Source organism: Streptomyces sp. NK08204, from assembly GCF_020400585.1.
GTDB lineage: Bacteria > Actinomycetota > Actinomycetes > Streptomycetales > Streptomycetaceae > Streptomyces.
In genome coordinates this window covers 1-54,846 of record NZ_JAINVF010000036.1, presented here as the reverse complement: position 1 = coordinate 54,846, position 54,846 = coordinate 1, and the positions used below count along the sequence as shown (strand labels likewise).

The following is a 54,846-nucleotide window of genomic DNA, read 5'->3' as shown; positions in this document are numbered from 1 at the left end:
GCCTTCGGGATCAGCGGGACGAGCGCGCAGGGCCAGGAACAGCGCCCCGTAGGCGACCATGTCCGCCGTTCCATCCTCGATCAGCTTCAGCGCCTCGGGACCGGTGACCTCGGGGTGGGTGAACGGGTTGAGGACGAACGTGCCCGGCCAGGCCTTGCGAAGCCGCGTGGTCAGGTCGCGGTCCGGGCCTTCCATCAGGTGCAGGTAGGCCAGGTCCAGGCCGGCGAGCTTGTCCAGCAGCACCTCGTACGCCTCGGCCGGGTGGGGCTCGGCGATGTCGTTGAACGGGTTGCCGGGCGAGATCCGCAGGCCCACCCGGTGGCTGCCGATCGCCCCGGCCACGGCCGCGGTGACCTCGGCGGCGAAGCGGGTGCGGCCCTCTACCCTGCCGCCCCAGGCGTCGGTGCGCAGGTTGGTGTTGGGTGCGAGGAACTGGTGGACGAGGTAGCCGTTCGCGCCGTGGATCTCCACGCCGTCGAAGCCGGCCTCGATGGCGCCCCGGGCGGCGTCGGCGAAGTCGTTGATCGTCTGCCGGATCTCCGCCTCGCTCAGTTCCTTCGGCTCCACGAAGTCCTTCGGCCCCTCGTGGGTGTAGAGCTGGCCCTTGGCGGCCACGGCCGACGGCGCGACCGGCACCAGGCCCTCGGGCAGCAGGCTGGGGTGACCGATCCGGCCGGTGTGCATGAGCTGCGCGAAGATCACCCCGCCTTCGCGGTGGACCGCGTCGGTCACCGTCCGCCACGCCGCCACCTGCCCGGGCGTGTGGAGTCCGGGGGTGTCGGGGTAGCCCTGGCCGACCGGCGAGGGCTGGATGCCCTCGGTGACGATCAGGCCGGCACTGGCGCGCTGTGCGTAGTACGTCGCCATCAGCTCGGTCGGCTCCGCGCCGGGCCCGTATGCGCGGCTGCGGGTCATCGGCGCCATCGCGATACGGCTGGCCAGGGCCTTGCCGCCCAGAACGATCGCATCGAAAGCAGTGGTCATGATCTCTTCCCTCGTGGAGTGGATAGGCGGGGGTCCCGACGCATCCGGTAGAGCAGATGCCTGTCCGAACAAGTAAATACCGAAAGCCATTCCCCAGGCCGCCACGTGACGTACATCACGCCGTATCACCAGGGAAATTGCCACGAGAAGGCAGGCAAGTCCCCCGCGGTCCACGTCGCGCGGTAGCGTTAGTTGACCGATCAGGGAAGTGAGGAAGAGATGGCACAGTCCACGCCGACGCCAGGAAAGGGGCCCGCGGTGGTCGGGCAGGAGGCCAGCGTCCCGGTGCCGGCCGCGGCCGGCGGCGGGCCCATCAGTCATGCGATCTTCCGCCTCGCCCGGCTGCACCGCATGTACGCCGGACAACTCCTGCGCCGCATCGGCCTGCACCCGGGCCAGGAGCTGGTCATGATGCACCTGTGGGAACTCGGCCCGCAGCGCCAGGCCGACCTGGTGCGACTGCTGGACTCCGACGCCGCCACCATGACCCGCACCGTCCAGCGCCTGGAGCAGGCCGGCTTCGTCCGCCGCCGCCCCTCACCCACCGACAAGCGCGCATCCCTCATCGAACCCACGGCCGCCAGCCACGCCCTGCGCCGCGAGGTCGAACAGAGCTGGAGCCAACTCGAAGACCTCGTTGCTGCGGGCATGAACCCCGGCGAGCGCACCGAGGCCCTGCGCACCCTGGAACGCCTGGAACACAACCTCCTCCAGGCCGCCGCCGATCCCGGATGCGCGGGGACAGAGCGTCAGCTCGGTTAGGGTCTGCTGCGAAAGCGGATCTTGTTCGTTGGTGATCACGTCCTGCGGGACGCGGGGATCTGACGAGCGGCCGGCGGGCCCGGCTGGAGCCTCTGCTGCCGACGGGCATCAAGCCGGGTTGAGCTTCCGCCGAGATACAGGGAGGGTTGACAGCAGGTCAGATTGACCTCGTGAGAGGAGATCTGACGATGCCTGCCCCCAGAAAACATCCGTTGGAGTTGCGTGAGCGTGCGGTGCGGATGTACCGCGCGGCCGATCCGAAGCCCGTCATCCGACGCATGGCCGAGGATCTGGGCGTGCATCATGAGGCCCTGCGCAACTGGATCCGACAGGCCGAGGCCGATGCCGGCGAGCGGGACGACATGCTCACCACTGCCGAGCGGGAGGAGCTGGCGGCTCTGCGAAAGCAGAATGCCCAGCTCAAGCGGGCGAATGCGGTCCTGCGAACGGCCTCGGCTATATTCGCGGCCCAGCTCGACCCGACCCGGCCCAGGTGACGGCACTCGTCGACGAGCACCCGCATCCGGGGGTCGAGCCCGTGCTCCGCGAACGGAACATCCCGTCCTCCACCTGCATCGCTGGCGCCGGGGGCGAGAAGGAGCCGTGCGAACACCGCCGCCGGGACGACGAACTGACGGGCATGATCCGACGGGTCCACGACGAAGCGGGCGACCGCCGAAGTTCGACAAGGACGACTACAAGCAGCGGCATGCGGTCGAGTGTGGGATCAACCGGCTCAAGCGCCACCGGGCCGTTGCCACTCGGACTCGGTACGACAAACTCGTCGTCCGCTGCGAAGCGACAGTGCTGCTCGCAGCCATCAACGAGTGGCTGCGACCAGCACCGTCACGACGGCCCTCAGACGACGTCGAATTCGTTGCCCTCGGGATCCTGCATAGCGGCGGCGTAGAGCCCCATGTCCGGCTCATCCTTGATCCGCAGCACGGTGGCACCAGCTTTGACCAGCCGCTCCACCGTGGTCCTGACCCGCTCTGCGCGGACCTCCCATGGGACTTCACGGCCTCCACCGACCTTCAGGTCGAAGTGCCACCGGTTCTTGGCGATCTTCGGCTCCGGAACCTGCTGGAACCACACCCTCGGTCCGTGTCCCGCGGGATCGATGATCGACTCCGGAACATCCCCGGCACCGGCCGGCAACTCTGCCTCGGAAACCCCCATCGCCGCCCAGTAGGCACGCCACGTGGCGTGCCCACTCGGCGGAGGCTCAGGCACGTAGCCCAGGGCCTCGGCCCAGAAAGTCACCATTCTCTGCGGATCGGAGCAGTCGATCGTCAACTGCACTTTTATCTCCATCCTCGGAGCATCCCAGCCAGGTCTGACAGACGACCCACTTTCGCGTGCGCGGCCCCGGAGGGATGGGGGGTGGGGTCGAGGTCGAGGCGGGATTTCATTCAGCTTCGGGCGCTCCGCCGCTCCCGTCACATTTCGGCTCTTACGGTTTTGTGACGGTGCCGGCGGCAGACGACCAGAGCCGGAACGCGAGGCGCGAAGCGCTGGCCCGACCCACGGACGCCCTGGCAGATCTCTACCGTAGGCTCACGTGTCATGATCTTGCTGAGCGATCCGCGAGTGAGCGACACCCCAGTGGCAGACTGCGGCGAACCCCTTGCGGACATCGCCACCTGCCCGGCGATAGCGCTGGACCCGCGAGAACGGGACGAGGCTGGGGCATACGGACGAGTCAGGACCGGCGTACTCGAACGCCTGAGCTCAGCCTCCGAGAGACTGCCCGCCGGCGTCGGGCTCCTCGTGATCGAGGGCCACCGCAGCCCGGCTGAGCAGGCACGTCGGTTCGCACTGTACGAGGATCGCCTGCGCGCTTCCGGCATCACGGATCCGGCAGAGCTTCGGCGCCGGACCAGCGCTTTCGTCTCCCCGGTCGAAGTGGCCCCGCACTGTGCCGGCGCGGCCGTGGACCTGACGCTCGTCGACAGGGACGGCGTGGAACTGGACATGGGCGGCGCGGTGAACGGCCACCGCACGGGCGATGAGAGATGGTGCCCCTTCGACGCTCCGGGGCTGTCACCGAGCGCACGTGACAACCGCAACCTGCTGGCCGGATGCCTGCGCGAGGAGGGCTTCGTCAACTATCCGAGCGAGTGGTGGCACTGGTCGTACGGGGACCGATACTGGGCGCTGATGACCGGTGCCCCCGCTGCCGTCTACGGACCGATCCAGGTGCTGTCCGCGGGATCGTGTGACCACTAGGCTGCGCCGACGGAACGCACAACCGACGTTCCAGAGAGTCTCGCCCAGCCCTGCACGTCCGGCCCGGCGAATGACTGCGACAGCTTCGCCGAGGCGTACTCGCGCGGACAACGAGAACAACCCCCTGCACGCGTACGGCTGTCCCTCTACGTACGGGCCTCTGCGTGCCGGCACAGCCGCCCCGGCGCCGGCCTCCGTCCCCAGCTCACGCACCATCCGCCGGTGGATCATGCGCCCGCACGACACGCTGTCGCCTCATCACGCCGCTGGGCTGGAGCAAGCCCGCCTCGCCTGAGCCGACATCACTCAGGCGTGCGACCTCGCTCGGGCAGCACCGATTTCGAAGAGCCCCATCGGGGTCGGTGTTCCCCGACTTCGGCTGGTCGTGGTCACGGACAACGGCACTGGGCCGGTTGTGCCGTGGGGATGGTGGTCCGCTGATGCCGTCGGCGAAGGCAGCGGCGTACCGGTGGGAAGTCTCGCTGACCGAAGGAGCACCGGCGGCTGGACGTCCCGCACTCGATCCACAGCTGCACGGGCTGCGCAGTCACTCGGAGCCAGTCGCCGCCGGCCCGAAGGCGGTCGTGCTGCACTTCGCCCTGGCTTGCCAAGCCCCCGTCCAGCGCTACACCAGCCGTCCGACCGCACCCGCACCCAGCGGTGCACCACCCGCCGCCTACCGGTGCCGGTGAACCGGAATGAGTCTTCTGCTCGGGTGCACTGGCCCACCGCCACCCTCACCAACCTGCGTAAGTCGTTGATGGGCTCAGGAATCGGCCGACAGTTCAATGCCGGAGGACGTGGGTGCGCCGGGTGTTGAGAACCTCGGCCGTTCGATGTTCTGCGATTCCGCGGGCCGGATCGCGAGTGGCAGTGGTGCGGAGTGCACGATGTGGAGGCGGGAGACCGCTCGGGTGAGGGCCACGTACAGGCGGTTCATTCCCCGGGGCTCAGCCTGGACGACGGCTGAGGGCTCGACGAGCACCACGTGGTCGTACTCCAGTCCCTTGACGGTGGAGGCCGGCACGACGGTGAGGCGGGCTCCCTGGGTGTCCGGTGCGGATACCGGGGTTCCTGCCGCGAGGAGAGCGTGGTGGAGCTTCGGTGCTTCGGTGTCGGCTGCGATGACGCCGATGGAGCCTGCGTGCCGCAGCGCTGTGTGCACGGCCGCGACTGTCGCGGCGGTCGTGTCGTGGGTTGCCTCGATGCTCACTTCTCCGTCGCGGCGCAGGGATCGGGCGGGTGGTACGTCCGCGTCGAGGTGGTGCAGAAGGCGGTTGGCAAGTTCGGCGACGGCGCCGGGGACGCGGAAGCCCGTGGTGAGTGCGGTGATGATGGCGTACGGCTTCCCCAGGTGGGTGAGGAACTGCGGCCAGTCGCGGGCGGCCCAGGGGGTGGTGCCTTGGGCGAGGTCTCCGAGGACGGTGACGGATCCGAAGGGTGAGCGGCGGGCGATGGCGCGGCACTGCATGGGAGACAGGTCCTGTGCCTCGTCGATCACGACGTGCCCGTAGCCGCCGGGGTGCTTGATCAGGCCGGAGAGTTCGTCGAGGAGTACGAGATCGGCCGCCGACCAGCGAGCCGACCTGGGAGAGCGCGGCGGTTTCGACCACAGGAGGGTCTTCTGCTCGTCCGCGTCGAGGATGCCTTCGGCAGCGGCGGCCAGAGTGTCCGGACGGGTGAGCAGGCCGGCGAGGATTTCCTCGGGTTGCGCGGCGGGCCAGATGGCGTTGAGCAGGGCGGTGACCGGGCGTGACCGGGAGATCTTTTGTACCCAGGTTCGGGTGCGGGGGCCGCCGCGGCGCTCGGCCTGATCCTGAACGGCGTGGACGATGCGGGTGCGGACGCGTTCGCGTCCTACGGCATAGGGGGGTTCCTCGGTGCGCACCTCGTGGACGATCTTCTCCAGTACGTCGACGGGTACGCGCCAGCGGTAGGAACCGTCCGGCAGTACGAGCGGCTGCGTCACCTCTGTGCTCACTCGCGCGTAGAGCGCGCGGCGCAGGACCTCTGCCATGCGGATGTCGTGCTTGAGGATCGCCGCGGCGTCGCTGTCCTGTGCCGTGACCGGTTGCCGGGCGATCTCGTCGTCGAGGGTGGACTGCCTCACTCCTGTTTCGCCGAGCGCGGGCAGGACTTCGGAAATGTAGGACAGGAAAGCGCGGTTGGGCCCGAGGATCAGCATGCCGCCGCGCTGGATGCGCTGCGGACAGGTGTAGAGGAGGTAGGCGGCACGGTGCAGTCCGACTGCCGTCTTGCCCGTGCCTGGGCTGCCCTGGACGCAGAGGGACGTGGTGAGGTCCTCACGTACGAGGTCGTCTTGCTCGGGTTGGATGGTGGCGGCGATGTCGCGCATGGGACCGATGCGGGGGCGCTCGATCTCGCTGGTGACGATGCTGCTTTCCCGCACCTCGCCCTCACTGAGGTGCTCGTCCTCCAGGCCGGTGAGGTCGGCCGAGTCGCCGCGGCCGGCAGGTGACCAGCCGAAGCGGCGCCGGACGGCGACGCCTTGCGGACGTCGAGCACTTGCCTGGTAGAAGGCGCGTGCCACTGGCGCGCGCCAGTCGACCACCAGGGGCGGGTCGGACGGATCGTGTGTGATGCGCACACGCCCGATGTGGTACTCCTGCCCGGCGTGGTCGCCGGCGGTCTGGGGGTCACGGTGGAAGTCGAGGCGCCCGAAGAAGAGCGGACCCTCGGGCAGTTCCCGAAGTTCCTTGGCCTGGCTGCGCAACTCGTAGCCGAGCACTTCGGCGTCGGCGCCGGATGCGGAGGCGTCCGCGCCGATGACCACCTGTTCCTGCGCGTTGTCGGTCATGGTCTTCAGCGCCGCTCGGCATGCGTCGTGGTAGGTGCGTTCCTGGGTCAGGGCATCACTGAGTACGGACTCGGAGCGTGGCATCCCTCAAGAATAATGCAACCGAGTAATATTTTTTACCCGGTTGCCGTACGGCGTCAGGCAAGGTGGGGCAGTCCGGCCTCCAGTTGCGCGAATGCCGACCGGGCTACTGCCACGGCCTCGGGGTAGAGCGTGTCCGCGCTGCGGCCGGCGGTGATCTGGCGCCAGTTCTCCTGCGCGAGGATGCGCTGGACAGCAGCGATCTGCCCGGCGGCCAGGCGGGCCTGGACGCCACCGCCGGTTTCGCTGCCGAGGCTATGGGCAAGAGCGGCTTCGTCCCGTTCCACATGAGTGTGCAGGCGCGCCACCAGTGGCGGCGTCCCGTACAGCAGCCGGTGGAAGGCGAGCACCTCGGGGTCATCGTTCAGGCCGGTCACCGGATCACGCCGGGCGAGCCCGTCGAGGAAGTGGCGTCGCAGCGCCTCCAGCGGAGAGCACCCGGCCGGGCGCTGTGCGACCACCCGCCCGGCCTCCCCCTCGTGATCGGCCAGCCGGTGCAGAACAAGATCCTCCTTGGCCGGGAAGTAGCGGAAGAGCGTCGGCTTGGAGATGTCCACGGCTGCCGCGATGTCAGCGACGGTCACATGCTCATAGCCCTTCTGCTGGAAGAGCCCGATGGCCGTGTCCGACAATCGCTGATACATCTGCTGCTTCTTACGCTCGCGCAGCCCGCCCACGTCGCCCATGCCAGAAGCGTACGCAGCCACCATCCGCACGTCGTCACGCCTCCTCGGCTTTCCTGCCCGCGTTCGGGGTAGCGTGTACGCCCCGATCACGTTCGCGACGCCCTGTCGTCCTCGGCTTCTGCTGATGCGGGCTGACTGACTGGCTGACGGCGGATCTCGCTGGCGCGGGTCCCTTCAGAACGTGGGAGAGCCCACCGCCGGTAGTGGTGCCCCGTTCTCGCAGTGCTCAGCCCGCTGCAGAAGACCGTCCTCGCACACGCAACCCCGTTGCGGCCACCGCAGCGTGGAAGGCCGCGTTCGGCGAGGTCGCAGGAGAGGCGCAACGCGGCAGCGGTGCCCGCACCGAGAACACCGGAGCGGGCACCGCCGTGATACTCGGCATCACCTGCCGTGGTGAACGGCCCGTCAGCTGGAGGGGTGGCGGGCGGCCCGCCGGTCAGTCGTCGAGGGCCTCGCCGAACCGGGCGTCCAGGCAGGAGGCGCCGAGGGAGCAACCGCCGTAGATCCACGAGCCCGGCAGCTTGATACCGCTCGAGCCCGCTGAGAACACCCACACCACGCCGTCGTTGGTGTTCTCCCCCGGCGCCGAGGCGAGCAGGCCGTAGTAGCCGTCGTCGTTGGGGTCGGTGAAAGACACCTGGGCGCCGAACTTGTCGTTCTTCTCGGCCGTACCCGGGACATAGGAGGTGTTCTGGTTCACGGCCAGGGCGCCCGATGCGGTGAGGCCCTTGGCCGAGCCGCGCAGGACCCAGAGGGCCCCGGCGTCCACGACGCTGCCGATGTCCTCACCGGAGGCGCCGATCGCCACGTCCGCGTATCCGTCGCGGTTGGTGTCGCCCACGGACAGGTCAGTGCCGAAGCCGTCACCGCGCTCGGCGACCCCGGGCACGCCAGCGGTGTCCTGGGTCCACCAGACGGGCGGAGCACCGGGGCCGGCCTGACCGACGGGCCCGTCAGGACTTCCGTAGTAGACGCCGACCATGCCGCCGGTCGTCGAGGCACTACCGTCGTCGGGGCTGTGGGGCTCCCCGGTGACCAGGTCGTCGAAGCCGTCGCCGTTGACGTCGCCGGAGGCGACCACCGGGCCGCCGCGCACCGCGATCGGAGGCTGAGGATCGGTGTCGGAGCTGAGGATGACGTACGACCAGCCGTAGCCCTGCTCGGCGCCCTCGCTGAGCCCGGAGACCACCAGGTCGGCCAGGCCGTTGTTGTCGTAGTCGCCGGTGGTCAGGGACTTGGGCGTGATGGCCGGCGCTTCGTCCTGGGCGCTGAGCGGGGTGCGGGTGTCGTCCTTGAACAGCTTGAACGGGGCCGCGCCCGCGTCGCCGCGGGTCGCGCTCGCGCCCCCGCTGGTGGTGGACTGTGGCGCCGCTTGGTACTGATAGACAGACAGGCCGACCTTGTCGAGTACGGCGAGCAGGTCGCCCGGCACGTACGAGGTGAAGTGTCCGGCCGCCAGAGAGCTGCCGAACCTGTTGCCTGCCGCTGCCGCATCCGACTGCAGCCAGTCGCTGTTGCCGCCGGACAGGCCGTTCGGCGAGCCCCACAGGACGGTGATGCCGCCCGCGTCCGTGCCGATGCCCGTGAGGTCCTCGCCCGGGATGCCGATGACCGCGTCGTCGTAGCCGTCCCCGTCGAGGTCGCCGGTGGCCACGGCCTTGCCGAAGGCGTCCCCGGTCTCGGCGGCGCCGGGAACTCCGGTGGTGTTCTGGCTGAAGACTCTGGCGTTGCCCGTGGTGACGCCCTTCGGGCCGCCGTACTGGACGGTGACGAGGCCGGCGCCCGAGTGGCCGCCGACCGTGGCGCCGGGCGCCCCGATCAGCACGTCCTCGTACCCGTCGCCGTTGAAGTCGCGGTTGCGGTCGCTCGCGCGGGTGCCGCCGGGAGTCCCGGCGTAGGAAGCGGGGGCGGTGGCCATGGCCGCGCCCGTGATGAGGAGGAACGATGCCGCGGCAACGGCGGCCGAGCGTTTCTTGTGCATGAGCGGCTCCTTTGCTCAAGAACGTCCGGGCAGGCGCGGGGGGTGTCCGAAAAGAGCCCGTTTCTTGTCCGGCACCATCTTTGACACTCCATGAGGCATCAGGGTTGTACGGGCGCAGGCGGCCCGACGACGCCGGACGGTGACCTCGCGTGGAACGGATCGCCGCTGGGAAGGCGCGACGTCCGGTGGCCGCTGGGCCACCCGCTGAACCCGCTCCGAAAGGTCGCGGGAGACCGGCAGCCGGAGTCGAGCAGCATCCACGCCGCGCACTTGATGCCGAGCACGAACGGCCGGCCGGAGGGACATCGGCGACGCCGTCGACCGGTACCGCGGCGCTCGCCGGCGAGATCGCCCACCTCCACTGGTCACGACCGCCGTCGGCAGCGATGTCACCGCCGGACTGGAGGCGATCGAGTGCCGAGTCGGTGTGGGGCGGCGGATGAGTCCTTCACCGAGGCGAGCCGGTACGAGATGGGTCAGTCGGCCAGGAAGGCCGTGCGGCACGCTGGAGAGGGCCCGGCCGTCGAGTAACCGGTGTCCTCCTGCCGGTCAGGCCAGGCCGGCGGCATGTCCGGACCGCCCGCGCCATGGCCCTGCGGCGGCCACCGGCGAACCGGCCGCCCGCCGAGCCGGCGGACCCGCCCGCACTGAGGGGCTGGTGCACGATGCCGAGGGAGCGCTGACCTCGCGTCGGCAGGCACGTGCGCGGGGCACACCGCTACGCGCAGTCACCCAGCTGACAGTGCCATCGACGTGACGCCTGATCGGCGATGCGTCTCAGTAGGGGCCGCCTCGGAACAGGACACTGTGGTGGTGGCGCGGGCGGTCGCCACGTTCGTGGGCCGCGTCGGAGCGGTCGGCTGGGGCCGGGCGCCGGGCGAGGGCTCGCAGGGTCGACAGGCCGGCCAGTACCTGGTCACGGTGGCGAGCGGACTTCATCCAGACAGGCAGCCGGGCGAACATGCCCATGGTGGGGGAGGCGTGACGCTCACGCAGCCGGGCACCCACGTAGGCGGTGAGGGCATCGACGTGCTCCTCGTCGTAGGCCCACAGGATCCGTCCCGCACAGCGCGTCTGAAGCCACAGTGGCCGCCGGAAGAAGGGGTCCTCGGTGCCGCCGACCACAGCGCCGACCAGGCCGGTGCCCCGCTGCTCGGCAGTCCACTCCGCCACCGCGCCGCAGCCGGCGCAGCTGAGACGGCGGGGCTGGAAGAGCAGCTCACTGAAGTACTTCGGCGAAGGGAGACCGGGCAGGGGCACCACGAGCGCGCGGCCACCGCACCTCGGGCAGACCACGAGCACCCGGCTGGTGAACCGGACGAGCCACGTGCCGTGGTCGTGGTGGCGGACCTGTTCGGAGTGCGCGGGCCGGGAGCTCATGACGGACACTTTGCCAGGCGCGGCCCGCCCCGGACGACTTGTATACCGCGGCCCCGGCCAGACCCGCACGAGACCTCCCAGCGGCGGACGGGGCTCTGTACACACCGATCTGCCCACACGGATCTGTCACACCGTCGGCTGCGCCGGCCGCTCGGCTCAGGTGACCGCAGCCGCCGCGCCCGCATCTCCGCGCCGACAGCTCCCGGACGCCGTCCCGCCGCTCAGACGGCAGCCGTAGCGGTCCGAGTCCGGTGGCTACGGCCTCACCGGCGTGCCGCAAGTGTGCGGTCGGCCGTAGGGGGCGGCCCGTACCAGGGCGCACGGCAAAGGGCCGCCCCCAGCCCTGCCGTCCTGTCGTGGCAGTGCACTACGACAGTAGACGGCCACGTGGGACAGCGCCGCCCAGCGCGGGAGCAGGTCCTCCGCGTTCCGACCGCGGGGACCGCCTGCTGCAGGCGCCTGTCGCGCCTCGGCGCCTGACGCAGCATGCAGCGCCGGATCTGCTCTACGACGGGTGGTACGCGCTGATCAGCAGCGTGTCGGCGGCGCGCGGACCATCGGGGCCGGCGGGCAGCACGTCGAGGGTGATCCGGGTGAACCCGGCCTCGTCGAGCAGCCTGCTCCAGACGTGTTCCTGCGGCCACCGCATCGGGCTGGGCGGGGCCCGCTCAGGTAGTGGCCGAGGGTTGCGAACACCAGTCGCCCGTCCGGCTCGAGGGCGGCGGCGACCGTCGGCAGCAGCTCGCGCGGGTCGGTGAAGTCGCCGAAGACGCTGTGCAGCACGTCGTACGTTCCGGTCGTCGCGTGCAGGTGGGACACGGCGTCGCACTGCACGATGACGCAGGTGGGGTGCGAGGTGGGCGTGCAGGTCGGTTGCCATGGCGTACTGGGCGGGTGAGGCGTCGATCGCGACGACCCCGGCGGGCTGGTGCCGTGCTGCCAGGTGTGCGGCGTGCCGGGCTGCTCCGGCGCCGAGGTCCCCACGCGCCGGTCGGTGAGGTCACCGAGGACCTCGGCGCCGGGTCCGGCGTCCTGGCCCCAGTTCCAGTGGAAGGTGTCGCGAACGGCTCGGCACCGGCGGCGTGGACGCGGCCGTAGTGGTGCCAGAGGTCTGCGGTGCTGGTGTCGCTTCCGTGGTCACCCGCGTGCTCGGCCGCCACAACGAGATGGCCGCCGAGGTCGACGGAACCTTGAGCCCCTATGCCCCCGAGATCGCGCGCACGGCGACCAGCACTCGGACGGATGCAAGAAGCTGGTCACGCAAGACCTCGCTCACCCCGCAGGTATGCTCCCGCGCGCGCTGCGGCTGCGGCGGCCTCGGCGGCTTGGTCCGCGGCGGCTTCGTCGAGACGCTCGCCCGTGGTCAGCAGGCGGTAATAGAGGGGGGCGGAGACAGCACGGATGACCTCGTGAACATCGGTGCCCTCAGGCACCTCGCCCCGCTCGATGGCTTGCTGGACGCAGGGCGCCCACTCCTTGACGCGGATGTCGTAGAAGCTGTGCAGGGCCTCAGCTGTCTTGGCCTCGCAGGTGGCGGCGGCGATCACTGCCTTGAACAGCGCTCCTTGCCGCGGGTCGGCCAAGGTGCGCTGCACGAGCCGGGCGTTGGCCTTGAGATCGCCGAGCAGCGAGCCGGTCTCGGTACGCGGCAGTGACTGCTCGGCCATGTCCACAAGCAAGTCAGCCACCAAGTTGGTCACCGTTCCCCAGCGGCGGTAGACGGTGGTCTTGCCCACCTCGGCACGGCGCGCGATGTCGGCGAGGTCCAGGTGGGCAAAGCCATGCTCTGCCAAGGCGTCCCCAGCCGCTTGCAGCACCGCCGACCGCACCCGCGCCGTGCGCCCTCCAGGACGGATGGTCCCCGGATCCGCACCCTCAAACCCCATAACGGGACTCCAGTTTCGTTAATTGCTCACGCCTGCTATGTTGAGGAACACACTAACGGAACTCCAGACCCATTAGCCAGTCAGGCAGCGCGAGAGGAACAGCCATGGAATACAGACGGCTGGGTGCATCCGGCCTCAAGGTCCCCGCACTGAGCTTCGGCGCCGGCACCTTCGGCGGCCAGGGACCGTTGTTCGGCGCCTGGGGCAACACCGATGCGCGAGAGGCACGCCGCCTCGTGGACATCTGCCTGGACGCCGGGATCACGATGTTCGACACCGCCGACGTGTACTCCGGCGGCGCCTCCGAGGAGGTGCTGGGCGAAGCGATCAAAGGCCGCAGGGATCGGGTGATCGTGTCCACCAAGACCAGCCTGCCGATGGGCGACGGTCCAGGCGATGCGGGCTCCTCCCGTTCGCGTCTGATCACCGCATGCGAGGACGCCCTGCGTCGGCTCGGTACCGACTACCTCGACCTGTTCCAGCTGCACGCTTTTGACGCCGGCACACCGATCGAGGAAGTCCTGTCCACACTCGACGATCTCGTACGAGCAGGAAAGGTCCGCTACCTCGGCATCTCCAACTTCTCCGGATGGCAGGCGATGAAGTCCCTCTCGATCGCGGAGAGGTACGGCCACCCGCGCTATGTCGCGCATCAGGTCTACTACTCCCTCGTCGGCCGCGACTACGAATGGGAGCTGATGCCCCTCGGACTGGATCAGGGCCTCGGAGCCCTTGTCTGGAGCCCCCTCGGCTGGGGACGGCTCACCGGCAAAGTCCGCCGCGACCAGCCCCTACCGGCCCATAGCCGACTGCACCACACCGCGGACTACGGCCCGCCGGTCGAGGATGAACACCTCTACCGCGTGGTCGATGCCCTCGACGAGATCGCTCAGGAGACCGGCAAGAAGATTCCGCAGATCGCCATCAACTGGCTGCTCCAGCGGCCGACCGTTTCATCCGTCATCATCGGCGCCCGCAACGAGGAGCAGCTCCGTCAGAACCTCGGTGCCGTCGGCTGGACTCTTACGCCCGACCAGTTGGCGAAACTCGATGCGGCGAGCAGCAAGGTAGCGACCTACCCGTACTTCCCTTACCAACGGCAGGAAGGCTTCGCTCGCCTCAACCCACCGGTAGGTGATGTTGCGGCTCCGCCTGCTGCATGACATGACATCGGTGGCTTTCGTGATGTGTAACCGTGGCGGACATGTCCGCCACGGAAAACACCGGATCAGACCCCGCGAACAGCAGCTCGCCAAGACCGACCGAGGACAGGCGTTGCGTTCCTCGACTGCAGGAGGGGAGCTTCAGCGTGCGCGCACCCCGTCGATGGCCAGGTTGAGCAGCCGGTCGGCCTCGCCTGGGCCGTCGGGCTCCTCCTCGGTGGCCAAAGCGATGGCGCTGACGAGCTTGAGCAGTTGAGTGATGGTGACGTCGGGGCGTACGGCATTCACGTGGCGGGCGCGGTCGAGCAGTTCGCCGCCGGCGCTGGTGATCATTGCGTGGCAGGTGCTTCCCAGTGCTGGGTCGCCGTCGCGTGCGCCGTGCATGAGTGATGCTCCCAGACCCCGGTTGGCGACGGCGTGTGCGCCGACGGCGCGGAGCCAGGTGACGAGTGCGGCTCCGGGATCGGGCGCGGGCAGCAGGTCGTGAGCCTTGGCACAGAGGGCCTCAACCCGGCCCTTGAAGACGGCTTCCAGGAGCAGTTGCCGGGAGGGGAAGTGCCGGTGGAGTGTGGCTGAGCCGACGCCGGCGTGCCGGGCGATCTCCTCCAGCGAGGCTTCGGCTCCGTGCTCGGCGACCATGCTCTCGGCGGCGGCCACGATCCGGTCGTAGTTGCGGCGCGCGTCGGCACGCATCGGCCGCGGAGCAGGGCCGGCTGCACTTCTGGGCACGGGAACTCCTGACGGCTTGCGAACTGGGGTGGCCCTCCATATTGTATCGACCGATAACCGGAGGGGCACCCCAGTTACGTTACGGATGTGGCCCCTCGCCGGCATGCGATACGGGGGAGATCCGTGGAACCGACAGGAAAGACCGTCGTGGTGGCGGGTGCGACCGGCCTGCAGGGCCGGGCCGTGACGCATCACCTGCTCCGGGACGGCTGGCAGGTGCGCGCACTGACGCGCGACCCGCACGGGGCTCAGGCCACCGCACTGGCGCAGGCCGGAGCGCAGGTGGTGCGGGCACAGATGGAGGACGTCGACTCCCTGACCGTCGCGGCCGAGGGCGCCTGGGGCCTGTTCAGCGTCCAGCCCACCGTCGGCTCGCCCGGCACCGCGCCGGACTTCACCGCCGAGGACGAGGTGCGCTGGGGTGTCAACGTCGCCGAGGCCGCGTACGCCGCAGGCATTGGGCACTTAGTCTTCACGTCGGTCGCCGAAGCGGACCGGCACCTTGAGGAGAAGGTTCCGGTGAACCTGGTCAGCAAGTGGCGGATCGAGCAGCACATCGCCGCGCTCGGCCTGCCCTCGACGATCCTCAGACCGGTGTCCTTCATGGAGAACTTCACCGGCGGATACGCGCTGCGGAACGGGAATCTGTCCACCGGGCTCGCGCCGGAGGTCCCCCAGCAGATCATGGCCGTCGACGATGTCGGCGCCGTCGCCGCACTGGCCTTCTCCCGGCCGAAGGAGTGGATCGGCCGGGAGGTCTCCCTGGCCGGGGACGAGCTCACGCCGGTTCAGATCGCCGCGGCCATCGGGAAGGCGCTCGGCATACCGCTGCCCTACGTCCAGATCCCGATCGACGCGATCCGGGCCCTGAACGAAGACTTCGCCTACGCCAACGAGTGGCTCAACACGTTCGGCTATCGCGCCGACGTTCCCGCCACCCGGAAGATCCACCCCGCCACGATGGACTTCGGCACCTGGCTGGAGCGCACCGGCGCGTCCCAGATCGCCGCGTTCCTGGACTCCACGCGCACCGCAGGGCAGGACGCGTGAGCGCCCGCCCCCACGGCCTCGGGCGCATCGGGATCTGGGCGGGGGACTTCGACCACCTTCCCGCATCCGAGGTCTGCAAGGCTGCCGCCGCGATCGAAGACCTCGGCTACGGCACCCTGTGGTTCCCCGAGACCACGGGACGGGAGGCCATGGCGCAGGCCGCGATCCTCCTGTCGGCCACCCGGCACATGATCGTGGCCGCCGGCATGACCGACATCTACGCCCGCGACCCAGTCACGGCCGCCGCCGCGCAGCGCACCCTGGACGAGGCATTCCCCGGGCGGTTCCTGCTTGGCCTGTGGGACAGCCACCCCAGCCTCGCCGAGGACATCCGCGGCCACCGCTTCGGGCCGCCCCTGGCCACCATGCGCTCCTACCTCGACGCGCTGGACACCGCCCCGTTCGGGCCACCCGGGACGGCCGCCGCATCACCGCACCGCGTACTCACCGCCCTGCGTTCCGACATGCTCGTCCTTGCCGCCGAACGCGCCCGGGGCGCAACGGTACTGGGTATGCCCATCGAGTACACCCGCACTGCCAGGACTGTCCTCGGAAACGATGCCCTGTTGGCCATCACCCAGATGTGCGTGCTCAGCCACGACCATGCGGACACCGCCGACCTGGCCCGCACCACGGCCGCGGCCGCCCTGCCGAACCGTCGCGAACTGCTACGAGGACTCGGATACGAGAACCCGGACGCGCTCGACGACCGGCTGGTCGACGCACTGGTGGCCCACGGCAGTGCCGAGGACATCGCCCACCGCGTCCAAGAGCACTTCGACGCCGGAGCCAACCACGTCAGCCTCCACCTCCTGACGCCCACGCCGGGCATCGCCCCCATCCGCCAGTGGGAAGACATGGCCACCCACCTGCTGCCCTGACTGGAATCCGTCCGCGTGGGAGCCGCAGCAAGACCGCGGCTCCCACGCTGCAGCATGCCGTAAGCGGTGTCCGACCCGGTCGAGGAACCGCTTTGTTGCCCTGTGCCGCGCAGGCACAGCCCGGGTGCCGCTGTTCCTGTCATCGTGCCCATGCCGGAGGGCCCATGCCCGCCATGCCGTCATCCCTGCTTGAGCCGCTCTGGCAGCAGTTCTCGGCGTCACTGCCCGAGCGATCCGAGTTCGATCCCGCGCATCCGCTGGGTCACCACCGTCGACGCGTACCCGATGAAACCGTATTCCGCCTGGTCGTTGAGGCCAGCGCGGCTGTCCCCCCGAGGCCGGACGGTTCCATCGCCCTCACCGCCCGGGCCTGGGCCGTGAGCGGCCGGAAGCCAGTCCCCGCACAGGCGGGCTGAGCGGTCGGCTCGAGAGTCCTTCCCGTGTCGGCTTCCAAAGCTCATCAGGCGGAGGCGGCTTCGAGGAGGGTTTCGGCGGCAGCGGTGCGGGCGTAGAGGACGGAGCGGCCGGCTCGGTGGGCGCTGACCAGGCCCGCGTTGCGTAGTGCGGTGAGGTGTTGGGAGACCCCGGCCGGGGACAGCCCGGTGCGGTGGGCGAGTTCGGTGGTGGAGGCCGGGGTCTCCAGTTCTGTCAGCAGCAGGGTCCGTGATCGGCCGAGGACGGGGGTGAGGACCGAGGCTCCGGTAGCCGGCCGCGCCTCCCAGAGCGCGCCGATGCCACGTGCGGGGTAGGCGAGTTGCGGTGGGTCCGGCGGTCTGACCCTGGTGCGCAGGCCGGGTCCGGTGAACGCTGAAGGGATCAGCAGCAGTCCCGCGCCTGTGGACTCTCGGGGCAGGTTTCGCTTCCGGCGGACCAGATTCAGCGCGTTGTCGTGCCAACTCATCGATCCGTGCAGGTCGTTGAAGAGGTGGCCCGCGCCGTGCTCGGCGACCGTGCGGGCCCGGTGGAAGATGTCGGCGTCCAGTACTGCCCTGATCCGCGCCCAGTAGGGGGCGAGTGCCAGGTCCCAGTAGGTTTCGATCTCTTGTGTGACCTTCGGCAGGAAGGAGGCCGGGTCGGCGTGCAGGGTCCGCAGTCGGGGGGCGAGGCTCCCCCGGTGGCGGGCGAGGTGATCGAGGTCCTGGCGTACCCGGTCGGTGGGCGAGGCCTGGATCGCTTCCCACTCTGCCGCCGGGGCGGGGGCCGGTCCGGCGGGGGCCGGGTTGAGGAAGTCGGGCACGTAGCCGGTGGGCGGGATCAGCTCGGAGAGCCAGCCCCGGTCCAGCCCAGCGGCCGCCACGCGTGGCCGTACCTGGTCGGCCCAGCGCCCATGGACCGGATGCGCGGTGTGGGACGTCAGCAGCCGGAAGCTGGGCGCGACCTCCCACATCGGCGAGACGGCGAACCGCACCTGTGCCAGATCGCTCGCCGAGAACGCCAACTCCGCCACGACGACCGCTCCTCGATGGATTAAGGAATGCCTGAAACAATGGCCCGCCAGGCTACCGCGTGGAGATCATCCCGCCATGACCTCACAGACAATCACCGCTGCGGCATCAGGCACCTGGAACCTCGGCGACCGCACGGTCAACCGGATGGGTTTCGGCGCGATGCGCCTGCCGCAGCGCGGGGAGGCGTTCGCGCCCGGTGCTCTCCCGCGCGACCGCGACCAGGCCGTTCGTGTGCTGCGTCGCGCGGTCGAGCTCGGCGTGAACCACATCGACACCGCCGCGTTCTACTTCTCGCCGCTGCGCTGCGCCAACGAGCTGATCAACCGGGCCCTGGCCCCCTATCCGGACGACCTTGTCATCGCCACCAAGGTGGGACCGGGCCGCGATCCCTCGGGGGGCTGGCTGCCCCATGCCACCCCCGAGCAGCTGCGTGGCCAGGTCGAGGAGAACCTGCGCCAGCTCGGCCGCGACCACCTCGAGGTGGTGAACCTGCGTGTCGTCGGCACCGATTCCATCGCCGATCGCTTCGGCGCACTCGCCGAACTGCGCGACGCCGGACTCATCCGCCACCTGGGCCTGTCCAACGTCCGCCCCCACCACCTCGCCGAGGCCCAGGCCATCGCACCGGTGGTCTGCGTGCAGAACATGTACGGGATCGGCGCATCGCCGGAGCAGGAGGAGTTCCTGCGCATCTGCGGTCGACAGCACATCGCGTTCGTGCCGTTCTACTCGATCGCCGGCAGCGGGCGCACGGCCGGCGCGCCTGCGGACGACAGCAGCGAGGTGCACGCCATCGCCCGCGCACACGGGGTGAGCACCGCCCAGGTCCGGCTGGCATGGACGCTGCACCGCGGCCCCCACGTCCTGGCCATCCCCGGCACCGGCGACCTCGACCACCTTGCCCAGAACGTGGCCGCCGGCTCACTGCGCCTCTCCGAGGACGAACTGACCGTCCTGGACTCCCTCCGCCATGCGGCACCATGAACACGGCACGCATGGCCCACGCCGACACCGAGTGACAACAGGATCCCCGCCGTCGACGGCCGAAGGGCCGGGAGCTGAAGTGACGAGTGGGTACGCGCGTCGGGCTGGGTGCATGACCGAATTTCCAGGGTGCGTGACCGAATTCAGCGAGACCCGGCGCGCGGCCTGCACTCGCAGCGGCTGGGCCGGACGGCCACCGGGGGCGCGTCGAAGCCGAGTTCCTGCGGCAGGTGTTCCCAGGCCATCCCGGTGTCCGGCACGAACAGGATGCCCGGGAACACCAGCCGGTCCGGATGCCGCTTACGCGGGTGTGAAGCCCAGCCGCCCCGTCCTCGACCGGACGTCGTACCGGCCGACCGGGGCCACGACCACGATCACGACACGTGTCACCGCCTGGTCCGGGACGTGAGGTGAAGCCACTTGTCGCCCGTCGCGGCACCGAGCACGGCTTTCCGGACAGTGGTGTTCCCGGTTCTGAGGCGCGATCGTCCGATACTTGACGGAGACAGCGGACGCCGATCGACCGGATGCCGACGGTGGCGGGAGGAAAATCACCCCTGACGGCACGCCAGGGGCGGTCGGACCGAATATCCCGTCGGGCCGTCAATACGGTTTGTGGTCCGCAGCGGCACACCGAGGAAAAGCGGAGCGGCCTTGACATGTGATCTTGGTGGTAGCTATATTCGGCGCAGATTGAATGGGGGGATTCATCGCATGATTGTCGCCGGTGACCTCGTTTTCACCTCCGGCTAGGTGGCGTTGCCGAGTCTTTGACGTACCCGCCTTGTCTGTCTTCTGCGCTGTGCGGCGTTCTGGAGCCCTGACCTGGGGTGCTACATACCTCGAAATGCCGGGCGGACGAGGTGTGTGGGCAGTGGCAGCACGGCGGCCGGTGTGCTCGACGTCGACGGTCTCGGCAGGAACATCTGTGCGGCAGCGCCGGGTCACAGGACCTTGGCGACAACAGTTCTCAACCGGGACGCGAGGAGGCACCACTGTGAGCATGTGCGGGCTGAAGCGGACACGCGACGGCGCTGTCGCACCGAACCGTGCGGTCGGCTGCAGCAGACCGGAGACCTCGTCCCCTGGCGGGAGGACGGCACGGTGACCTTCCTCGACCCCACCGACGACCAGGCCGAAGTCCCCGACGACCAGCTGGACCCCGCCGCCGTCAGCCGGCAACTGGCCGACCACCCGGCGGTCGACAGGGCCGTGGCGCTCTTACGGCCGTTCCCCGACGGCCGGGACGGACTCGCCGCCTACGTCGTACCCGACCCCGGCTTTGTGGCCGAACAAGCGCCTGACCTCGTCAGCGAGCATGTCGCCGGATGGAAAGACGTCTTCGAGCACGTCTACGGCGAAGTCAAGGACGGCACGCCCGACGACCGGGCCTTCGACCGGAGCGGCTGGAACAGCAGTTACACCGGCACGGTCATGACCCGTGCGGAGGTCGGCGAGGCGATCGACAGCATCGTGGATCAGGTGGCGGCCCTGCCGCACCGCAGGGTGCTGGAAGTGGGCTGCGGAACCGGCATGCTGCTGTTCCGCATCGCGCCGGACACCGAGCGGTACTGGGCGACAGACCTGTCGGGCGAGGTACTGCGCACGATCCAGCACGAGTTGGACGCATCACCGGAGCGCTACGCCCACGTCACGCTGCTGGAACGCGAGGGCACCGACTTCACCGGATTCGCCGATGACAGCATCGATCTGGTCCTCCTCAACTCGGTGATCCAGTACTTTCCCTCGGCGGACTATTTGCGGCAGGTGCTGCGCGAGGCCGTCCGGGTCGTCCGGCCCGGCGGCGCTGTCTTCATCGGTGACGTACGCGACCTTCGGCTGCTGGAGGTGCTCCACAGTTCCGTCGAGGTCTTCCACGCCGACGGCGACGCACGGGTGGACGAGGTACGACGACGCGTCCGAGCGGCCGTCGACGAGGAGGGCGAGCTGCTGGTCGACCCGTCGTTCTTCGCGGCCCTGGTCACGGAACTCACCGGGGTGTCCGAAGCCGGCCTCCAGCTCAAACGCGGCACGGTGGCCAACGAACTGACCAAGTTCCGCTACGACGTGACACTGCGGGTGGGCGCGGAGCCCGTCACCCGGCCATACCCTCCTGCGGTGCAATGGAACCCGGCCGACTGGGGCACCGCAGCCGTCGACGTTCGGCTCGGTCGCGGTGAACCGCGGGACCTTCTCATCCTTGACGTCCCCGACTCCCGGACGGCGGCGGACGTCGCCACCTGGCGTGCCCTGACCGAGGCCGCGGCCGAAGCCAGGCTCGACGACCTGCCGGCACGCGACGACCTGGACGGGGAAACACCCGGTGACTGGTGGGCGATCGGCCGCCGGCACGGCCTCACCGTCGCCGTGACACCGCCGCGCTCCGGCGCGATCGGCCGCTACGACGTGGTCTTGAGCCGGTCCGGAGCGATCCCGGCATGGGTGCCGCAGACCCGGCGGCAGGCCCTCTCCAACGCGCCGTTCCGACACGAACTGTCCGACGACCTCGCCCGTGAGCTGCGCGATTTCCTCCACGAGCGACTGCCCGAGCACATGGTCCCCGCCCATATCGCCATCCTCGACGAGATCCCTCTGTCCCCCGACGGCACGCTCGATGTCCGACGGCTGCCCGACCCCATCAGCCATGCCGTGGGCAGTGGTGTCGAACACCTGCCACCACGGTCCACGACCTGACCGCCCACGTCTTCCACGGCACGGACGCACCCTCCATCGCCGGGTCGTCGGCCTCGGTCACCATGAGCTCGATCGAGGCCGAGCGCGACTGCGCCGGACTACGGCAGCAGGACCGACGGTCCCGCCCGCGTCACCTGCGCCTCCGGATCAGCCGGCGGGAGCGAGGAGCACCTGCGCGGCGTGGCCGACAGGCCGCGAGTCGATCGGCTGCATCGCTGGCGCCGCGTGGACGGGCCCGGCGCCGACAGCCAGCGGTGCCGGCAGGGTCAGTGGTGTCGCGAACCTCCCTGCGCGACGCGTCCGCGGCCTGGGGCTCTTGGAGGGCAGGCCGGCCGCTCGCAGCGCGATCCGCCGGACGCCGCATCGCGGAGGGGGGCAGTTCGATCCCCGCGCCGGCTTCCTCGGTCAGCTGGTCGTCAGATCGAGAAACCGTCCCAGGTGACCGGCCGGGCCACCCCGGTCCGTACTGCAAACCCGCGCCCCAACCGCGCCTTGTGCCGGAAGAGTTGATTTCAGCCGTTCGGCGACGGCAGGAGCGGCGGTAATCGGGTGCCGGATCGACCATGACCACCCCTCTCTCATGCCTTCGGCGCTTCCCTTACGTTGGCCGCCAGCACAGTTCTGCACTAGTGTGGATAATTTCAGGCTTGAGTGCTCACATCAGTTGACGCCTCACTTTGGCTCTCCTAGCGTGTAGCCAGGAAGCCAAGGGCCCGATCAGGGCCCCCAGGCACCGAAGAGGCGACAAAGGGGGGAATGGTCGTGAGTTGGTGGTGCCCAGAAGTTGCAGGTCATCACGGGCGGTCGGTCGCACAGATGTGACAAGACCAGCGGTGTTCTCATCAAGGGCCCATATCTGCCCTTTCTGTCACCGCCTGGGATATCTTTCCTGAACTCACGTCAACGGCATGCTGCCTCTTTGTCCGGCATGCATCCGTACCTCATTCCCCGCATTTCAAGAGCACCGGCGCCCTCGCCGTGCTTCTTCCCGCACCCACCCCTACGAAGGGCAGCGATGCCGGACGTCGCACAGTCACCTGTGTTCACCGACGAAGCCGAGCTGCGTCGGCTCAACCGGGCCACGGTCGAGCAGTACATGAACACCGAGGCAGGGACCGGCTCGCTGAGCGGGCTCCAGGCAGGACGGCTCCGCGCTGCGCCCACGAGCCGGGCCGCCGGCGAACGGCGACCGCCCGCCGTCCGGGCCCGCGGCCCACGCCGGACCCGAACTGCGGACCGCCGAGACCGAATTGACCGGCTGCACGAGCGCCTGTGTGACGGCCACACCCGGTCACGGCTGGAGCCGCCAGCAGACTCCAGCCCCGCCCCCCGCCCCTGGCCACACCGGCCGATGTCTCCGTACGCCCACGACACGCACACGTGAGAACGTCATGCAGGACTCCAGCTCCCCGTCCCTCCGCTTCCTCCACTCCGGCTTCCGCTCCTCGGTGGGACGCCATCCGCACCGCGCCGCCCTGTTGCTCGGCGAACGCGTCTGGACCTACGCCGAGCTCGACCACCTCGCGCGGCAGTGGGCGGCGGCCCTGCTCAGGGTGAACGCCCGCCCGCGACGCGTGGGCATTCTCGGGCACCGCAGCATCGTCACCTACGCCGGGTTCCTCGCAGCCCTGTACACGGGTGCGGCGGCGGTGCCGCTCAGCAGCACATACCCGGTGAGCCGCAACAGGGACGTCGTGGAGCGCTCCGGCCTCTGCGCCCTGCTCACCGACGGCGGCTCACTCCCCCACGCGGCCCGGCTGCTGAGCGACCTGCAGGACGCCCCACCGGTACTGATCCCGGAGTCCGACGACGTACCCCCCGGGTTGCACGCCGGCCCGGACGTCCTCAGCGGCGGGGCCATCGCGGCCCAGGCGCCCCTGCCGGAGCCACTGTTCCCCGGTCCCGGCGACATGGCGTATCTGCTGTTCACCTCGGGCTCGACCGGCCGCCCCAAGGGAGTCCCGATCTCGCACGCCAATGTGAGCGCGTTCTTACGGGTGAACACCGAGCGGTACGACTTCTCGCCCGAGGACCGCTTCAGCAACACCTTCGACCAGACCTTCGACCTGTCCGTCTTCGACCTGTTCATGGCCTGGGGCAGCGGTGGATGCCTGGTGCCGCTGGACGGCCCGGACCTCCAGGCACCGCTGAGCTTCATCCGCGACCAGGAAATCACCGTGTGGTTCTCGGTGCCCTCGCTCGCGGTGCTCCAGCACAACAGCGGGGCGCTGACGCCCGGCAGCCTGCCGTCGCTGCGGTGGAGCCTGTTCTGCGGGGAGGCGCTTGCGGCGTCCGCAGCCGCGGCCTGGCAGGCGGCAGCGCCACAGTCGGTGGTGGAGAACCTCTACGGACCGACGGAGGCCACCATCGCCAGTACGGTGTACCGCTGGAACCCGCAGCGGTCCCCCGCCCTGTCCACGAACGGCATCGTGCCGATCGGACGACCCTACCCGGGAATGGAGGCCGCCCTGCTGGCAGCGGACGGAACACCGGTGGCCGACGGTGGGACGGGTGAGATCTGTCTGCGGGGGCCGCAGGTCTTCGATGGCTACTGGCAGTCCCCGGAACAGACGCGGCGCAGCTTCCACGAGCAGCCCGACGGCAGCTGGTACCGCACCGGCGACCTCGGCAGAAGGACGGCGGACGGCATCTTCCTCTACGCCGGACGGCTGGATTCGCAGGTGAAGATCCTCGGCCATCGCGTCGAACTGGGCGAGGTGGAGGCACACCTTCGCGACCAGGAGGGCGTGGACCAGGCCGTGGTCGTCGCCGTACCCGGCGACGAGGAGGGAACGACCGTCATGGCAGCGGTCCTGTGCGGTCCGGACGCGGACGTGTACGCGGTGGAGGAGGGACTGCGCGACTGCCTGCCGCCGTACATGATCCCGCTGACGTTCCATCTCGTGGACCGCCTTCCGCTCAACGCCAACGGAAAGATCGACCGGGGGGCGTTGCGCGAGCAGGTGACGTCAGGAGAACTCGAGCCCTTCCCCCTGTGAACGCTCCGGCGCGGTGCGGCACGCCCGGCCGCCGCACACCTCGCACCCACTCGCATCCCTCACCCCGTCGAAAGAAGGACGTTCGTGAAAGTCGACGACATCTACCTCGCGGGCATCGGTACGTACACGCCCCGGCCCACGCCCGTCGAGGAGGCGGTACGGCAGGGCTGGTTCGAGTCCCACGCGGCGGAGGAGTCCGGCCTGGTCTCGGTTGCCGTGGAACCCGCCCTGTCCGCACCGGACATGGCCGTACGAGCTGCCCGGCAGGCCCTCGAGCAGGCCGGTCACGAGCCCGGCGACTTCGCGGCCGTGTTACACAGCGGCGCCTATTACCAGGGCCCCGGACACTGGTCCCCGCCCCACTACGTGCTCCACCGGACGCTGAACCAGCCGATTCCGGCATTCGGGATCACGCACGGATGTCTGGCGATGATGACCGCGCTGCACCTGGCCGCCACGCTGCTCAAGACCGGCTCCCCCGGCCGGCAGGCGGTCCTCGTCACAGGGGCGGACAACTTCTCCACCCCGACGTTCGACCGGTGGAACGACTCCCCGCTCGCGGTGTTCGCGGACAGTGGCGTGGCGCTCGTGGCCTCCACCCTCGGCGGCTTCGCACGTCTCAAGGCCATCGGCTCACGCTCCGTGCCCGAACTCGAGGCCGTGCACCGCGGCAACGACTCCCTGATGCCGCCCGCCCGGTACCCCGATCACCCCTGGCGGGTCGAGGCGCGGCGGCAGGAGTGGGCCGAGCGTCCGGGCGCGGGCCCGCACGACCTGATCGACATGGCGAACCGGTTCGGAGAACTGGTCAAGGAGATCGCCGACCGGACGCTCGCGGAGGCCGGTGTCGACTGGGACGCCATCGCCCGTGTCGCCCACACCGGCTTCAGTGAGAACCCCCTGCACACGCTGCTGCTCGAACCGCTCGGCATACCCGCCAAGCTCAGCACCTGGGACCACCTGAAAACCATCGGCCACGCCACCGTGGGCGACCAGGTGCTGGCCCTGGCCGACCTGTGGCGCACGGGCCAGGTGGGCGAGGGGGACCATGTGCTGCTCGTGGGGGTCACAGAGGGCATGGAGGTGGGCTGCGCCGTCGTCGAGATCAGCGAAGCGAGTCCCCACACCGCGGCTGCCGGAACGGAACGGAGGACCCCCTGATGAGCGGTACGCATCGACAACCGCCCACCGTCACCACCGACGAGGTGCGCAACACCGTCGCCGCCGCCCTCAGAATGGCACCCTCGGACATCGGCGACGACACCGATCTCGTCAAGCTCGGCCTCGACTCCCTCCGGATGATGCGACTGAGCGGCCGGTGGCGGCGCAGCGGACTGAAGGCCGACTTCCACACCCTCACCGCCGAGCCCACCGTACGCGCCTGGGCGCGGCACCTGAGCGGCACGGCCACGGAGCCGGCGCCGACCAAGGACGGCGGCCACCGGAGCTGAACCCCCCTTCCGCGGGAGCAGGTAGCGCCGCGGTGCTCGTCCCGGTCGACGAGTGCCGCACCGGCTGCACCGGAGCCTGCCGCCAGCGGCCCTCGGTCCTGCTGCGGGCCGTCGCCCCGGTCGACGTGAGCGAGGCCGCGGCCCAGGTCCCGGCGGACGGCGCCCTGCTGACCGACGCCTCGGCTCGGACCGGGCTCCTGGCGGCGCGCCCCACCCGCAGCGCGCCATGGCGGCCGGCACCCGGATCACCAAGGGGTGGACAGCCAGGAGCCACACCTCTACTCTCCGAGGCACCTATTCAATTAGTTGACTAGAGGTGATCCGTGCACCCGTTCCGCAAGGCTGTCGAGAACCGGGACGAGGCCGCCGTCGAGGCACTGCTCGCCGAGAACGTGGTCTTCACCAGCCCGGTCGCCTTCAAGCCGTACCCGGGCAAAGCGATCACCGCGGCGATCCTTCGCGGGGTGGTGCGGGTCTTCGAGGACTTCCGGTACGTCCGTGAGATCGCGAACCCTGACGGCCGCGACCACGCCTTCGTCTTCACCGCGACCGTCGGCGGCAGGCAGATCCAGGGGTGCGACTTCCTCCATTTCGACGAGGAGGGGAAGATCGACGAGTTCACGGTCATGGTGAGGCCGCTGTCCGCCGCGAAGGCGCTCGCCGAGGCCATGGGCGCCCAGTTCGACCGGATCGCCCGCGAGGCGGCCGAGGCCGCGGGGGCATGAGCGACAGCCACGCGACCGTCCTCGGGGCCGGCACGCCAACCTGACCGCAGCCTCGACCGTCGCCCTTCGGTGAGCCGGCTTCGCACGCTGCCCTGCGGGTAGTCGAAGGATGAACCAGGTGACCGGCTGAGTACTCCAGGAGGTCGGGATGCGCCTCTACCACAGTCGTCCCACCGATCCCGGGTACCGCCGGCTGCGGAGCGGTCACGGCTACCGGTACCTCGATGGGCGGGGGGAGCCCCTGCGCGATCCGGCGGAGTTGGCCCGGGTGCGGACGCTGGTCATACCGCCGGCCTGGTGTGACGTATGGATCTGCACCCGGGCCAACGGGCATCTTCAGGCGGTGGGCACCGACGCGGCCGGGCGCCGCCAGTACCTGTATCACCCTCAGTTCCGTGCCGAGCAGGAACAGGCCAAGCACGAGCACGTGCTCGACATCGCCGAGGTCCTGCCCGTGGTGCGGGAGGCCGTCGAGGGGCACCTGTGCGACCGGGGCCTGACCCGGCAGCGGGTGCTGGCCACCGCGGTACGCCTCATCGACCTCGGGTTCTTCCGCGTCGGCAGCGACCGCTACACGGAGCTGCACAACAGCTACGGCCTCACCACGCTGCTGCGCGAGCACTCCTGCTGTCAGGCCGGCGGGGTCCTGTTCACCTACACCGGCAAGCACGGCAGGGAGATGGTGAAGCGGGTCACGGATCCCGACGCCTGCCGCAGCCTCACCGCGCTGATGCGGCGCAGGGGCGGCGGAGACCGGCTCCTCGCCTACTGGCAGCAGCGCACCTGGCACGACCTGAGCGGTGACGACGTCAACGCGTACCTCAAGGAACTGGCCGGCTTGGAGATCACCGCCAAGGACTTCCGCACCTGGCACGCCACCGTCATGGCCGCCGTGGCCCTGGCCGTGTCACAGCCCGTCGCCCGCAGCGAGACCACCCGGCACCGGGCCATCGCCCGGGCGGCACGTGAGGTGGCCGGGTATCTCGGCAACACCCCCGCGGTCTGCCGCGCGTCCTACATCAACCCTCGCGTGATCGAACTCTACGAGGAGGGAGTGACGGTGGCCGCCGTGCTGCCCCAGCTCGGTGGCGAAGGCTCCTACGGCACGCCTGCCACCCAAGGACCTGCCGAACGGGCCGTGCTGCGCATGCTCAGGACCGGGCGCCCGCCCGCGGAGCATTGACGCATGGGCGCGTGGTCGATCACCTCGCCTGTTGCCTTCTACGCTCGTTGTGCCAGGCGATGGCGCGCCTGATCTCCGGTTCGTGCAGACCGGTCCGGCAAGCGAGCTCCACGACGGTCAGCACGGGCGGGCCGGCCGTCAGGGCGCGAGTGATCTTCGCCCCCCACAGTTCCTCCAGGACGAACGGGCGGCACCGGTAGATCCTCTGCAGGACCGCGAAGTGGTCGTGGGCGCACGCCGTGATGAGCCGGAGCCCGTCGAACCAGTCATTGCGAGAGCTCACACAGGACGAGTCGGGCACATATCCGCGCACCGCCTCGTTCTCGGGGAAGGCGGTCGCGCACAGGTCGCACAGCTCCGGACGGACCTGGCCCGCCGTCTCCCTCTCCCTCTCCCGCTTCCACTTCCACTTCCTCATCGGATCTCGCCGTCGATGTGCTCACGAGGGGACCTGCCGGTTCCCCTCACCCATGGACACTGCCAGGAGTCCTCTTTCAGCGCGCGCCGAAACGCTGTGGCAGCGCTGCTGCCGGACGACGGCAGCACGTCACGGACCGATGCCGCGGCGCGTCCTCTCGTCGGGGCTCCGCCACCCGGGTGACGCATCACCGTCTACGGCCGACGGTGTCCCGTAGGCGCTCCACGGCACCGGCGGCGACGCCGACCGTGCCGAGCACCGCAGGACGGGCGGGCAGGTGCGGATGGGGGCGGGTCGGTGTTCGCGCGCGGGCCGCCTCCCAGCGGCGGGCGAGGCGTGCGGCGTCCCGCGCCGTGAGCCGGTCGTCCAGGCGGGGCCAGATCTGGTTCTGCTCGTAACTGAGATGGGTGCGGTTGAGTCCGGCAACGGTGTTGACGCACTGGGTGAACTCCTGGCTGCCGGGCGAGAGGTGCGCGAGTTCGTGCAGGGCGCGCTTGGTCTCGTGCTCCTGTGCGAGCGCTGTGGCGACGAGTGAGTCGCCGTCCGGGCAGAGGGCGCGGACGGCCGGCCAGATGACGAGTTCCTCGGTGATCTCGTGGGCGGACTGCAGGGCCACGAGACCGCGGGCCAGTCGGCGCTGTTCGCCGACGTCCGGCTCCGTCGTGCTCGAGCCGCCGGTGAGGTCGTCCAGGACGCCCCGGATCGCGTCGTGGTCGTCCTGCATCAGCGACCACAGCCGGGTCATCGCACGCCGTCCGCGCCGTCGAGCCGGGCCCGCTGGGGCACGACCGTGTACTTGGGGTCCTCGGCGGAGATCAGCCCGGCGTGGAAGACGCCGAACCGGGTGAGCGCGGAGCCGGCGAGGAGGGCGGCTCCGGCAGCCACCGACCGGGCCCGGCTGCGGGGGCGGACCGCGGCGAGCAGGGCGCCGCCCACGGTGAGGATCTCGGCGGTGCGCAGGAACTTCTTCGCCGGGCCGGTCTCATAGGCTTCCTTGGCGACTCCGGCGCGCTGTTCCATGACCTTGGTCAGGGCCACCTCCGCCAGTCCCCCGCCGACCGCGAGCGGCACCAGCGGCGCCGTCTCGGCCGGCGGTGCGGCCACCAGGCCCAGTCCGGCCGCGGCGGACAGACCGCTGCTGACGAAGACGAACGGCATCCACCGGTGTCCTTGGTGCCAGGCGGGGACGGCGGTGTCCGAGATCAGGGCCGCGGTGTAGGCGGCGACCGGTCCGCCGAGTACGGCCGAGCCCGCGGTGGCCAGTGTTCCGACGGGCCGGAGCCGCCCGGTCAGGTCCGCCAGGGCGGCGGCGCTCGCCGCGGGGACGAATCCGGCGAGCAGCCAGGACCCGACGCTCATGGGAGAGGTCACCTTGAACACGCGCAGCATGTTCAGGAACCGGCCGGGCCGGCCGAGGTCGTGGACGAGGGCGGCCACGGACAGCTGGCCGGCGGACGCGGCGGCAACCTTGGCGGCCCGGGTGAGGGCCGGACGACCGGTGACGTGTGCAGCGGCCCCGACCAGGGCGCCGGCGCCCGCGAGCCCGCCGAGGAAGAGGTAGCCGGGGATGTCGGGGGACTCCCACACCGGTTTGTTGATCACCGGCAGGTCGTAGTAGGAGCGGAACTCGGGCTCCTTGTCCCGTCGGTGCTTTCGCCCCCGACGACGGGGGCCGCCGCCCGGCGGCACGTCGGCTCCGGTCGTCGCCTCCCGGCCGGGGCGTCCGCCCTCCAGGCCGTCCCTCGTGATGCGGGCGTCGCTCATCGGGTGCCCCCCTTCGCGAAGGCCACGGCGACGGAGGCCGCCAGGGACAGGGCCGCCGCCGCGGTGAGTTTCCACATCCTGGGCAGGTCGCGGGTGGTGACGACCGGGTCCGGGGGCAGTCCGTAGGTTTCGGGTTCGTCCAGCAGCAGGAAGAAGGCGCCGTCGCCGCCGACGCCGTCCTCCGGGTCGTGGCCGTACAGGCGCGCCTCGCCGACCCCGGCCTCGTGCAACTGGTCCACGCGCAGGGCGGCCCGCTCACGCAGTTCGTCCAGCGGTCCGAACTGGATGGAGTCGGTGGGGCACGCCTTGGCGCAGGCGGGTTCCTGGCCGCTGCCGAGCCGGTCATAGCACAGGGTGCACTTCCACACCCGGCCGTCGCCGTGCCGCTGGTCGATGACGCCGTAGGGGCAGGCGGGCACGCAGTAGCCGCAGCCGTTGCAGATGTCCTCCTGGACGACGACCGTGCCGAACTCCGTGCGGAACAGCGAGCCGGTCGGGCAGACGTCCAGGCAGGCCGCCTCGGTGCAGTGCTTGCACACGTCGGAGGCCATCAGCCAGCGCACGCCCCGCGCGTCCTGCCCCGTCTGCCCGCCGGTGATCTGACCGGCGAGCGGCTTGTCCTGCTCGATGAAGGCGACGTGCCGCCAGCTGTCGGCACCGAGACCGATGGTGTTGTCGTACGACATTCCGGTGAACGTCAGTCCGTCCTCCGGGATGGCGTTCCACTCCTTGCACGCCACCTCGCAGGCCTTGCAGCCGATGCAGACGGAGGTGTCGGTGAAGAAGCCCATGCGGGGCGGTGCGGACGACCAACCGCTGCCGGCCGCGGGGTCGGGGCCGTTGCCGAGACCGCCGTCGCCACCGTCGCGGGTGTCCCGTCGCTCGTGGACCGTACCGCCCGCGGTCACGGCGCCGGCGGTGGCCGCGGCGGCACCGGCGGCCATGCCCAGGACGCCCAAGGAGCCGATCGTGCCGTCCGGGCGGCGCCGCCCGATGCTCAGCAGGCCCTGTGCGCCGGCTTCGCCGCCTGCGCCCCCTTCTCTGCCGCACCCGCCGCTGCACCCGCAGCCCTGCCGCCGGGGAGTGTCCGGACCGGTCATGAGATCACCTCGGTTCCGGTGTCGGGGGTGATGCCGGCGCGGCGCTGGTAGGCGCGCACCAGCTCCACCCGGTCCTGTCCGCGGGGCCGCCGTCCGGGCCGGATGTCCGCGGTGAGGGCCTTGACCTCCTGGATGTGGATGTTCGGGTCGAGGACGACGGCGGTGAGGTCGTTGGCCGAGTCGCCCCGGGTGTGGCCGTTGGGTCCCCAGTGGAACGGCAGGCCGATCTGGTGGACCGTACGGCCGTCCAGGGCGAGCGGCACCATCCGCGGGGTCACCAGCACGCGGGCCTCGATGGCGTTGCGCGCGGTGACGATCGTCGCCCAGCCGCGGTGCTCCAGCCCCCGCTCCTCGGCCAGCTCCGGGGAGACCTCGCAGAACATCTCGGGTTGCAGCTCCGAGAGGTACGACGACCAGCGGGACATGCCGCCGGCCGTGAAGTGCTCGGTGAGGCGGTAGGTGGTCACCACGTACGGGAAGACGTCCGCGCCCGGCTCCTGGCCGCTCGGGTGGTAGCGGTTGAACTCGTGGCTGAAGACCTCGCGGACCGGGTTGCGCTGCTGGTGGTAGAGCGGGTTCTCGACGGGTGACTCCTGCGGCTCGTAGTGGGTGGGCAGGGGCCCGTCGACGAGGCCTGCGGGCACGTACAGCCATCCCTTGCCGTCCGCCTGCATGATGAACGGGTCGATGCCAGCGAGCCCCTCCGCTTTGGTGGCGCCGTGCGGCGGCCGGTAGTGCGGGCTCTTGGTCGCCTTGAAGTCGGCGATGTCATGGCCGGTCCACAGGGCTTTGTCCTCGTCCCACCACACCAGGGCCTTGTTCTCGCTCCACGGTCTGCCGTCGGGATCCGCGGACGCGCGGTTGTACAGGATGCGGCGGTTGGCGGGCCAGGCCCAGCACCACTCGGGCCCGAGCCAGTTCTGGTCCTTGGCTGGCACCCGGCGCGCGGTCTGGTTGACGCCGTCGGCGTAGCAGCCGCAGTAGATCCAGCAGCCGCAGGCGGTGGACCCGTCGTCGTTGAGCTGCTCGTAGGAGGCGAGGGGGCTGCCCTCGGCGTCGAAGCCGTTGATCTCGGCCAGGACCGCCTCGGCCTTCGGTTCCTGAAGTGTCCCCTCGGTGGGGTAGTCCCAGGTCAGATCGAGGACGGGCCGGTCGCGCTCGTCGGCGGACCCGGCGAGCTTCTGCCGGATCCTGCGGCCGAGGTGGTACATGAACCACAGTTCGCTGCGGGCCTCGCCGTCCGGTTCCCTGGCGGCGAAGTGCCACTGCAGGAGCCGGTTGGTGTTGGTGAACGCGCCGTTCTTCTCGGTGTGCGAGGCTGCCGGGAAGAAGAACACCTCGGTGCCGATGTCCTCGGTGCGCAGCTCGCCGGTGTCGATCTCGGGGCCGTCCTTCCACCAGGTCGCCGACTCGATGAGGGAGAAGTCGCGGACCACGAGCCAGTCCAGGCCCGCCATCGCCAGCCGCTGCATCCTGGCGTTGGCGGAGCCGACGGCCGGGTTCTCACCCATCAGGAAGTAGCCCTTGCAGGTGCCGTCCAGTTGGGCCATGACCGTCTCGTAGGTGCTGTGGCTTCCGGTGATCCGCGGGAGGTTGTCCCAGCAGTAGTCGTTGTCCGCGTGGGCGGCGGGGCCGTACCAGGCCTTGAGCAGGCTGACCAGGTAGGCCCGCATGTCACCCCAGTAGCCCTTCTCCGGTTCCTCCCCCGAGATGTACTCGTCCAGCGACTCGTGGTCGTAGGCGTGCGGCATCGGCAGATAGCCGGGGAGCAGGTTGAACAGGGTCGGTACGTCCGTGGAGCCCTGGATGCTGGCGTGTCCGCGCAGGGCCTGGATGCCGCCGCCGGGGCGGCCGATGTTGCCGAGGAGCAGCTGCAGGACGGAGGCGGCGCGGATGAACTGGGAGCCGACCGTGTGCTGGGTCCAGCCGACCGCGTAGGCGAAGGCGGTCGTGCGGTCGGGGCCGGAGCGGTCCGTGATGGTCTCGCAGACGCGCTGGAAGAGGCTGCGCGGGATGCCGCAGGTACGCTCCACCTCCTCGGGGGTGTAGCGGGCGTAGTGGCGGCGCAGCAGGTTCAGCACGCAGCGCGGGTGGCGCAGGGACGGGTCCCGGTGCGGGGAGCCGTGCATGCCGGCGCCGCCGGAGCCGTGCGACTCGGCGTGGCCGGCGCTCTTGGCCGCTGCGAGCCGCTCCCGGTAGCTGTGCTCGTCCTGCTCCTGCTCGGGGTGGCTCTGGAAGCCCTCGTACTGCCAGCTGTCGTTCTCGTACGCGTCCAGCTCCGGGTCGAGCCCGCCGAACAGTCCGCCGAGGTCCTCGGTGTCCTCGAAATCGTCGGTGACGAGGGTGGAGGCGTTGGTGTAGTTCAGCACGTAGTCGTGGAACCACTTGTCGTTCTCCAGGACGTAGCGGATGATCCCGCCGAGGAAGGCGATGTCGCTGCCTGCGCGCAGGGGTACGTGGATGTCGGCGAGAGCGCTGGTGCGGCTGAAGCGCGGGTCGACGTGGATGAGGGTGGCCCCGCGGGCCTTGGCCTCCATGACCCACTGGAAGCCGACGGGATGTGCCTCGGCGAAGCTGGAGCCCTCGATGACGATGCAGTCGGAGTGCTGCAGGTCCTGCATGCAGGTGGTGGCGCCGCCCCGGCCGAAAGAGGTGCCGAGACCGGCGACGGTGGCGCTGTGGCACAGCCGGGCCTGGTTCTCGACCTGCACGATGCCGAGGGCGGTGAACAGCTTCTTGATGAGGTAGTTCTCCTCGTTGTCCAGCGTCGCGCCGCCCAGGCTCGCGATGCCCATGGTGCGGCGGGTGCGCCGGCCGTCGCTCTCCCACTCCCAGGTGCGGGCCCGGGTCTCGATCACCCGGTCGGCGACCATGTCCAGCGCCTGGTCCAGCGGAAGACGCTCCCAGTCGGTGCCGTGCGGGCGGCGGTAGAGCACGTGGTGGCGGCGGGTGGGGCCGGTGGCCAGTTCCAGCGTGGCGGCGCCTTTGGGGCACAGTCGTCCCCGGTTGACGGGCGAGTCGGGGTCGCCCTCGATGTGGACGATCCGGTCGTCCTTGACGTAGATGTTCTGCGCGCAGCCCACTCCGCAGTAGGGGCAGACGGATTTCACCACTTTGTCAGCGGTCGCCGTACGGGGCCGCAGGCCGGCCGATGCCTTCGACTTGACCGCCGCTCCCCGGCCGAACGGGTCGCCCTGCCGTATCTGCCGCAGCAGGGGCCACTGCTTCAGGGGGTTGCGCATGGCGTGACTCACCCTTCTTCTTCCTGGTCGGAGGTGCCCGTCCGATCCCCTTGGCCGGAGGTGCCCGTCCGGTCGGCGGAGGGCTCGTGGCCGGCGAAGGGCTCGTGCTCTGCCTGGCCGTGCCGCCGGGCGGGCCGGCCCGTCATGGCGTCGCGGGCCTTGTCGAGGGGTGCCGCCGCGGCGGCGGCCAGCTTGTTGAAGGGGGGCTTGTCCGGCGCGTGCGGATGCTGCCGGGTGGGAGTGTGCCGTTCGGCGCGCAGGATCCGGTGGCCGAGCTTCTGCCGCTGCTTCTCGGGCATGGTCTGGTGCAGGCGCAGCAGGACGGTGTCCTCGAAGGCGACGTGCTTGCGCAGGGCCAGGCCGAGTTCCTCGACCAGTTCGTCGAACCGGTCCTCGCCGCCGGACATGCCCTCCAGCGCGGCGAGCAGGTCCTTGCCCTCGCGTTCCTGTTCCCGTCCCTTCGCGGCGAGTTCCTCGCCGTCCGGCAGCGTGCGGAGCACGGCGGGCCAGAAGTGCTCCTCCTCGGCCTCCTCGTGGGCAGCCAGCCGCTCGCGGATCATGTCGACGAGCGAGACGCGCCGCTGCTGCTGGACCGGACCGCCGCCGGCGCGCACCCCCGGCACCGCTTCCAACTGCTCCTGGATGGCCTTGACCTGGTTGTGGTCGCGGCCCAGGACCGTCGACACGTCCTCGGTGGCGTCCTCCTCGGCCGGCGGCGGGGGCTCGGCCGTGCGGCGGGCGGCGGCCTCCCGCATCGGCCCGTCGGCGCGGGCCCGTTCCCTGAGCCACTCCCCGACCGTCTCGTCCCGGGTGGGCACCTCGGTCGGCGGATTCACCAGATGCTGGCTGCCGCCGGGCAGCAGACCCTCGCGTCCGGCGAGTTCCTCGAGGGCCAGGACGTCGCCGCCGTCCGCGGGCAGGCCGGTGGCGATCAGATAGGCCTGGCCGGGCGGGATGCCGAGGCGGTCGGCGATGTCCTCGTAGGTGCTGCCGCTTCGCAGCAGCTTCCGCACGTCGTCCTGGGTGGGCATCGCCATGTCCTCTCCGCCGGTGCGCGGGGCCGGGTTCCCTGCCGTCCGGACCGGCAAACACGCTGCGCCCCGGGACGGCGGGCCGGACCAGGGCTTCGGCGCCGTACCGCCCGTGGGCCGGCCACGGGGGCATCGGACCGGACGTCGCGCCCGGCGGCACGAGCCGCCGGGAACCGCGCACCCGCGCGGGAGGCCGTGCTCGTACGGGGGCGAACCGGTGGTGGGCGAAGACCGACGGTACTGGTCAGCCCCGGCCCGTGGTGGGTGGACCGGGCGGTGCCCGTCTGCCCGTCCCTGCTCAGCCCGGCCGGAACAGTCCGGCGGGTGCCGCGCCGATCAGCCGTCGCACCCGGCCGTGGGAGACACGCGGACGGGAGCGGTCCGCGGTGCCACCGCGCCCTTCGGGCTCTGCCCAGTCCGGAGGGACCTCGCCGTCAACCGCGAACTCCAGCAGTGCCGGGCCCATCCTGGACAAGGCCCACTCCCATACGTCCCCCACCGCGCGGGGCCGGTCGCAGCGTACGGCGGCGAGGCCGAGGAGGCGGGCGTAGTCGGCGTACGCCGCGTCGGGAACCTCCTGCGACGGGGGGATCCGCGGGTCGCCGGACTCCGTGCGGCGCTGCCAGGTCAGCCGGTTGAGGTCGCCGTTGTTCAGGACACAGAACAGCAGGGGCGGTTGCTTCGCGAACCGCTCCAGGTGGCGGCGGACGGTGAGCAGTTCGTTCAGGCCGCGCGCCTGGAACGCGCCGTCGCCGACCAGGGCGATCACCGGCCGGTCGGGACAGGCGAGACGGGCGGCGACCGCGTAGGGGACGGCCGCGCCGGGGGCCGCGAGGCCGTCCGAGAGCAGGGCGCGCATCCCGGCGCGCAGTTCCAGATGCGTGGTCCACCAGTCGAGGGCGGACCCCGAATCCGTGACGACGACGGCACGGTCGGGCAGCCGCGCCGACAGCTCGGCGACCACGGCCCGGGGGTTGACGGACGTGCCGAAGAACCGGTGTGCCTTCGCCCGGCCCTCAACCCGCCACTCGTCGACGGCACGTTCGACGGTCTCGCGCCACGCGCGCCCGTGCTTGCGCCGCAACAGGGGAAGGAGCGCGTCAAGCGCGGCGGCGACATCGCCCGTGACGTGGAGGCCGGCGGCCGGCCGGCTGCCGGGGGCTGCGGCTTCGGCGTCGAGTGCGACGACGCGGCGTCGGCCGTCGTCCGGCAGCAGGCTCCGGTCCAGGTCCCCGGCACCCAGGAGGAGCAACGTGTCGCAGTCCCGCAGCAGGGCCGCTGCCGCCGTGCTGCCGTAGGGGGCCGCCACTCCAGCGACGTACGGCAGGTCGTCGGGCAGCACATCGCGCGCCAGGGGTGTCGTGGCGATGCCCGCCCCGAGCAGCCCGGCGACACCCGCCGCCCGGTCGGCGGCACGCGCGGCGCCGCGTCCGACCACGATGGCGACCTTGCGTCCGTCGTTGAGCACACCGGCCGCCCGGCGCACGTCGTCCATCCGCGGTGGTCTGGCCGGCGGCTCGAAGCGGGCCGGTACGGTCCCCGCCGCGTCGTGCGTCTTCAGTTCCTTCGGCGCTTCGGCCGTCAGGACGGAACGGGGCACCACCAGGGCGGCGGGCCCTCGCTCGGTCAACGCCGCCTGGAAGGCGCGGTCCAGGGCGTCACCCGCCCGGCGGGGGTCGTTCACCGGTTCGGCGAACCGGGACACCTCGGCGAGCAGGGGTGTCGCGTGCGGAGTCCGCCGTCGGCCGTCCGCGCTGTGGGCCGGTTCTTCCTCACCCACGACGGCCACCACCGGCTGACGGTCCAGCGCGGCGTCGTAGAGACCGCTCGTCAGGCGCAGCGCCCCGGCGCCCGAGGGGGCGAGGCAGCAGCCGGGGCGCCCGGTGAGCTTGGCGTGGGCGCAGGCCATCAGGGCGGCCGACTCCTCGTGCCGGGCCTGGACGAACTCCGGGTGGTCCGGTGTGCCGCGCAGAACGCCGACCAGTGCGTCGACGTCCCGGCCGGGCATGCCGAACACCCGGTCCACACCCCACGTCCGCAGGCGTGCCGCAAGGAATCGGGAGACGTTGGCCACGGAGACCTCCTGCGCGGGTGCGGGCCGACCTCCTGCGCGGGATGCGGGCCGGCGGGACCCCGAGTAGCCCCGCTGTCCCTGCGTCAAACGGCGGTTGATCACCTGCTCCGCGGCCGGGGTGGAGGGGCTCGGTCCGCCTTCTGCCCGGCCGTTCCACCGAGCGTGGTGCCCGCACTCGTGTCAGGCTCGGAGTCGATGTGTGTACAGGCAGGCACGCTGAGTAGCCGGGGAGCGGCCGACCGGCGGGAGGCGAGGGCACGTGGCGCTGTCCGACGAGGAGGACTCATCGCGGCCCGCACGGGCAGAGCGCGTGGCGACGGCACTCGACAAGAGGCTGCCGCTCAGTTCCGCCGGCCGGGAGTTCCTGCGCAAGGCGTTCCCCGACCACTGGTCCTTCCTGCTCGGCGAGATCGCCCTGTACTGCCTGCTGATCCTCGTCGTCACGGGCGTCTTCCTGACCTTCTTCTTCCATCCCGGCATGGCGGAACAGCCGTACACGGGCTCCTACGAGCCGCTGCGCGGGGTGATGACGACGCAGGCGTACTCGTCGGTGCTGGACATCAGCTTCGACGTGCGCGGCGGCCTGATGATCCGGCAGGTGCACCACTGGGGTGCGCTGGTGTTCGTCGCGGCGATCGGACTGCATCTGATGCGGATCTTCCTCACCGGCGCCTTCCGGCGCCCGCGGGAGGTCAACTGGACCATCGGTGTGACACTGTTCATGCTGGCGGTGCTGGAGGGGTTCTGCGGTTACTCGCTCCCCGACGACCTGCTGTCCGGCACCGGTCTGCGCACGGCCGACGGCATCGTGCTGTCGATTCCGGTGGTCGGCACCTATCTGTCGTTCTTCGTCTTCGGCGGCCAGTTCCCCGGGCACGAGATCATCCCGCGTCTGTACGTCGCGCACGTGCTGCTGCTGCCGGGGCTGCTCCTCGCGCTCGTCGGCGTCCACCTGACGTTCGTCGTGTACCACAAGCACACCCAGTGGGCCCGGCCGGGCCGGACCAACCAGAACGTGGTCGGCAAGCCGCTCTACCCGCAGTACGCGACCAAGTCCATCGGGCTGTTCCTGACGGTGGGCGGCGTTCTGACCCTGATGAGCGCCCTGATGCAGGTCAACCCGGTCTGGCTGTTCGGCCCCTACCGCGCCGACCAGGTGTCGCTGGACGCCCAGCCGGACTGGTACGTGGGCTTCCTGGAGGGCGCGCTGCGACTGATGCCGGCGGCGGAGACCGACTTCGCGGGTCATACCGTCGTCTGGGACGTCTTCCTTCCGGCGGTCGTCATGCCGGTGAGCCTCTTCGCCGTCCTGTACGCCTGTCCGTTCCTGGAACGGTGGCTTGCCGGACCGAGGCCGGAGCAGCATCTGTGCGACCGGCCGCGCGACAAGCCCACCCGCACCGCCCTGGGGGCCGCCGGTGTCACGGTCTACGGTGTGCTGCTGATGGCGGGCGGGCAGGACGTCCTCGCCTACGTGTTCCGGGTTCCGCTGCAGGCCCTGACCTACACCCTGCGCGCCGGGCTGTTCGTGCTGCCGTTCCTGGTGTACCAGGCGACCAAGCGTGCGTGCCTGGGACTGCAGGCGGCCGACCGGCGACGTCTGCTCGAGGGAGAGCGCACGTCCGAGGTGCGGCGCACGGCGGACGGCGGGTACCGGGACGCCCGGACGCTGCTGACGGGTGAGGAGGTCTACCGCATCCTGGTCCGCGACGAGCCGCGCCCTCTGGCCCGCGGGACGGAAGCGTGGCGCTGGTTCCACAGGCACCGGATCCGCAACGCGCTCAGCCGCTGGTACTTCGGCCGACGGGTGGAACAGCCCGCCACCGACTGGCAGCGGTCCAGGATCGAGGCGGTGCGGGCCGCGCCGAGCGAGGCCGAGGAGTCCGGGGGGTCCTGACGGCGCGGGGGTTCCGCGGCGGGCGGAGGGCTCAGTGCGCCGGGCCGCCGCCCGGTTGCCGCGCCAGGTCCCCCCATCCCGGCCGCCTCCCGGCCGCCTCCCGGTCGGCGGGGTGCAGCGACGACGGACAGGGCAGCTGCGTACGGCGGAGTCAGGCGGTGGTGAGCCCGGCCCGCGCGGCCCCGCCGACGTTCCCACGGGTGGAGCGAGACGGGCATCGCCGCCCCGGCATCCGTGCCCTCCGTGCACAGCGCATGCGCGCAGGCCTCGGCAGCAGGGGTTTCCGACGGCCTCCCGCTCCCTGGCGTCGAGATACGCCTCGAAGCAGTCGGCGAGCCCCGCGCGTGCCGGCACCGCGCGCGTGGTGCCGGCCGAGCCGTTGGTGAGGGTCAGCAGGCGGTGGCCCGACGCGCGCAGCGCCGGTACGCCGTCGGGCACGTCGGGGTGCAGGGGCAGGCCGGTGAGTCCGCCGAGGACGTGCCGCACGGCCCGCTCGGGATCCTGCCCGGCCCGCCCCTCCCGGGCGAGCAGGGTACGCAGGTCGTCGCCGGCCATGTCCGAGAAGTCGGCGTGGCCGCCGGCCGGCGTCAGGGCGGTGCCGTCGCGCAGGACACCGGGCGAACCAGACGGGCAGCGGCCGGCGGGCAGTCCGACGGCCTTCAGGCGAGCGCCGAGCGGTGCCATGTCGGTGAGCGTCTCGTTCACGTCGAGGATCAGGACCCGCGGGCGGGTGTCACCCGGCATACGGCTCTGCCTCCTGCGCCGGTGGCGCGAGGACGTCCGGGGCCGTCCGCTCCTCGGTGGTGACCCACGACCAGGTGACAGCCGCCGCGATCAGGCCGAGCGGCAGCATGCCGACGATCATGGCGAGGCCGTCCGCGGAGTGTCCCGCGGCGATGACGCCGACCGCGGGCAGGTCCAGCAGGGGTGCGGCGAGGAACAGGTACAGGCAGCGGCCCGGGTCGCTGAGCCGGTGCGGGGTGTCGGCGAGGGCGGGAAGCCAGAACACCACGGCCGCGGCGAGCAGCAGGGGTTGCGTCACGAACGCCGCCGAGGAGGGCACCGGGACCACCAGGCCGCCGAGGACGACGACGGCGTGCAGCAGCACCAGCAGCGGCAGGGCCACCGCCGCGGGCAGACTCACCCCCGCCCACAGCGGTGACCGGCGGGTCAGCCGCACCAGGGCCGGTACGACGGCGGCCAGGGCGAGGCCGGAGCAGGCCATCGCGGCCACGGACGCGAGCTGCGCCGGGTGGATGCCCCGATGCACGGTGGTTCACTCCTCCCGGGGGGCGGTGCCGTGCACGGCGAGGGCTGCCGCCACCGCCAGCAGCGGCCCGGCCAGGGCGAAGAGCCAGTAGCCGTAGACCAGGGCCAGGCCCGCGAGCAGGCAGCCGACGGCGGCCGGCAGCGCCGCCGCGGAGCCCCGTACGGGCACCCGGTAGGCCACGTGCTGCTCGGGCCCCCGTCGGGAGGAGAGCAGGACGGCGACGGCGGCCAGTTCCAGCAGGGTGACGGCGCCGCCCCACAGCCAGTACGCCAGGGACCGCTCGCCGTAGATCGCCAGGACGACCAGCAGCAGGCCGTTGAGAGCGCCCCAGCCGGCGACCACGACGAACGCCAGGTACCGCTTCACGCCCCGCTCCCCTCGGCGGCGCCGGACGCCTGCCGTGCCTGCCGCTGCCGCAGGTCCAGCAGCGGGGCGAAGCTGGTGACGGGCGGCACCGGGCGGTCGGGGGTGAAGTTCAGCCGTGGCGGGGGTGAGGTGGTGGCCCACTCCAGGGTGTGGCCCTCCCAGGGGTCGTCGGGCGCCGGCTCCGCCCGGCCGAGAGCCCGCTTGCGCAAGGTCCACAGGATGTTGACGGCGAACACGGTCATGGCCGCGGCGAGGAGGCCCGTACCGCAGCTGGAGAGCAGGTTCAGCGGGCCGAAGCCGTCGAAGGAGGCGTACGTCGACACCCGTCTCGGCATGCCCAGATAGCCGAGGGCGAACATCGGCAGGAAGGTCAGGTTGGTGCCGGCCACCAGCAGCCAGAAGTGCAGCCGCCCCAGCCGTTTCTCCAGCATCACACCGGTGACCTTGGGGAACCAGAAGTACAGCGCGGCGAACAGGCCGAACATGCTGCCGGCGAAGAGCACGTAGTGCAGGTGGGCGACGACGAAGTAGCTGTCGGTGACGTGGTAGTCGATGACCGGGGTGCCGACCATGATGCCGGTGAGCCCGCCGACGAGGAACTGCGGGACGAAGGCGAGCGCGAACAGCATGGGCGTACTCAGTCTCAGCCGCCCGCCGACGATGGTGCCCAGCATGCTGAAGTACTCGACACCGGCGGGCACGATCAGGGCGATGGACGTCAGCGAGTAGTAGTCGTTGGCGGCCTGACCGGTGGCGAACATGTGATGGCCCCACACGCTCATCGACAGCGCCGCGAAGAGCAGCAGGGACAGCACGGTGCCCTTGTAGCCGAAGAACCGCCGCCCGGAGAACACGGCGAGCACCTCGGCGACGGCGGCCAGATAGGGGAAGAACATCACGTACACCACGGGGTGCCCGTAGAACCAGAACAGGTGCTGGTAGCCGATGTTCCACACGTTCGAGTCGAACAGCGTGGCGTCGGCACGTCCGGCCGCGAGCAGTGTCAGGGCGGCCAGCAGGGCGGGAAAGGCACCGATCACCATCAGGCACGTGGCGATCATGGACCAGCAGAAGACGGGCAGCCGCAGCATCGTCATGCCGTGCGTCCGCAGCCGCAGGACCGTCCACAGCACGGCCCAGCCCATGATGATGGTCCCGGTGGTGGCCAGGAAGACGCCCACGATCCACAGATCCGAGCCGATGCCCGGCGAGTACCGGCTGTCGGCCATCGGCGGGTAGGAGAACCAGCCGTCGGAGTGTGCGCCCTCGGGCGTGGCGAACCCGGACAGCATCACCACGGCGCCGAGGACGTACAGCCAGTACCCGAAGAGGGTGAGGCGGGGCATGGCGATCCCGGGCGCGCCGATCTGGAGCGGCACCAGGTAGACGCCCATTCCGAGGGCGAACGGGGTCATGACCATGTAGATCATGCCGGAGCCGTGGATGGTGAACAGCTGGTTGTAGGTGTGGGCGTCCACCAGGTCCTGCTCGGGCAGGGCGAGCTGGCTGCGCATGACGAGGGCGATGATGCCCACCAGCAGCAGCATGACCAGGGAGGTGCCGAGGGTCAGCAGCCCGATCCGCTTGTGGTCGGTGGTCGCCACCCAGCCGAGCCAGCCGCTCGGCTTGACCGGCCGGCCGCCTGTGTCCTCCTGCCCGGCTGCCGGTGGAGCGGCCGTCATACCGCCGCACCTCCCCCGGTGCCCTGCTGGGCGCCGGCCCAGCGGTCGTACTCGCCGGGCGATACGGCCTTGAGCCAGAAGCGCATGGTGGCGTGCCGCTGTCCGCAGAACTCGGCGCACTTGCCCATCCACCGGCCCTCGTGGTCGAAGGTGAGGGTGAAGGTGTTCACGTGGTGGGGGAAGACGTCCATCTTGTAGCGCAGGTGCGGGACCCACAGGGAGTGGATGACGTCCCGGGAGGTCAGCCGCAGTTGGACCGGGCGGCCGGTCGGCACGACCAGGGTCGGCAACTGGTCACCGCGGCAGAGGGAGGTGACGCCGCGGTGGTGGGAGGTCTGCGGGTAGCCGAAGGTCCAGCACCACTGGTGCGCCAGGACGTCGACGCGCACGGGTGCGGGGTCGGCGGCGTCGTTCTCCCGGTGGTTCTGCCATGCGGTCCAGGCCACCAGGAAGGCGACGAACGCCGTCAGGACGCTGACGTAGAAGACCTCCAGACGTGGCCGTTCCGGCTTTCCGGTCTCGCCGGGCCGCTGCCGTGCGCGGCGCCGGATCAGGGCGAAGCCGAACAGAGCGAGGACGACGACGAAGACACCGGTGGCGACGACGGCCTCCAGAGCGAAGACGGTGCCGAAGATCTGACGCTGTTTCACCACCGCTCCCCCGCACCGGTGCCGACGGTGGTGCGGCGCGGGGAGTCGGAGGTCCGGACCGGTGACTGTGGCTGCGTGGCCGCCGCACGGAACGAGCGAAAGACCCCGACCACCATGACACCACTTCCTCACGCCGTTTCAGAACCGAGCTGTCCGGACATTACGGATGGTTCGGACGGTCCGCGAGCGGACACACCGCCGAGCGGAGCGCCCTGGTACCCGGGCGGTCACGCCCGTGTGCGGCGGGGCCTCTGCCACGCCGGCCGGGGCGGGACGGATTTCACTCCCGGCGGTGCCGGACGGTCCCGGCTCTGCGGCTCCCGCAGGTGAGGGCCGCCAGCTGCTCCTCGCGGTCATCCGGTGGGGCGGCCGACGAGAAGACAGCCGCCAGGGTCGCTCGCAATGGCCGACGGCCTCCCGGCCGATGGGTGCCGGGTGTTCGCTGCGCAGCAGCGGCGCAGTGCCGTGAGGCGGAAATCCAGCAGGTCGTCGGCCTGTTCCGGGACTGAGCGCTCCGCCCGGCCGGTCAGGGCGCCGACAGCGCTTCCGCGCACCGGAAGTCGGCGCCGGCCAAGTCACCCGGCCCGGCCGAGGACGGTGCACGAGCACAGCGAAGGCTCGGACCAATGCGGCATCACTCGTTCTGCGGGCGCCATTCGAAGAGCAGGATGGTCGCGTCGTCCCGTAGTTGGTTGCGCTGGTAGTCGAGGATGGCGTGGACGAGCAGCCGCAGCACCTCGGCCGGGCGCTGGCCGGCGGCGTGGGAGCGGATGATGAAGTCGGTGAACCGGTCGAGGCCGAACTCCGCGCCGTCCGCGTCTCGCGCCTCCACGACACCGTCGGTGTAGAGCAGGACGCAGTCGCCCGGTTCCAGTGTCGTCTCGTGGACCTGCCGGGCTGCCGGGGCAAGTAGGCCTGGCAGGCCGATCGGCAGCTGCGCGGCGCTGTCCAGGGCCCCGGCGAGCACCCGCTCGGCACGGATCAACAGCGGTGGCGGGTGACCGCAATTGACCCAGCGCAGCACCCCCGTCTCGGCGTCGAGCCGACACAGCACGCCGGTGCAGAACTGGTCGGGCAGCCACTGGGCGAGCGCCTGGTCGACGGAGCCGACGACGTCGGCCAGGTCGCCGCCGGCGCGGCGGGCGTTGCGCGCCGCCGCCATGGCGACCGACGTGGTCAGGCCGGCGGTCAGATCGTGACCCATGGCATCCAGGATCATGGTGTGCAGCGCGTTCTTGACCACCGAGTGCTCGAAGGCGTCGCCGGCGACGTCGTACGCCGGTTCCAGGACCGCGGTCGAGACGCACCTGCTGCTGCCGATGGTGTGGGGCGGCAGGAAGGCCCGCAGCATCTCGGCGGGCAGTCGCATGGTCGCGGTGTGGGTGCGGGCGGCGAGCCAGTCGCTGTAGGCGCGCTTGGAGGTGATCAGCATGGCGAACAGATGGGCCAGCATCCGGCTGCGGCGCATCCGCACACCGTCGAGCGAGGCGGTCCCCACCGCCAGCACGCCCAGCCGTTCCGCACCGTCGACCAGAGGCATCCACACGATCAGGTCCTGGTCGGCCTCGGCCACCCGCGGAAAGACCGTGCGGTACGCCCAGCCTGCCGACGAGCGGTCCACCGGCAGCGGCTCCGCGCTCTCGTCGAGTGGGACGAGCAGGCGTTGTTGCAGGTCGACAAGGTAGATCTGCGCGGTGTGCAGGCCGAGGGCAGCGGCGCACCGGTTCGCCAGTTCGGGCAGTTCGACCGGCAGTGCCATCTGCGCCTCGATGATCAGCTCTTCCAGCCGATTCTCGTCGACGAGGGTGTCGGGGCCGAAGCCCGCATGCGGTGGGTCCGACACAGGGATCACCCCTTCCCCGCCCAGTTTCACACCGATCCCGTCCTCTCTCACATCAGGCATGACCGCGGGTGAGGCGAGGGCGGAGCGGCGGCCAGGGCGGGCGCCGGGCTCGACGGCCGGGCGGGCTGATCGAGCAGGCCGGTGCAGTACGGGTCCGCGTCGAGCTGCCGCTCCGGGTGGTGCGAGCGGATCGCGGCTTCCTCACTGGAGGGCCGCCGGGAAGATCGGGAAAACACTGACGGCGAGGTCTCCACGTGGCTGACGACGGAGAGCACCGAGCCGACCGTGGCCCTGGTCGCCGGCGCCGACCAGGACGGCCGCCGCACTCCGCGCGGCCCTCCGGGCCGAGGTCCGGCCCAGCGGCGCCCGCGCTGCTCGTCGCCCTCCTGATGCAGGTCCGGACTCCTTGATGCGGGCCGCCGCAGCGGGGCCGGTGGTGACCTCGGCCTCTTCGACCGCACATCGCCCTGTCCCCCCGCCCCGCTCGGTCCACCCGGTCCCGCCGCTCCCGCCGGTCCCGCCGGTCCCGCCGGTCCCGCCGGTCCCGCCGGAAGGATGACGTTCCGTTCGTCGCGTCGCCGTCGAGCGATTGAGGGCCGGCCCGCGCTGCTCGGCCAGGCGTACCGCACGACCGAGCAGCCGCTGTGCCGTCAGGCCTTGCGGCGAGTGAGCGCCGCCAGCAGGACGGGGGCGGGGATGAGGTGCAGAGGGATCAGGCACAGGGCGGCGGTGTCGCTGACACCGGGCTGGCTCGCCTGCGAGGCGCCCAGCAGGCTGAGGGGGGAGGCGACACTGATCACCGCGAAGGCCAACGCGACGATGGTGAAGATCCGCTCCGGACGGGCGGCGAAGCGGCGTATCAGCAGGAAGACCCCGGTGCCCGCCATCATCGTGATGAGCGTGGCGGCGATCACGGGCACGGGCTGCAGACCGATGAAGCGCGAGTCGATGTCGAACACCGCGGCCGCGGCGATCGCCAGTACGAGGTTGAGGACCGCGGCGACGAGTGCCGCGACGGCCCCGCGACCCCAGATGGTGCGGGCGGATGAGGCGGGAGCAGCCAGGGTGTCGGCAGTGGTCACGACGGGTCCTTCCAGATGGGTCAAGAGCGGAGCCATGCAGCTCGAGAGAATGTTGAAGCGTCAATATAACACCAGCAATTAGCTCGCTAGCGAGGCAAATGTCACCGACTATCCTGGGAGCGCATCGGGCGAGATGACGGGAGCACATCAGAGTGACGGAACCGACGCGACCCGACGGCCACGGCGGATGTGACGCAGGCGATATCGCCCTCCTGGACCAGTGGCACACGCTGTACAGCGGCTTCCGCCGGCTCACCCACGAACTCCTCGCCGACGTGGAGTCCGAGACCGGGCTCGCACCGTCCTCGTTCGAGGTGCTGTGGTTCCTGACCATGAGGCCCGCCCGAACGGCCCCGATGCACCAGCTCACCAAAGTGCTCGGGTTTTCCACCGCGGGCACCACCAAAGTCGTCGACCGACTTGCCGAGGCAGGCTTCGTCGAGCGCCTCCCCTCCCCCTCGGACCGCCGGGTGACCCTGGCCGCACTCACCACGGTCGGCGCCGACGCCGCGGCCTCCGCCGCCCGCACACTCGCCGGGGCGCTGCGCCAGCGGCTCCTCGAACCTCTCGGCAGCGAGCACTTCGCAGCCCTGGCCGCCACCATCGGCTCGCTCGCCACCTCGTCCGGAAGCTGCGCCGAGGGCTAGAAGGCTCAGGAAGATCCGGGGAGCACGGAAGCCCCCACCTCGCACCACGCACCACGCACCCACGCCTTGAACCGGCTGCCGGCAACCGCCGCTCACCTCTGCGCAGACCGACGCGGCCACACACCCCGCCGACCACCGGCGAACCGACGAGCTCACCTCCGCCGCACCCCCGACGAGCGGGAGCAACGCCGGGGAATTCCGCCGAACATGCGCCAATAAATGGCACACATCACAGCAAATATGATTCACGCTTCAACTACATCGACGTAGCCTCATCAGTGCCTGAGCAAGGAGGAAATGCCATGGCATACAAGATTGCTCTTCGCACTGCCCTCGCGGTCTTTTCCGTCACGACGGCCGCACTCCTCATCACAGAGGGTCCTGCATCGGCAGCCGGCCTCAGCGCCGGCGACGGATCCGCCGTCATCACCCGTTCCGCGCAGCCCGCCCACGCGCACGACCGACCCCCGTACGGGATTCGGGGCGAGAGCCGGGACCACGACCACGGTCGCCCCGATGAGAGCGACGACGCTCGCCACGCCTGGATCCTCGGGCAGGTCAGCTGGATGCGCGACCACCAAGCAGAGCGCGGTCTTCACTGACCGGGAAGGCAACCGCCTGGCGCGCCACCGACCGCGCCGCAGATCCACCGGTGTCTCTGCAGATGCCTCCGACCAGCCTGCGCCTACGCGAGCTGAGACCCGGAGGCACAGACAGCTCCGGCAGCCCATACCCGTTACCGGCGCGCTCCGCATCGACCAGGACCGTGCCGTAGCTGAATGCTCACGGAAGCCGACCCGGCCCGGCAGTGGAGGGCCCGGTTCGCATGCCGGCCGCGACCGGCGAAATCACCCGGCACCGCCATGCAGGCAAGGGCCGTTCGCCCAGGACACGCGCCTTCGGCAGGTGAGCCTCCAGCCATAGCACATCGAGAGAAGCAAAGCCATGGAGATCTTCGTCGAGCAGGAATGCGAGATGCGCCTGGTGGTCGCACCGGACTACAGCATCGGCGTGGCGACCCGTCTGTGGTACAGCCCGCACGACCCCTACGCCGTCTACGTCGACTTCCACACCGGCTCGGACACCAGAACCACATGGGTGTTCGCTCGCGACCTGCTCGCGCAGGGCATCGTCCGGGCGTCCGGGGACGGCGACGTGCGAATCCGGCCGGCCCGTGCAGGCCGGCGACGTGTCCTGTACCTGGCCCTGTCCGCACCCGGCGGACAGGCCCTCTTCCAGGCCCCTCTGGCCGTGGTGGAGCGCTGGCTGAAGCGGACCCACCAGGTGGTCCCCAGAGGCGAGGAATCACAACTGCTCGATCTGGACGTCGAGTTGTGTGAACTGCTGGGAGAGGCAGCCTGAACTCCCGAAGCGCCACGCCACCGCACCGCGAAGCGGTCCTCTGAAGCACCGAACGGCGACGGCGGCCGCCAAGGACGGCCGAAGTGCATGGCGACGCGCAGGTCACATCCGTATGCCTGTTTCTTGTGACGGAGCAGCCGTGGTGGACATCACGAGGCCAATGGGTGGAAAAGGTGCCATCATCAGAGTCGTGCAGATTTCAACTACTTTGTCGGGGGTCGCTCCGGTGAAGGCGTCACGGCCGGCAGGCCGCCTCCTGCGTGCGCTGCGGGCCCGGCGGCCCGGACATGCGGTGCGCGGCGCGAAGACGCTGATCGCGGCCCTGCTCACGTGGGGTGCCTGGGAGTCATGGGCCCCGACGGGGCAGCCCTTCCTGGCGGTGGCAACGGCTCTGCTCATGGTCAACGCCTCCACCGTGCACCAGTCGGTGACGAAGGCGATGCACAGTGTCGCGGCGCGCGTGGCCGGCCTGGTTGTCGCCCTCGCGGCTGCCCGGCTGCTGGGGCCGACTGCGGGCGCCGTGGCGGTCATCGCCCTCCTCGCGGTGCTGGCGGGCCCACGCCGCACTGCCGATGAACGGCTGCAGATCGCGTCGACCGCGGTCGTCGCGCTGACTGCCACGACAACCGGTCCCCTCGGCAGCCTCGTGTCCCCGGTCCTGCAGACCCTCACCGGAGCCGTCGTGGGTATCGCCGTGAACGCAGTCCTGCTGCCTCCGCTGTACGTGGACGAGTCCGCATCCGCCGTGCGCGACCTCGCCCACGCCATGGGATCACTGCTGAGCGACATGGGGGACGGTCTGGAGCGCCGGCAGCTCGGCTCCAGGGCTCACGGCTGGCTTCATCGGGCCCGCAGCCTGGACAAGCGTCTGGCTCATGCGGAGGAACAAGTGCGGCAGGCGGACGAAAGTCTTCGGTGGAACACGCGCTGCGTGGTGGCCCCTGCCGGGCGCGGGGAAATGCCCACCGGTGACGCCTTCCGGGCGCTGCGCGGGGTCGCCCTGCAAGTACGCGGCATCGCCCGGACGCTGGCCGACAGTGCGCAGGACCGCCATGCCGATCATCACCTGGGCCACCAGTTCCTCGACCGCTATGCCGAGACCCTGAAGTCGGCGGGAGCGGCCGTGCGGGAGTTCGTCCAGCCGTCCGGACCGGCCGGCTCACCCGACACGATGCCCCGCGAGCGGCTGCGGCAGGCCATCGAGGGAGTACTGGCCTGGCACGAGACCATGACGAGCCTGATCGGCCGCGGCACCCTCATCAAGCCCGGCGCCTGGCACGTCTACGGCTCCCTCATGACCGACGTGGAAAGGCTCCTGGCCGACCTGACCTACGCTGACGCGTACGCCAACCGCCTTTCCCAACAGGGCGTTCGATGAAATCCACCCGCGGACGGCTGTGCGTCGCGGGGGCGCATCCTCGATGCCGGTGGCCGGCGTCTTGCCCGGACACAGCCGCCCGCCCCTGCGGGGTTGGCCGGTCTCGCTTCCGCAAGCCGCCGGTGGCCGTCGATGCGGGGCTTGCAGCCATGGTCAACGCACGATGTCACCCCAGCGGACGCCGTCGAAGGTCCATGATGGCAGTCGGTTCGGCCGACACGGTCTCACCCGCTGTCACGCACCAAATCGTCAGCCAGCATCCCCGTACGCATCCCGCCCGAGCGCGGAGTGACGGACCACAGCCGATGACGCATCGGGCGACGGCCCGGCCCATGAACACGTTTCCCGAAAGCCGGTGGGTAGGGTCGTGCCACCCCGACCTGGAAGGGCAGTTACATGGCCGAGATCGTGATTGCGCAGACGACCATCGACGACGAGGACCAGGCGAAGGCCCTCGCTCGCGGCGCGGTCGAGAACCGGTTGGCCGCCTGCGCCCACATCGACCAGCCGTTCACCGCGGTGTACTGGTGGAAGGGATCCCTCGAGACCGCTCAGGAGTGGCGGATCTCGTACAAGACGACCACGGACCGGCTGCCGGAGTTGGGGGCTTGGGTGTCCAGGCAGCACAGCTATGAGGTTCCCGAGTGGATCACCCTTCCCGTGACCGGGGGATCCGAGGCTTACCTGAAGTGGGTCGTCGAAGAGTCCTCACCGCAGCCGGCCGAGTGACGCGTCACGCTGCGAACTGCTGAAGATGCCGGGCGAGCTCGTTCGCCGGCCGGAAGCTGCGCGGCAACGGACCCTGACCGCCCAGGAGAAGGCGCAGCTCGCCGCCGAGCAGCAGCGCGCAACTGCTCGGTGAGGGACCTGAAGCCGCACACCGGCACGGTCGTGCGCTAAGAGTCGGTCAACGCCATCGGCAGCCCCCGACTCCGGCTAGGGCCGGTAAACCATCCCGGGCTGGGGCTTGGCCGGGGCGACCAGCTGCGACACCGTGACGATCGTGTAGCCGCGCTGCTTGAGAGCCTTGAGGATCCCCGGAACGGCGGGCACCGTGCCCTTGTGCAGGTCGTGCAGCAGGATGATGCCGTCGCGGTCAGTCTGGTCGAGCACCCGCTTGGTGATCAGGGCCGAGTCGGTTGTCTCGTAGTCCTTGGCCGTGACGCTCCACAGCACCTGCGCCAGCCCCAACTCCTCGCAGACCTTGGCCACCTTGCGGTTGGTGCGGCCCTGCGGCGGACGCATCAGGATGGGCTTGGTACCAGTGATCTTCTCGATGGCGTTCTGCGTGCGGGTCAGTTCCTGGCGGGCCTCGTCCGCGTCGATCTGCGTGAGGACCTTGTGGTTCCAGGTGTGGTTGCCGATTTCATGCCCCTCGTCCGAGATCCGACGGAGTATCTCGGGGTACTTCCCGATGTGACCCTCCCCCTGCACGAAGAACGTCGCGTGCAGGTGCTCACGCTTCAGGATGTCCAGCAATCTCGGCGTCGTCGGGCTAGGACCACCATCGAAGGTGAGGGCGACGCACTTGGCCTTGCGGCAGTCGACAGGCCCGGCCACCGGTCCCGATGCCTTGTCCCGGGCGGCGCGCGGCGACGTGTGATCGTATGTCGTGACCGTCAGGGCGATAGTGACCCCGACGATCAGGACGACCGTCACGGCTGTCGCGAGAGCGATGAGTATGCGTGACCGTCGCCTTCGGTACCAGGGCACGGGATACCTTTCACTGGATCAGATGATGCCGACATGCTGATTGACGGCTTTTCCGATCCTTGGGTTCATCCGCGCGTGTGTTCTGGGGCAGTCCTGTCGAGTGACTGGCACCGGAGCCCAGGAGGGGAGGGCGGACCAGCCCACTCCCTCGTGCTTCACGCCTGGTAGGCCACCAGCGCCATCATCAGCTCAGCCACGAGCACGGGTGGCCGGGTCCGCTGCCGACGACGGTACGGTCAGGCCAGGGCCGCCTTGAGGGTGCTGAGGGCGACCTGGGGGTCGGACAGGGCGTGGTAGATGCCGGGGATCGGCCTGTCGACGCCCAGCAGCCCGTACACGCCGTGCATGGCGCCGCGCACCGAGTACTCCACGGTGAAGACCACGTCCTCGGGGATCTCGGTGTACTGGCCCAGGAACGCGAAGTTCCGAGCACCGCGCGGAACGACCAGGGGCCGGTCCTCGACCCGGCGCGGGGCGAACTGGCTGGTGATGTGGGGCATCATCGCCGGGACGACGGTGGTGGTGGCGCGGATCTCACCCAGAGCGTCCTCGAAGCCGAGCTGATGGACGAGTTCGGTGAGGATCTCCTGGCCAGTGGCCTCGGACATCGTCTTGTCGACGTAGTCGCCCTTGTCGTCGAGGAACAGTCCGTAGCCCCAGGCGGTGTAGGTGCCCTCGGGCTGGGCGGCGAAGTACGGCTGGTGTGGCACCACCAGCGACATCAGCCACGCCGAGTCCTTGAAGGTCATCAGCCCGCCGGTGCCGGGGGCGTTGCCCGAGAAGTCCTGGATGCGGTGGATCAGCAGCGGGCTGCGCATGGTGAGGGTGAACGACTCCCACTTGTTGGCGTCGACGTTGCCGCAGAAGGTGTTGGGGCGGCCGAAGTCGGGTGCCTTGCGGGCGATGGCCTCCCACAGCCGGAAGGCGCCGTCACGTTTGTCGCGGATCAGCTCGGGCGCGCGGTCGTCGGCGCCGAAGGCGGCGTCCGCGGTCATCGACCCCAGGGTGAGGAAGGCGTAGTCGTGCTCGCCGAGTTCGTACGTGCCCGGCCGGCCGTCGCGCACGAAGCGCAGTGCTGTGATCCGGCGGCCGCTCACTGCGTCACCGGTGAACTCCGCGTCGGTGACCGTGGTGCCGTGTTCGGTGACCACACCACGCTCGGCGAGCCACTGCTGGATGGGGCGGACGATCGAGTCGTACTGGTTCAGGCGGGTACGGCGCACCCCGGCCAGGGTGTGGATGCGCGGCAGCTCCTGGGCGAAACGGAGCATGTAGCGTTTGAGTTCGATGGCGCTGTGCCAGTTCTGGAAAGCGAAGGTAGTGCGCCACATGGTCCAGAAGTTCGTGGCGAAGAAGTGGTCGGAGAAGAACTCGTCGATGCGCCGGGCGCCGATGACGCGCTCCGGCAGCGCCAGCAGGCGGACCACTTCGGCCTTGTCCCGCAGGTTCAGTCCCAGCTCCGCCGCGTCGAGGATCTTGTGGTCGCGGTCGATGAGGCGGGCGCCGGAGCGGGAGGGCCACTTGCTGCTGAACTCCCACACCTCGTCCTTGACGCTCTTGTCCGGGTCGGTGAGCGTCGGGATGGTCTCCAGCAGGTCCCACAGGCAGACGTACGCTTCTTCTTCCAGCATGCGTCCGCCGCGGGCGACGAAGCCGCGGCCCGGGTCGCCGGTGCCGTCCAGCGCCCCGCCGACGACCGGGAGTTCCTCCAGGACGCGGATGTTCTCCCCGCGCAGTCCGGCGTCCCTGATCAGGAACACCGCGGCAGCCAGGGAGGCGATACCTCCGCCGACCAGACAGGCCCGGGTGTCGGATGTCTTCGTGGTCATGATCTTTCCCTCGTGTGGGTGCGTGCCGGGGGATGTCGTCGGTCAGTCCGGCGGGCGCGGTTCAGCGACGCCGAGGAGGTGGTCGCCGCCGATCCGGGTGCGCCACCGCTCGTCCGGGTACGGGCCGTGACGGGGCAGTTCGGCGCGGAAGTGTGCCGAGTTCGAACCCGGCGGACTCGGTGCGGCGGGGGTGATCTGGCGCAGGAGCACGGCGGTCTGCTCCACGACGCGCACCGTCGGCGGGTTCCGCCGCGGCGTGGTTCGCGGTAGGCGCGGGCGACGTCGAACAGCCGGCGGAGGCGGGCGAGTGCGATCGGTTTCCCGACGATCTGCGTGTGCGGGTGGGGCGGCGACGGGCCGGCCGTGGTGCCGTGGCCGCGGAACGGCAGGACGAGGCCCGGGCGGCGGGCGCGCAGGGTGAGGCAGCGGGCACGGAGGGCCCGGTAGGCATACGGGAAAGGACGGCGGCGGCGCTGTCCGTGCACTCCGCGGACTGCTGCCGGTGGGAGACCAGTCCCGCCGGAACGCCCTGGCGCAGCCGTATCACGTCGGGGCCGTAGCCGCCGCGTACGGTCACCTGGACCCGTTGCACCCCGCGGGAGGGCTCTGCCGCCCGTGTCCGGCGCGAGCCGAAGAAGAACCGGACCAGTACGGCGGCGGCTACGGCGGCGGCGATGACGACGACCATGTCTGCCGGGTTCATGGCGGACTCCTTCACCCTGGGGTGACAGGAGTCCCACTGTCGCCACCGCGTATCCCCACCCGGTAGGGGCCCACCGTCCCCGGGCGCAGGGCCACCCGACCCATGCACTTATTCCCTCGGTGAGAGGGCGGGCTGTGAACCGTCCTTCCGGGCGCGGTTGCAGTCTTTGTCCTGCTCTTCGGTCCTGGAAGTGATCGCGATGATGTCCTTGGACGCCGCCGTCCCCGCCGTCTGCGGGTGCCGCATTCCACCTGCGGGTACAGGGGCCGCGAACCGTCACTCCTCAGCGAGCGCAGGGAAGTGCCATGAACGAGGTTGACCCGTGATGCGTAGAAATCCGGGCCCCCGGCGAAGGCCGGGTCTGATCGTGTCGGGGGCGGTCGCCTGGCCCGGCCTCATGCTCCCCGTCACAGCACCCGGCACCGCCTGGGCCCACGGGGAGGAGAGTGACGAATCGGAGGTCCTGGTGGAGCAGGCCGTCGCGCTGGTCGTCAGCGGAGAACTTGCCCGAGGGCGGGCTCAGCGGCGTACTCAGCGGCCTTAGTCCCAGCGATAGGCGCGGCCGTCGTCACCGTGGTCGCGGGCCCAGAGGACCTGGTCGAGGACCCATCGACGGAGGCGGTCGTCGTCACGGACCCCGCCGCGCTCGTGCTCCTGGACCCGGCCGTGACGCCCCTCGTG

At 70.5% G+C, this 54,846-nt stretch carries 44 protein-coding genes and 1 pseudogene; 19 read left to right on the top strand and 26 right to left on the bottom strand.

What is annotated here, in order from left to right; genetic code table 11:
- Nucleotides 1-984: alkene reductase (locus tag K7G59_RS32315; protein ID WP_225840244.1), on the bottom strand; the 984-nt coding region annotated here is incomplete at its 3' end.
- Nucleotides 985-1,203: 219 nt separating this feature from the next.
- Between K7G59_RS32315 and K7G59_RS32310 the strand changes: the two genes are divergently transcribed.
- Both K7G59_RS32310 and K7G59_RS32305 read left to right on the top strand, forming a co-directional pair.
- Nucleotides 1,204-1,746 (top strand): MarR family winged helix-turn-helix transcriptional regulator, encoded by a 543-nt coding sequence (locus tag K7G59_RS32310; RefSeq protein ID WP_225840243.1) that lies wholly within the window; start codon nt 1,204-1,206, stop codon nt 1,744-1,746.
- A 188-nt stretch (nt 1,747-1,934) separates the two neighbouring features.
- Nucleotides 1,935-2,243: a transposase gene (locus tag K7G59_RS32305; RefSeq protein WP_225840242.1), complete on the top strand. Its 309-nt coding sequence runs from the start codon at nt 1,935-1,937 to the stop codon at nt 2,241-2,243.
- 361 nt (nt 2,244-2,604) lie between these two features.
- Here the strand turns inward: K7G59_RS32305 and K7G59_RS32295 are convergent, their stop codons facing one another.
- Complete coding sequence (locus tag K7G59_RS32295; RefSeq protein ID WP_225840241.1) at nt 2,605-3,060, bottom strand: VOC family protein; 456 nt, start codon at nt 3,058-3,060, stop codon at nt 2,605-2,607.
- Nucleotides 3,061-3,312: 252 nt separating this feature from the next.
- On the opposite strand from K7G59_RS32295, the gene K7G59_RS32290 reads away from it, so the two are divergent.
- Complete coding sequence (locus K7G59_RS32290; RefSeq protein ID WP_225840240.1) at nt 3,313-3,975, top strand: M15 family metallopeptidase; 663 nt, start codon at nt 3,313-3,315, stop codon at nt 3,973-3,975.
- 766 nt (nt 3,976-4,741) lie between these two features.
- Here the strand turns inward: K7G59_RS32290 and K7G59_RS32285 are convergent.
- The 6 genes from K7G59_RS32285 to K7G59_RS32260 all read right to left on the bottom strand — a co-directional run bounded on the left by K7G59_RS32285 (nt 4,742) and on the right by K7G59_RS32260 (nt 12,807).
- The gene (locus K7G59_RS32285) at nt 4,742-6,877 is read right to left on the bottom strand and encodes an ATP-binding domain-containing protein (protein ID WP_225840239.1); all 2,136 of its coding nucleotides are present in this window, start codon (nt 6,875-6,877) and stop codon (nt 4,742-4,744) included.
- A gap of 53 nt (nt 6,878-6,930) precedes the next feature.
- Entirely contained in the window at nt 6,931-7,560 is a 630-nt protein-coding gene (locus tag K7G59_RS32280; RefSeq protein WP_225840238.1) for a TetR/AcrR family transcriptional regulator, read from the bottom strand.
- 436 nt (nt 7,561-7,996) lie between these two features.
- The gene (locus tag K7G59_RS32275; RefSeq protein WP_225840237.1) at nt 7,997-9,541 is read right to left on the bottom strand and encodes an FG-GAP-like repeat-containing protein; all 1,545 of its coding nucleotides are present in this window, start codon (nt 9,539-9,541) and stop codon (nt 7,997-7,999) included.
- A 777-nt stretch (nt 9,542-10,318) separates the two neighbouring features.
- Nucleotides 10,319-10,921 carry a hypothetical protein gene (locus tag K7G59_RS32270; RefSeq protein ID WP_225840236.1) on the bottom strand — a complete coding sequence of 201 codons (603 nt, stop codon included), beginning with the start codon at nt 10,919-10,921 and terminating at the stop codon, nt 10,319-10,321.
- A gap of 505 nt (nt 10,922-11,426) precedes the next feature.
- On the bottom strand, nt 11,427-11,570 hold the full coding sequence (locus K7G59_RS35150) for a hypothetical protein (protein WP_308295114.1): 144 nt from the start codon (nt 11,568-11,570) through the stop codon (nt 11,427-11,429).
- A gap of 607 nt (nt 11,571-12,177) precedes the next feature.
- Nucleotides 12,178-12,807, bottom strand: coding sequence for a TetR/AcrR family transcriptional regulator (locus K7G59_RS32260; protein WP_225840235.1), 630 nt, complete (start codon nt 12,805-12,807; stop codon nt 12,178-12,180).
- Nucleotides 12,808-12,911: 104 nt separating this feature from the next.
- Here K7G59_RS32260 and K7G59_RS32255 point away from each other — a divergent pair, with 104 nt between their 5' ends.
- Nucleotides 12,912-13,970: an aldo/keto reductase gene (locus K7G59_RS32255; RefSeq protein WP_225840234.1), complete on the top strand. Its 1,059-nt coding sequence runs from the start codon at nt 12,912-12,914 to the stop codon at nt 13,968-13,970.
- A gap of 141 nt (nt 13,971-14,111) precedes the next feature.
- Here K7G59_RS32255 and K7G59_RS32250 read toward each other — a convergent pair whose 3' ends face one another.
- Nucleotides 14,112-14,699 carry a helix-turn-helix domain-containing protein gene (locus K7G59_RS32250; protein WP_308295113.1) on the bottom strand — a complete coding sequence of 196 codons (588 nt, stop codon included), beginning with the start codon at nt 14,697-14,699 and terminating at the stop codon, nt 14,112-14,114.
- Between the two features lie 123 nt (nt 14,700-14,822).
- Here K7G59_RS32250 and K7G59_RS32245 point away from each other — a divergent pair, with 123 nt between their 5' ends.
- The 3 genes and pseudogenes from K7G59_RS32245 to K7G59_RS32235 all read left to right on the top strand — a co-directional run.
- Complete coding sequence (locus K7G59_RS32245) at nt 14,823-15,749, top strand: NmrA/HSCARG family protein (RefSeq protein WP_225840233.1); 927 nt, start codon at nt 14,823-14,825, stop codon at nt 15,747-15,749.
- Complete coding sequence (locus K7G59_RS32240; protein WP_225840232.1) at nt 15,746-16,630, top strand: TIGR03620 family F420-dependent LLM class oxidoreductase; 885 nt, start codon at nt 15,746-15,748, stop codon at nt 16,628-16,630. The genes K7G59_RS32245 and K7G59_RS32240 overlap by 4 nt, the downstream gene beginning before the upstream one ends.
- Before the next feature lie 164 nt (nt 16,631-16,794).
- Nucleotides 16,795-16,947, top strand: a pseudogene (locus K7G59_RS32235) (IS5/IS1182 family transposase); the annotation flags it as partial.
- Between the two features lie 143 nt (nt 16,948-17,090).
- Here K7G59_RS32235 and K7G59_RS32230 read toward each other — a convergent pair.
- On the bottom strand, nt 17,091-18,068 hold the full coding sequence (locus K7G59_RS32230) for a helix-turn-helix transcriptional regulator (protein WP_225840247.1): 978 nt from the start codon (nt 18,066-18,068) through the stop codon (nt 17,091-17,093).
- An 85-nt stretch (nt 18,069-18,153) separates the two neighbouring features.
- On the opposite strand from K7G59_RS32230, the gene K7G59_RS32225 reads away from it, so the two are divergent.
- The 7 genes from K7G59_RS32225 to K7G59_RS32195 all read left to right on the top strand — a co-directional run bounded on the left by K7G59_RS32225 (nt 18,154) and on the right by K7G59_RS32195 (nt 28,114).
- Nucleotides 18,154-19,062, top strand: a complete 909-nt coding sequence (locus K7G59_RS32225; protein ID WP_225840231.1) for an oxidoreductase — start codon at nt 18,154-18,156, stop codon at nt 19,060-19,062.
- A 1,104-nt stretch (nt 19,063-20,166) separates the two neighbouring features.
- A complete protein-coding gene (locus K7G59_RS32220) occupies nt 20,167-21,756 on the top strand; it encodes a class I SAM-dependent methyltransferase (RefSeq protein WP_225840230.1) in 1,590 nt (529 codons plus the stop codon).
- Nucleotides 21,757-23,147: 1,391 nt separating this feature from the next.
- Complete coding sequence (locus K7G59_RS32215; RefSeq protein ID WP_225840229.1) at nt 23,148-24,755, top strand: amino acid adenylation domain-containing protein; 1,608 nt, start codon at nt 23,148-23,150, stop codon at nt 24,753-24,755.
- Between the two features lie 84 nt (nt 24,756-24,839).
- Complete coding sequence (locus K7G59_RS32210) at nt 24,840-25,916, top strand: ketoacyl-ACP synthase III family protein (protein WP_225840228.1); 1,077 nt, start codon at nt 24,840-24,842, stop codon at nt 25,914-25,916.
- A complete protein-coding gene (locus K7G59_RS32205) occupies nt 25,916-26,206 on the top strand; it encodes a phosphopantetheine-binding protein (RefSeq protein ID WP_225840227.1) in 291 nt (96 codons plus the stop codon). The genes K7G59_RS32210 and K7G59_RS32205 overlap by 1 nt, the downstream gene beginning before the upstream one ends.
- 323 nt (nt 26,207-26,529) lie before the next feature.
- Nucleotides 26,530-26,931, top strand: a complete 402-nt coding sequence (locus tag K7G59_RS32200) for a nuclear transport factor 2 family protein (protein ID WP_225840226.1) — start codon at nt 26,530-26,532, stop codon at nt 26,929-26,931.
- A 148-nt stretch (nt 26,932-27,079) separates the two neighbouring features.
- Nucleotides 27,080-28,114: a DNA topoisomerase IB gene (locus K7G59_RS32195; RefSeq protein ID WP_225840225.1), complete on the top strand. Its 1,035-nt coding sequence runs from the start codon at nt 27,080-27,082 to the stop codon at nt 28,112-28,114.
- A gap of 19 nt (nt 28,115-28,133) precedes the next feature.
- Here the strand turns inward: K7G59_RS32195 and K7G59_RS32190 are convergent, their stop codons facing one another.
- From K7G59_RS32190 to K7G59_RS32160, 7 genes are all read right to left on the bottom strand, one after another.
- Nucleotides 28,134-28,532 (bottom strand): hypothetical protein, encoded by a 399-nt coding sequence (locus tag K7G59_RS32190; protein ID WP_225840224.1) that lies wholly within the window; start codon nt 28,530-28,532, stop codon nt 28,134-28,136.
- Between the two features lie 187 nt (nt 28,533-28,719).
- Nucleotides 28,720-29,277, bottom strand: coding sequence for a hemerythrin domain-containing protein (locus K7G59_RS32185; RefSeq protein WP_225840223.1), 558 nt, complete (start codon nt 29,275-29,277; stop codon nt 28,720-28,722).
- Complete coding sequence (nrfD, locus tag K7G59_RS32180; RefSeq protein ID WP_225840222.1) at nt 29,274-30,296, bottom strand: NrfD/PsrC family molybdoenzyme membrane anchor subunit; 1,023 nt, start codon at nt 30,294-30,296, stop codon at nt 29,274-29,276. Before nrfD ends, K7G59_RS32185 begins: the two co-directional genes overlap by 4 nt.
- Entirely contained in the window at nt 30,293-31,087 is a 795-nt protein-coding gene (locus K7G59_RS32175; protein WP_225840246.1) for a 4Fe-4S dicluster domain-containing protein, read from the bottom strand. Before K7G59_RS32175 ends, nrfD begins: the two co-directional genes overlap by 4 nt.
- A gap of 305 nt (nt 31,088-31,392) precedes the next feature.
- Nucleotides 31,393-34,638 carry a formate dehydrogenase gene (gene fdh / locus K7G59_RS32170; protein ID WP_225840221.1) on the bottom strand — a complete coding sequence of 1,082 codons (3,246 nt, stop codon included), beginning with the start codon at nt 34,636-34,638 and terminating at the stop codon, nt 31,393-31,395.
- An 8-nt stretch (nt 34,639-34,646) separates the two neighbouring features.
- On the bottom strand, nt 34,647-35,675 hold the full coding sequence (locus K7G59_RS32165) for a hemerythrin domain-containing protein (protein WP_225840220.1): 1,029 nt from the start codon (nt 35,673-35,675) through the stop codon (nt 34,647-34,649).
- Between the two features lie 292 nt (nt 35,676-35,967).
- Nucleotides 35,968-37,743 carry a thiamine pyrophosphate-binding protein gene (locus K7G59_RS32160; RefSeq protein WP_225840219.1) on the bottom strand — a complete coding sequence of 592 codons (1,776 nt, stop codon included), beginning with the start codon at nt 37,741-37,743 and terminating at the stop codon, nt 35,968-35,970.
- 259 nt (nt 37,744-38,002) lie between these two features.
- Between K7G59_RS32160 and K7G59_RS32155 the strand changes: the two genes are divergently transcribed.
- Complete coding sequence (locus tag K7G59_RS32155) at nt 38,003-39,640, top strand: ubiquinol-cytochrome c reductase cytochrome b subunit (protein WP_225840218.1); 1,638 nt, start codon at nt 38,003-38,005, stop codon at nt 39,638-39,640.
- 733 nt (nt 39,641-40,373) lie between these two features.
- Here the strand turns inward: K7G59_RS32155 and K7G59_RS32150 are convergent.
- The 6 genes from K7G59_RS32150 to K7G59_RS32125 form a co-directional block, all read right to left on the bottom strand.
- Nucleotides 40,374-40,910 carry a hypothetical protein gene (locus K7G59_RS32150; protein WP_225840217.1) on the bottom strand — a complete coding sequence of 179 codons (537 nt, stop codon included), beginning with the start codon at nt 40,908-40,910 and terminating at the stop codon, nt 40,374-40,376.
- A 6-nt stretch (nt 40,911-40,916) separates the two neighbouring features.
- Nucleotides 40,917-41,276: a hypothetical protein gene (locus tag K7G59_RS32145; protein WP_225840216.1), complete on the bottom strand. Its 360-nt coding sequence runs from the start codon at nt 41,274-41,276 to the stop codon at nt 40,917-40,919.
- On the bottom strand, nt 41,273-42,958 hold the full coding sequence (locus K7G59_RS32140; RefSeq protein WP_225840215.1) for a cbb3-type cytochrome c oxidase subunit I: 1,686 nt from the start codon (nt 42,956-42,958) through the stop codon (nt 41,273-41,275). The genes K7G59_RS32145 and K7G59_RS32140 overlap by 4 nt, the downstream gene beginning before the upstream one ends.
- The gene (locus tag K7G59_RS32135) at nt 42,955-43,608 is read right to left on the bottom strand and encodes a cytochrome c oxidase subunit II (RefSeq protein ID WP_225840214.1); all 654 of its coding nucleotides are present in this window, start codon (nt 43,606-43,608) and stop codon (nt 42,955-42,957) included. The genes K7G59_RS32140 and K7G59_RS32135 overlap by 4 nt, the downstream gene beginning before the upstream one ends.
- Nucleotides 43,609-44,242: 634 nt before the next feature.
- On the bottom strand, nt 44,243-45,460 hold the full coding sequence (locus tag K7G59_RS32130; protein WP_225840245.1) for a PP2C family protein-serine/threonine phosphatase: 1,218 nt from the start codon (nt 45,458-45,460) through the stop codon (nt 44,243-44,245).
- A 641-nt stretch (nt 45,461-46,101) separates the two neighbouring features.
- Nucleotides 46,102-46,533, bottom strand: coding sequence for a DUF6069 family protein (locus tag K7G59_RS32125; protein WP_225840213.1), 432 nt, complete (start codon nt 46,531-46,533; stop codon nt 46,102-46,104).
- A 152-nt stretch (nt 46,534-46,685) separates the two neighbouring features.
- Between K7G59_RS32125 and K7G59_RS32120 the strand changes: the two genes are divergently transcribed.
- The 4 genes from K7G59_RS32120 (at nt 46,686) to cutA (ending at nt 50,649) form a co-directional block, all read left to right on the top strand.
- Nucleotides 46,686-47,180, top strand: a complete 495-nt coding sequence (locus tag K7G59_RS32120) for a MarR family winged helix-turn-helix transcriptional regulator (RefSeq protein ID WP_225840212.1) — start codon at nt 46,686-46,688, stop codon at nt 47,178-47,180.
- Between the two features lie 945 nt (nt 47,181-48,125).
- The gene (locus K7G59_RS32115) at nt 48,126-48,542 is read left to right on the top strand and encodes an SsgA family sporulation/cell division regulator (RefSeq protein ID WP_225840211.1); all 417 of its coding nucleotides are present in this window, start codon (nt 48,126-48,128) and stop codon (nt 48,540-48,542) included.
- Nucleotides 48,543-48,732: 190 nt separating this feature from the next.
- A complete protein-coding gene (locus tag K7G59_RS32110) occupies nt 48,733-49,920 on the top strand; it encodes an aromatic acid exporter family protein (protein WP_225840210.1) in 1,188 nt (395 codons plus the stop codon).
- Between the two features lie 396 nt (nt 49,921-50,316).
- Nucleotides 50,317-50,649, top strand: a complete 333-nt coding sequence (gene cutA, locus K7G59_RS32105; protein WP_225840209.1) for a divalent-cation tolerance protein CutA — start codon at nt 50,317-50,319, stop codon at nt 50,647-50,649.
- Between the two features lie 207 nt (nt 50,650-50,856).
- Here the strand turns inward: cutA and K7G59_RS32100 are convergent, their stop codons facing one another.
- The 3 genes from K7G59_RS32100 to K7G59_RS32090 all read right to left on the bottom strand — a co-directional run bounded on the left by K7G59_RS32100 (nt 50,857) and on the right by K7G59_RS32090 (nt 53,687).
- Nucleotides 50,857-51,579, bottom strand: coding sequence for a polysaccharide deacetylase family protein (locus K7G59_RS32100; protein WP_225840208.1), 723 nt, complete (start codon nt 51,577-51,579; stop codon nt 50,857-50,859).
- 290 nt (nt 51,580-51,869) lie between these two features.
- A complete protein-coding gene (locus K7G59_RS32095; protein WP_225840207.1) occupies nt 51,870-53,462 on the bottom strand; it encodes an oleate hydratase in 1,593 nt (530 codons plus the stop codon).
- Between the two features lie 42 nt (nt 53,463-53,504).
- Complete coding sequence (locus K7G59_RS32090; protein ID WP_225840206.1) at nt 53,505-53,687, bottom strand: hypothetical protein; 183 nt, start codon at nt 53,685-53,687, stop codon at nt 53,505-53,507.
- Nucleotides 53,688-54,846 lie beyond the last annotated feature (1,159 nt).

What these genes read in the sequence shown, in the direction of transcription:
- K7G59_RS32310 (WP_225840243.1), top strand. Translation starts at nt 1,204, where the DNA reads ATGGCACAGTCCACGCCGACGCCAGGAAAGGGGCCCGCGGTGGTCGGG.
- K7G59_RS32305 (WP_225840242.1), top strand. Translation starts at nt 1,935, where the DNA reads ATGCCTGCCCCCAGAAAACATCCGTTGGAGTTGCGTGAGCGTGCGGTG.
- K7G59_RS32295 (WP_225840241.1), bottom strand. Translation starts at nt 3,060, where the DNA reads ATGGAGATAAAAGTGCAGTTGACGATCGACTGCTCCGATCCGCAGAGA.
- K7G59_RS32290 (WP_225840240.1), top strand. Translation starts at nt 3,313, where the DNA reads ATGATCTTGCTGAGCGATCCGCGAGTGAGCGACACCCCAGTGGCAGAC.
- K7G59_RS32285 (WP_225840239.1), bottom strand. Translation starts at nt 6,877, where the DNA reads ATGCCACGCTCCGAGTCCGTACTCAGTGATGCCCTGACCCAGGAACGC.
- K7G59_RS32280 (WP_225840238.1), bottom strand. Translation starts at nt 7,560, where the DNA reads ATGGGCGACGTGGGCGGGCTGCGCGAGCGTAAGAAGCAGCAGATGTAT.
- K7G59_RS32275 (WP_225840237.1), bottom strand. Translation starts at nt 9,541, where the DNA reads ATGCACAAGAAACGCTCGGCCGCCGTTGCCGCGGCATCGTTCCTCCTC.
- K7G59_RS32270 (WP_225840236.1), bottom strand. Translation starts at nt 10,921, where the DNA reads ATGAGCTCCCGGCCCGCGCACTCCGAACAGGTCCGCCACCACGACCAC.
- K7G59_RS35150 (WP_308295114.1), bottom strand. Translation starts at nt 11,570, where the DNA reads ATGCGGTGGCCGCAGGAACACGTCTGGAGCAGGCTGCTCGACGAGGCC.
- K7G59_RS32260 (WP_225840235.1), bottom strand. Translation starts at nt 12,807, where the DNA reads ATGGGGTTTGAGGGTGCGGATCCGGGGACCATCCGTCCTGGAGGGCGC.
- K7G59_RS32255 (WP_225840234.1), top strand. Translation starts at nt 12,912, where the DNA reads ATGGAATACAGACGGCTGGGTGCATCCGGCCTCAAGGTCCCCGCACTG.
- K7G59_RS32225 (WP_225840231.1), top strand. Translation starts at nt 18,154, where the DNA reads ATGACCTCACAGACAATCACCGCTGCGGCATCAGGCACCTGGAACCTC.
- K7G59_RS32215 (WP_225840229.1), top strand. Translation starts at nt 23,148, where the DNA reads ATGCAGGACTCCAGCTCCCCGTCCCTCCGCTTCCTCCACTCCGGCTTC.
- K7G59_RS32205 (WP_225840227.1), top strand. Translation starts at nt 25,916, where the DNA reads ATGAGCGGTACGCATCGACAACCGCCCACCGTCACCACCGACGAGGTG.
- K7G59_RS32195 (WP_225840225.1), top strand. Translation starts at nt 27,080, where the DNA reads ATGCGCCTCTACCACAGTCGTCCCACCGATCCCGGGTACCGCCGGCTG.
- K7G59_RS32190 (WP_225840224.1), bottom strand. Translation starts at nt 28,532, where the DNA reads ATGAGGAAGTGGAAGTGGAAGCGGGAGAGGGAGAGGGAGACGGCGGGC.
- K7G59_RS32185 (WP_225840223.1), bottom strand. Translation starts at nt 29,277, where the DNA reads ATGACCCGGCTGTGGTCGCTGATGCAGGACGACCACGACGCGATCCGG.
- nrfD (WP_225840222.1), bottom strand. Translation starts at nt 30,296, where the DNA reads ATGAGCGACGCCCGCATCACGAGGGACGGCCTGGAGGGCGGACGCCCC.
- K7G59_RS32175 (WP_225840246.1), bottom strand. Translation starts at nt 31,087, where the DNA reads ATGGGCTTCTTCACCGACACCTCCGTCTGCATCGGCTGCAAGGCCTGC.
- fdh (WP_225840221.1), bottom strand. Translation starts at nt 34,638, where the DNA reads ATGCGCAACCCCCTGAAGCAGTGGCCCCTGCTGCGGCAGATACGGCAG.
- K7G59_RS32165 (WP_225840220.1), bottom strand. Translation starts at nt 35,675, where the DNA reads ATGGCGATGCCCACCCAGGACGACGTGCGGAAGCTGCTGCGAAGCGGC.
- K7G59_RS32140 (WP_225840215.1), bottom strand. Translation starts at nt 42,958, where the DNA reads ATGACGGCCGCTCCACCGGCAGCCGGGCAGGAGGACACAGGCGGCCGG.
- K7G59_RS32115 (WP_225840211.1), top strand. Translation starts at nt 48,126, where the DNA reads ATGGAGATCTTCGTCGAGCAGGAATGCGAGATGCGCCTGGTGGTCGCA.
- cutA (WP_225840209.1), top strand. Translation starts at nt 50,317, where the DNA reads ATGGCCGAGATCGTGATTGCGCAGACGACCATCGACGACGAGGACCAG.
- K7G59_RS32095 (WP_225840207.1), bottom strand. Translation starts at nt 53,462, where the DNA reads ATGACCACGAAGACATCCGACACCCGGGCCTGTCTGGTCGGCGGAGGT.